The following is a 57,671-nucleotide window of genomic DNA, read 5'->3' on the forward strand; positions in this document are numbered from 1 at the left end:
ATGCGAAGCTCGTTCTTCAGCTTAATAAAGATTTGGCCTTGGCTAATATCGACCTGGAATTTGCCTCTGATGTATTGCCGACAAGTTTAAAGCTTCTATTGCACGAAAAGGTCTATCAACTTATCCAGGAAAAATTCATGGATTACTTGAACTTGCTGTATATCATTGATGTTTCGGAAGAGAAAATAAAACAGATGGACGGAAATGATGTTGTAGAATTATCAGATAACGTCACGTTTTTAATTCTGAAACGTGAATGGCAAAAAGTATATTATCGGAATAAATTCTCCTCATAAAACCATCCCAAAGCGAAAGGCTTTTTTATTTATGCCTAATTAAATCAAGTTGCATGCCCTTTCATACAGATAAGTGTTCCTTCCCTTTGGGAAGGCTAGGATGGGATCAGAAATAAACCCTTACAAAAGGAGCCCAAGCTTCGGCGTAGATACTTTTAGCCTTGTCGTATAAAACGTCATACCTAATACCAACAGCTACATTGTGCGATCTAAAACCGGCACCTACAAATAGCGCTGGATACCAATAGTTTTCTTTGGGAATGGCGAACCTGTCGTCCCAATTTCTACTGACGTTCAGCTCTTCAAATTCTGCAGATAATTGTATTTCAGGGATAGGATTGAATAAGCCAATCAAACTTCCACCCAAAACAGTCGATTTATAAGCATTTTTTTGAGTGTTATAAGTGCCGTTAAGACCAATGCCTAATGCAAACTGATTATTAAATTCATAAATAGCGCTTGGCGCGAGCGTTCCGCTAAAAAAACCATCACCCAAACTTAATCCAATCCCACCGCCAAAGCGGACATGATTCCAGAAATCAGAAGATGATTGGGCGGTTTGTATTTGTGCTTGGGAGTGAAGGGAAAACACAAGCATTATAAGGCAAGTAAATAGGCTTCTGTTAAGTAAAAATGGCATAAATTTGTATTTTGTTTATAGATACTGCTATATCATATAAATATACTAAAAGCAATTCTTATTTTGTTAAAAGTTGTATTTTTGACAAAAATTTAAAACATCTGAACGTTTTACAAAAAATGATGGATAAATATTCCTTTTTAAATGCCGCTCATTCAGCTTACTTTGCTGATTTATACGATCAATACTTACAACATCCTGACACTGTAGAGCCTAGCTGGAGAGCCTTTTTTCAAGGCTTTGACTTTGGTTCTGAAAACGGGGAAGTAACTTACGCAGAAGGAGAATCTTGTATCTCTCCAGAAATTCCTGAGCACATGCAAAAGGAATTCAATGTGATCAGACTTATTGATGGCTATAGAAGCAGAGGGCATTTGTTTACGAAAACTAACCCAGTTCGCGAGCGTCGAAAATATGATCCAACCTTGGCTCTTGAAAATTTTGGACTGCTGCAAGAAGATCTCAAAACGGTATTTTCGGCCGGAGAGATTTTAGGAACTGGACCACAGACTTTAGAAAATATCATCGTTCATCTCGAAAAGATTTATTGTTCCTCCATTGGTGTGGAATATATGTATATCAGAAGTCCGAAGGAGATTGAATGGATTCAAAGTCGACTGAACATAAATGATAATCAGCCTAAATTTTCAACTGAAGAAAAAAAGCACATACTTACCAAACTCAATGAAGCTGTTTCTTTTGAAAGTTTTTTACATACCAAGTATGTCGGACAAAAACGTTTTTCACTTGAAGGGAATGAATCTTTAATTCCAGCCCTGGATGCGCTTATTGAAAATGCTGCGGAAGCGGGTGTGAAGGAATTTGTGATGGGAATGGCACACCGTGGCCGTTTGAGTACCCTGATCAACATTTTTGGAAAATCCGCTAAAGATATTTTTAGCGAGTTTGATGGTAAAGATTACGAACAAGAAGTTTTTGATGGTGACGTGAAGTACCACTTAGGATGGACGAGTGATAGAGAATCAAAAGGCGGTAAAAAAATAAACCTGAACATCGCGCCTAACCCTTCTCATTTAGAAACTGTAGGTGCCATTGTTGAAGGTATTGCCAGAGCAAAACAAGACGATAAATACGCTGACAATCCGTCGCAAGTACTTCCAATTATAGTGCATGGAGATGCTGCTATTGCAGGACAAGGTTTGGTGTACGAGATCATTCAAATGGTTAAATTGGATGGATACAAAACAGGTGGCACCATCCATATCGTGGTCAATAACCAAATAGGATTTACCACAAACTATCTTGATGCGCGTTCAAGTACGTATTGTACGGATGTTGCTAAGGTCACTTTATCTCCAGTTTTACACGTCAATGCAGATGATGCCGAAGCCGTTGTTCACGCCATGCTATTTGCTTTGGATTTTAGAATGACCTTTAAGCGTGATGTGTTTATTGATCTTTTAGGCTATAGAAAATATGGGCATAATGAAGGTGATGAACCTCGTTTTACCCAACCAAAATTATATAAAGCCATTGCCAATCATGAAAATCCAAGAGATATTTATGCTGACAAATTGCTGAAGGAAGGAATTGTTGACGCGGATTTTGTTAAGAATCTTGAAGAAACCTATAAAGCTTCCTTAGAGGAAGAATTGGAGGATTCGCGCAAGCAAGAAAAAACAGTGATCACTCCGTTTATGCAAGATGAGTGGACCGGTTTTGAATATGCTGATGAAGCGATGATGATGCAGCCTGTGGATACTACTTTTCCTAAAGAAAAGTTATCGCAAATTGCTGATGTTATTTCAAGCTTGCCAGCAGATAAAAAATTCATCCGTAAAATAGAACGTCTAGTTCAATCCAGAAAAACGATGTTTGATGAAAACAAATTGGATTGGTCAATGGCTGAACATTTAGCCTATGGAACGCTTTTAGAAGAAGGTCATGATGTTCGTATGTCAGGACAGGATGTTGAGCGTGGTACATTCTCACACCGTCATGCGGTTATAAAAGTTGAAGACAGTGAAGAGGAAATCGTCCTTTTAAATCACGTCAGTGATAATCAAGGTAAATTTTATATTTATAACTCGTTGCTTTCGGAGTATGGTGTTGTAGGTTTTGATTATGGATATGCCATGGCAAGTCCTAAAACCTTAACTATTTGGGAAGCACAATTTGGAGACTTTAGTAATGGTGCCCAAATTATGGTAGATCAATATATTTCAGCTGCTGAAGATAAGTGGAAGCTTCAAAACGGTTTGGTCATGTTATTGCCACATGGTTATGAAGGCCAAGGTGCAGAGCATTCCTCCGCACGTATGGAGCGTTTTTTACAGATGTGTGCCAGCGATAATATGTTTGTGGCAGATTGTACAACGCCTGCAAACTTCTATCACTTATTAAGAAGACAGGTTAAAACGAACTTCAGAAAACCTTTAATTGTTTTTACCCCAAAAAGTTTATTGCGTCATCCTTTAGTGGTTTCAACGGTAGATGAATTTGCCAATGGAAGTTTCCAGATGTTGATCGATGATCAAAAAGCTGAGGTTGAAAAAGTGAAAAGCTTGATCTTTGTTACTGGTAAGTTTTATTATGACTTATTGGAAGTTAGAGACAGTGAAAATAGAGATGATGTTGCCTTGGTAAGAATAGAACAATTATTCCCATTGCCAGCGAAGGAAATGCGTGAGATCATGAAAAAATACGAAAACGCCGATGACATCGTCTGGGCGCAGGAAGAACCTCGTAACATGGGAGCCTATAGCTATTTAATGATGCATTTTGAAGAGTCCAAGTCGTTTAGAATTGCTTCGCGACGTGCTTATGGTGCGCCAGCGGCAGGAAGTTCAACGCGATCAAAACGTCGTCATCAGGAAGTGATTGACTTTGTGTTTGATAAAACAAAGAATAATCAACGATAGGAATTTAAGTATTGGTAAAACAATAACGATGCGAATTTTAAATTCATAAAACGAATGTTGCATCACTATAGAGAATAGAAGAAAAATTGAAATAAAATTAAAGGATTCCTGCGAAGGTAGGATTCAAAAACAATAAGAACTATGATTTTAGAAATGAAAGTTCCTTCACCAGGAGAGTCCATTACAGAAGTAGAAATTGCAACATGGTTAGTTGCAGATGGCGATTATGTAGAAAAAGATCAGGCTATTGCTGAAGTAGATAGTGATAAAGCTACTTTAGAACTTCCTGCGGAAGCTAGCGGAATTATTACGCTTAAGGCAGAAGAAGGTGATGCGGTTGCTGTTGGTCAAGTGGTTTGCTTGATTGACACTTCTGCTGAGAAACCTGCTGGTGCTGACTCCAAATCTTCAGAGGGCACTAAGACTGAGAGTGAAGGTGCTGTTGAGAAAAAAGTCGAAAAAGAAGTTGCTAAAGTTCAAGCAGAAGCTCCAAAAACATATGCTTCAGGTGCCGCAAGTCCTGCAGCTAAAAAAGTGTTGGCAGAAAAAAATATGTCTGCTTCAGATGTTACCGGAACAGGAAAAGATGGTCGTATCACTCAGGATGATGCCGTTAAGGCGGTGCCTTCAATGGGGACACCAACTGGGGGAAGACGTGGAGAGTCACGTTCAAGATTATCGATGTTGCGTCGTAAGGTTGCTGAGCGTTTGGTATCTGCCAAAAACGAAACAGCGATGTTGACCACTTTTAATGAGGTTGATATGACTGCGATTTTCAAATTAAGAGAAGAATACAAAGAAGCCTTCAAAAATAAACATGGACTTGGTTTAGGGTTTATGAGTTTCTTTACTTTGGCTGCCGTTAAGGCATTGAAGGAATATCCTGCAGTGAATTCTATGATTGATGGTCAGGAAATGATCAGCTTCGATTTCTGTGATATCAGTATTGCGGTTTCAGGACCAAAAGGATTGATGGTTCCTGTCATTAGAAATGCAGAAAACCTAACCTTTAGAGGTGTTGAAGCCGAAGTGAAGCGATTGGCGATTAGAGCTCGTGACGGACAAATTACAGTAGATGAGATGACCGGTGGAACGTTTACAATTTCTAATGGAGGTGTTTTTGGTAGTATGTTATCTACACCAATCATCAATCCGCCTCAAAGTGCAATTTTAGGAATGCATAATATTGTAGAACGCCCTGTAGCTATTGATGGACATGTGGAAATTAGACCAATCATGTACTTAGCTGTATCGTATGACCATAGAATTATTGATGGGAAAGAAAGTGTAGGATTCTTGGTAGCGATTAAGAATGCGCTTGAAAATCCAACGGAGTTACTCATGGATAATGATGTTAAGAGAGCATTAGAGCTGTAAGCAGAATATTTAATATGATAAAAAAGGGCTACTTAAAATTTTAAGTAGCCCTTTTTTCGAATAACTAATAACTAAGAAAAACCTACAATAATGTTTGCCGTTATGATTAGTATGGCGCTCATTATTAATCCGATGATTAATAGTTGATTGCCACCTTCAAGATTGTTTTTCATGATTTTTATAGGTCTTTTTAGAGATTTGGATTTCTTCTATTGATCGGCTTATATTCGTGGATTCACAAAGAAATCACATAAATAGTGTTATAATTATTGCTGTAAATTTCAGTAATTATGTAAGACCAAACAATACGTAACTTTACGTATTTAGACTTTTAAAATCGCAAAGCACTAGAGGTTAGTTGGTTGTATTTGAGGTTTGAAAAAAAGTTGATTATTCAGGTTCTCAAATTAAAAAAGCCCTGAATCAATGACAATTCAGAGCCTTTCGTAAAATAATTCCCCTAAGAATTAATAGCATTACAAATATCAGCAATAATGCAACATCATGCAATACGTAACTTTACGTATATTTCAATAAAAGGAAGAATTCTTATAAAAAAACAATATTTTAAGGTGCGTATGCTGCTTTTTTTACGCTAAATTAGAGGCTTAGTGAAGGTTATGAGGTTAGAAACTTTAAATTAAATTTCTACTTAAGATTACAAGAAATAATCCTGATTTTCTTTTACCCAAATTAAAAGGCTGTTTTGTTTGTGGGAAAGTTCTAGCTTTTTGATGATATTGCTTTTGTGTTTTTCGACTGTTCGTGTAGAAACGCTAAGGATTTCCCCAATTTCAACACCAGTATTGTTTTTGGCAATAAGTTTTAAGATTTCCTTTTCGGAAGGTGTCATCAATTCCCATTCTGCAGGAGGTTCAACAATTTCTAAAAACTCGATGAGCTCTGGACTAAAATAGGATTTCCCCTCCAAAACAGCTGCAATACAGTTTTCGATTTCTACCAATGCAAATTCCTTAAGGACATAACCATAAATTCCAAGAGTTTTGGCTTTCTTATAGGTCGTTTCGTCCTTTTCAAAAGTGATCAGAATGATCCTGGTAGAAAGGCTTAAGTTTTTGCATTTTTCTGCAATTTGTAGTCCTGTTAAAAAAGGCATTTGTATGTCCAAGATGGCGACATCCGGTTTATCGGATTTAATCATCTCGAAAGCTTCTTTCCCATTTACAGCACTTCCAATAAGATTGAAATCTTTTTCTTTTAAAAAATCGGATAATCCTTTAAGGATAAGAGGATGGTCGTCTGCTATTATGATAGAGGCTTTCATGTGTTTTAATCTGAAGTTTTAGGAGGTATAAAGATAGCTATATAATAGCAATAACGAAGGAAGACGATTACAACTTTAAGTAGACATACTTTTTGTCATAATCAATAATGGCCTTTGCTTTCTTTAAAATGTCGGCGCCTATAATGCCGTCTACGGGTTTAGAATTATAGTTGAGAAGTGCCGTATTGACATGAGTTAGATTAAAAAGTATTAAAGGCACTTTGTCTTTTTTCCACTTTCCTATTTTAAGTTTATTTTTCTTGGAAACTTGGGTCAACATGTCTGTGGCGCCTGCTCCAGCGGCTTTGATCTCCGAGTCCTTGGCTTTCAATTTAAAAGTATCTATCGCCTCAAATCCTACACACGAATTAGAAGCGCCAGTATCTAAAATAAATAGGCCTTTGACACCGTTAATAGTTGCTTTGATTTCGAAATGGTTTGTTTTGGTCAGTTTAAGCTTGACTTTGGTATATCATTTTTCTAAAAGAAAATCCTCAAGCGGCGTATTATTAGGGTCAATCATATCTATCATTTGTTTTTCAATTCTCAAATCCTAAAAATAGACCAATTATAAATGCCAAGGTCCCAATGAAATAATAAAAATAGGTTTGTTTACTGTTTTAGTGTCAATTTTGATGTTTAATCTTAGCTCAAAACTAATGGATTCAAAGTTTGACAAACTACCAATGTCGTCAATACATAATAGAGTTCATCCTGAAATTATAAATTATGATCTTGAGATCTTATTCTCTATCAGGTAAATTACGATTATTTCTAAAAGAACTTCTACTTTTGTAGGATGACTGTTACAGATACCCATACTCATTTATATAGTGACGCCTTTGATGACGATCGAAAGGTGATGATTGAACGTGCAATCGCAGCTAACGTGACCCGTTTTTTTATTCCTGCAATCGATTCGTCTTATACCAAAGCAATGCTTCGGTTGGAAGCTGATTTTCCTAATCATGTGCATTTAATGACGGGATTGCATCCGACTTCTGTAAAGGAAAATTATAGAGAAGAGTTGCGCCATGTGGAAGATCTCCTATCTAAAAGAAAATTTGTTGCCATTGGCGAAATAGGCATTGATTTATATTGGGATAAAAGCACTTTAAAAATCCAGCAGGAGGCTTTCAGGCACCAAATTAGGCTTGCGAAACAGTATCGGCTACCAATAGTTATCCATTGCAGAGAGGCATTTGATGAAATCTTTGAGGTTTTGGAAACCGAAAAATCGGATGACCTATTCGGGATCTTTCATTGTTTTACGGGCGATATAGAACAAGCGAAACGCGCCATTTCCTTTAATATGAAATTAGGTATTGGCGGAGTGGTTACTTTTAAAAATGGCGGCATTGATAAGTTTTTGAATCAAATAGATTTGGAACATGTTGTTTTAGAGACAGATTCGCCCTATTTGGCGCCAGTGCCTTATAGAGGAAAACGCAATGAAAGTGCGTACATTATAAAGGTACTTGAAAAACTTTCAGAACTTTATGGCCTGTCTCAAGAAGTCATAGCCGCAATTACTACTGAAAACTCTAAAGCGATATTTAAAGTTTAAATTATGAACACTCAGCCCAACATCTTATTAATCTATACAGGCGGCACCATTGGCATGATCAAAGATGCCGATACGGGCGCCTTAAAAGCTTTTGACTTTGGTAATTTGTTGAAAAATATTCCAGAATTGAAGTTGTTGGATTGCCATATCGAGACCATTTCCTTTGAAGAGCCTATTGATTCCTCTAATATGAATCCGCACTATTGGGTTCAAATTGCTGAAATTATTGAACATAATTATGAGGATTTTGATGGATTTGTAGTGTTACACGGTAGCGATACCATGAGTTATTCGGCTTCTGCCTTAAGTTTTATGTTAGAAAACTTAGCAAAACCAGTCATATTTACAGGGTCTCAATTGCCCATTGGCGATTTACGTACCGATGCCAAGGAAAACCTTATTACGTCCATACAAATGGCATCCTTGCAGCATCATGGGAAGCCAGTCATTACGGAAGTAGGGCTTTATTTTGAATACAAACTGTATCGAGGCAATAGAACGACCAAGATAAATGCGGAACACTTTGAAGCCTTTGAGTCCTTAAATTATCCTGATTTAGCAGAGTCTGGTGTGCATTTAAAAGTGTCAAAAGAACATCTTTTTAAACCTAATGTCCGAAAAAAATTCACGGTTCATAAAAAAATGGAGAACAATATTGCCTTAATAAAGATGTTTCCGGGAATCTCAAAAACGGTGTTGGAGTGCATGTTTTCCTCTCCTCATATTAAAGGAATCATATTGGAAACCTATGGCGCAGGAAATACAACGACCGAAAATTGGTTTACAGATTTGGTCGAAAAAACTATAAAAAAGGGAGTTCCTGTGATAAATGTGACCCAATGTTCGGGCGGAAGTGTCATCATGGGACAGTATGAAACCAGTTCTCAGCTTAAAAATATAGGGGTTATTTCAGGAAAAGACATCACAACTGAGGCTGCAGTGACCAAATTGATGTATTTGTTGGGAGAAAAAATTTCTGCTAAATCGTTCAAAACCATATACGAAACATCATTAAGAGGTGAAATGTCTTAAAATTAACGAATAAAATTTTTTACGCCAATATATTTTTTCGTTATTTGACAAAGCAAATGAACTTTAAATTTTAGAGAGGTGGCCGAGCGGTCGAAGGCGCACGCCTGGAAAGCGTGTATACCTCAAAAGGGTATCGAGGGTTCGAATCCCTTTCTCTCTGCAACTTAATTTTGATGATGGTTGTGTTTCACATTGAGGTCAAACTTCGTTATCGAAATTTTTTGTTAATCACGGGGAGTATTATAGAGTTGGTAACAACATTGATCTAAAAACACTCTCCGTAATTTTATTTTTTAATTACAATTTTTTTATATCTTTAACACTTTAACTAATAAATTAAGATCAGAACAATGAAAAGACTATTTTCTATCCTAGCCATTGCAGGAATCATGGCTTTCGGAACTGTAAGTGCAAATAACTATGCAGCTACAGCATCAATGGCAACTACAACGGTTGCAACAGTAACTCAGGACGAGACGACAGCTAATGCTGCTGGACAAGACCTTGGGTTTCATCAAGAATTAAAAAAACGTTTTATTGAAGGTGGCGCAGGATTTATGGGCGTTGTATTGCTTTGTTTAATTTTAGGACTTGCAATTGCTATTGAAAGAATTATCTTTTTAAATTTATCAACTACCAATACTAAAAAATTAGTTCAGAATGTAGAAGATGCTTTACAATCTGGCGGTATCGAAGCTGCAAAAGAAGTTTGTAGAAATACAAAAGGACCTGTTGCATCTATTTATTACCAAGGTTTGGATAGAGCTGATGAAGATTTAGATGCTGCTGAAAAAGCTGTTGTAGCTTACGGTGGTGTACAAATGGGTCAGTTGGAGAAAAACGTGTCTTGGATTTCGTTGTTCATCGCATTGGCACCAATGCTTGGGTTCATGGGTACTGTAATCGGTATGATTCAGGCTTTTGATAAAATTGAAGCTGCTGGAGATATGCAACCATCACTTGTTGCAGGTGGTATTAAAGTAGCACTTTTAACAACGGTATTTGGTCTTATCGTAGCAATTATCCTTCAAGTGTTTTACAATTACATCATCGCTAAGATTGATAGTATTGTAAACGATATGGAAGATGCATCTATCACTTTGATGGATTTGCTAGTGAGATACAAAAAATAAACCGCACAATTAAATAAAATTATGAAAGCACACAAAATATTAAAAATAGTAGCTGGGCTTCTCGGTCTTGCAGGTATCATCTTTTTAGTGATGGTAATTGCAAAGGGTGATGATGCTATTAATGCTGCTGCGCTTGATGGCGACACCGCCATCATAGACCCAATGCTTTATGTAACATACATTATTTTTGCGATGACCTTAGCTTTCGTTTTGTTTTTCGTGATACAGAATCTGTTTACAAATACAGCTTCGATTAAAAGTACGTTAATAGGAGTAGGGGCTTTTGCAGCTGTGTTAGTGATATCATATGTATTGTCTAGTGGTTCTGATGCGTCTCAATATATGTATAACGGAGCTCCCGCTACAGAAAGTGAATCACACTTGGTGGGCGCAGGACTTGTAGCATTTTATATCCTTATTATTGCTGCTGCTGGAGCAATGTTATTATCAGGAGTCAAAAAAATAACTAAGTAATTATGGCAAAAAGATCAGCACCCGAAGTTAATGCAGGATCAATGGCTGATATTGCATTCTTACTTCTTATCTTTTTCTTGGTAACGACTACCATTACAACAGATACAGGTTTAAACAGAAAATTACCACCGATAGATGACTCAGAAGTCACTCCACCTATCATTAGGGAGAAAAATATCTTTACGGTTCTTATTAACGGAAGGAATCAACTTATGGTTGAAGAGCAGTTGATGGAACTTAAAGATTTGCGAAAAGCAGCCGTTGAATTTTTGGATAATGGGGGCGGTGTCGATGTCAATGGCAAACCTTGTGATTACTGTCATGGTAAAAAGGACCCAGCATCATCTGACCATCCTGATAAAGCCATCATTTCGTTAAAGAATGAGAGGGAGACCAAGTACGCAATGTACATCTCGGTTCAAAACGAATTGGTAGCAGCTTACAATCAGTTAAGAGACAGAAGAGCTATGGAACTTTATGGTGTAACTTTGAAGCAAATGGAAGCCAATCTGAGTGATGTCAATTGGGCAGGAAATAAGGAAACTCTTAAGGAGAAAATCGAAAGGATTAAGCTTGAATATCCTCAAAAGCTATCAGAGGTTCAATAATAATTTAGAAAAACATCAATATGGCCAAATTTAATAAAAAGAAGTCAGGCGAATTACCGGCAATATCAACAGCGTCATTACCTGACATTGTATTTATGCTATTGTTCTTTTTTATGGTGGCAACTACAATGCGTGAAACTACGCTGAAGATTGAAAATAAATTACCATTTGCTGACCAGGTTGAGAAACTTGATAAAAAAGATTTGGTAATGTATATTTATATTGGAAAACCAACTGAGGCATTTCAAAATAAATTCGGTAAGGAAGCTCGTATTCAATTAAATGACAAATTTGCTGATTTATCCGAAATTAGATCTTTTATTGCCTCTGAAAGAGCCTCAAAAAGAGAGGAGCTTGTTCCGTTTTTGACTGTTGCTCTTAAAGTGGATGAGAATGCCAATATGGGTATTGTCAGTGACGTTAAGCAAGAACTTAGAAAAGAGAATGCATTGAAAATAAACTATACCACCAAAAAAGGTGATGTTTCTTCGAACAGAAAAAACTAGTTTATCAGTTAAATAGTCTATAAGGCATCCTAAGTTATTAGGATGCTTTTTTTTTGGTCAAGATTCAAAAGTGCAGCAATATCATTTATATTTGTAGTATGAAGACCGTTCTATTTATTGTCATGTTCTCTTTGATGTCCTCAATGGTGTTTTCACAGCAACCTAAAGATGTCGATACCACTTTTGTGGATTACAAGTACAGAGAGGATCAATTCTACTTGTCAGTGACCTATAATCTTCTTGGTAATAAGCCAAATGAAATCAAACAAAGTGCATTTTCAAGCGGCATGCATTTTGGGGTAATTCGCGATTTTCCTTTTAATGAACGTAGAAATAAAGCGTTCGGAATCGGTTTGGGACTCTCCGTAAACTCCTACAATCAAAACATGTTAATTTCTGAAGATGCTACTGGCGATTATAACTATCAAATTATTGATGAAAGCCAAATAGCGATCAAAAGAAATAAGTTCACGACGTATTTGTTTGAAGTGCCATTACAATACCGTTGGCGCACCTCTACAGCCAAGGATTATAACTTTTGGCGTATTTATACCGGTGTGAAATTTGGTTACGTGATTAATAATTCATCAAAATTCAGGGGGAGTATCGACGATATTAAACATAGTAGCATTGATGATTTCAACAAATTGCAATACGGTCTTACCCTAAGCGCAGGTTATTCTACTTGGAACTTTAGTGTTTATTATGGTCTTAATCCTATTTTTAAGGACACTGCACAGCTAAACGGCAAATCCATGGACATGAACAGTATCAACGTTGGATTGATCTTCTATGTGCTTTAGAATGGCCTAATGGAAGATAAGCAAAGTAAAGAAGCGCTAAGAAATGCAGATAAGAGAAAGAAAGCACAATTAACAACACAAGAAGGGTTAAGCTTTTTTATTTTTTTCTGAATTTTAATTTGCATTTAAATTCTAAAAGTCACAATCTAATAGAAACTGAGCGTTTTGATGAATTCAGATTTGACAAGAAAAAGGAGCAAATTGAAATGGCTAAAATTGCAGGTTTATTATTTTATCTCGTCACCTAATCTCTACAGCCAGTAATTCAACAACACCAATTGCGGTGTTAATCCTATAAAAACTCCCATCACTAACTCTGCATTGGTGTGTGCCTTTAAGTGTAATCTCGACGTGGCGATAGCGCCAAGGATGACGCACATTAAAGCTATGGTTCCATTGATGTTGATCTTGAAATGGATGCTGAGTGCAAGCGCAAACATAAAAAAACCTGCACTTCCTATCATGTGAATACTTGCCTTGAATTTTAAAAATGCCAAAAACAAACAGGCTAATGTTGAGAATAAAATGCCCAAATAGAAATAATATAATTCAGGAATTTCCTCATAAGGCAGGACTCTTTTCAAGATCAGAATCAAGATCAAAACGTTTAGAATTAAAGGAATTATCCGCTCCTTGCTCGTTTTTAATTCGAGAGATTCCACTTGTTTAATGGTTTTGAGTAAGAAATATATCAGTATAGGTAAAATGACGGTCAAAATTGTAATCGAAAATACTTTTGCCCTGATGACCGGTTCTGGGATAAAACGTGGTGTTTTTGAAAAATAGAAAATGACCCCTAATAAGGGCATGAGTAATGGATGAAAAATGTAAGAGATACTTTTTAAAAGATAATGTATCATATTTTTTTTCGTAAACGTGCCACAGGTATGTCCAATTGTTCTCTGTATTTGGCAACTGTACGTCGTGCGATAGGGTAGCCTTTTTCTAAAAGAATGGAAGCTAGTTTCTCATCGGTAAGTGGTTTGCGCTTATTTTCATCTTCAATTACCGTTTCCAGGATCTTTTTGATTTCTCGAGTGGAGACTTCTTCGCCTTGGTCATTGGTCATGGATTCTGAAAAGAATTCCTTGATCAATTTGGTGCCATAAGGTGTGTCCACATACTTACTGTTCGCCACACGCGATACCGTAGAAACATCCATTTCAATTTCATCAGCAATATCCTTTAAAATCATCGGTCGTAGCTTACGCTCGTCGCCCGATAAAAAAAACTCCTTTTGATAGTGCATAATAGCGCTCATGGTCACAAATAAGGTTTGCTGACGTTGTTTAATGGCTTCAATAAACCACTTGGCAGCATCCAATTTCTGTTTGATGAACATTACCGCATCCTTTTGTGATTTGGACTTCTCCTTGGCTTCCTTATAGCCCTTCATCATGTTGCTGTATTCTCGTGACACATGAAGTTCTGGCGCATTTCTGCCATTTAGGGTCAACTCTAATTCGCCATCCACAATCTTTATGGCAAAATCTGGGACGATATGTTCTACAATGCGGTTATTACCCGCATAAGAACCTCCTGGTTTGGGATTTAAACGTTCTATTTCATCAATGGCATCCTTGAGTTGTAACTCAGTGATGTCAAATTTTTGAATTAATTTTTTATAATGCTTTTTGGTAAATTGATCAAATGCAGTATCGATAATGTGAATAGCCAACTCTACATCCGGATTTTTTTCCTTGCGATGTAATTGGATGCTCAAACATTCCTGAAGGTTGCGTGCGCCAACGCCTGCAGGATCCAATTGATGAACTATATGGAGTACTTTTTCAATTGATTTTTCGTCCGTAAACACATTCTGCGTAAAGGCCATATCGTCCATAATCTCTGCTAGCGAGCGACGGATATAACCACTTTCATCAACACTGCCTACCAAAAACTCGGCAATATCACGCTCATCATCCGTTAGTCTGAAGGTGTTTAATTGGGTGGTCAAATATTGAGTAAAAGAAGTTCCCGCTGCAAACGGAATATCTCGATCTTCATCATCTGCACTGTAATTATTGACTTGAGTTCTATAATCTGGAATATCGTCGTCACTCAAATACTCGTCAATGTTGATGTCTTCGCCAATTTGTTCGTTTTCTTCGTACTCGTCCTGCGTGTTGTCAAATTCGTCAAACTTGTCATCGAACTCATCCTCTTCCTTTCCTGATTCCAAGGCTGGATTTTCTTCCATTTCCTGCTTTAAACGTTGTTCAAATGCTTGTGTAGGCAATTGAATCAACTTCATGAGCTGAATCTGTTGCGGCGACAACTTTTGTGATAATTTGAACTGTAAGTACTGTTTAAGCATGCGTATCAAGGTTTAACTCTAAAAATAGAAAAAACAATCTATATAAGTGAAAAATATAAATTGTTTTGTGAAAGTTTTACGTTTTAAGGAAGACCAGACAGGTTTCTAAAACCTGTCTGGTCATTAGGGTTATTTAGAACTCTGCATTATGCGGTGTTCTTGGAAAAGGGATGACATCACGGATGTTGCCCATTCCTGTAGCAAACATTACCAAACGTTCAAAACCAAGTCCAAAACCAGAGTGTACTGCGGTGCCGTATTTGCGTAAATCCAAATACCACCATAGTTCTTCTTCATCAATGTTCAAGGCTTTCATCTTTTCCTTAAGAACTTCTAAACGTTCTTCACGTTGAGAGCCACCAACCATTTCACCGATGCCTGGGAATAGAATGTCCATGGCGCGAACCGTTTTTCCATCTTCATTCAAACGCATATAAAATGCCTTGATATTGGCAGGATAATCAAATAAAATCACAGGACATTTAAAGTGTTTTTCAACTAAGAAACGTTCGTGTTCACTTTGAAGATCTGCACCCCATTCTGTAATAAGATATTTGAATTGCTTCTTTTTATTAGGTTTTGAATCGATTAAGATGTCAATGGCTTCGGTATAGCTAACGCGTTTGAAGTTATTGTCAATAACAAATTTCAGTTTTTCAATCAGACTCATTTCTGAACGCTCAGCTTGAGGTTTTGATTTTTCTTCCTCCAACAAGCGTTGTTCTAAAAACTCCAAATCCTCACGGTTGTGTTCTAAAACATATTTTAGCACTGATTTCAAGAAATCTTCAGCAAGGTCCATGTTTCCGGCTAGATCCATAAAAGCAACTTCTGGTTCAATCATCCAAAATTCTGCTAAATGGCGAGAGGTATTAGAGTTCTCGGCTCTAAAAGTTGGTCCAAAAGTATATACTTTACCTAAGGACATGGCGTAGGCTTCTGCTTCCAATTGTCCCGAAACGGTCAAGTTGGTTTCCTTTCCGAAAAAATCTTCAGAATAATCTACTTTGCCGTCTTCAGTTAATGGTGGGTTTTTTGGATCCAATGCACTAACGCGGAACATTTCGCCGGCACCTTCAGCATCACTTCCCGTAATGATTGGGGTGTGCATATAGTAAAATCCGTTGTCATTAAAATACTTATGAATGGCAAATGATAATGTGGAACGCAAACGCATTACCGCACTAAACGTATTGGTTCTAGTACGTAAGTGTGCATTTTCGCGTAAAAATTCAAAAGAGTGTTTTTTAGGCTGAATAGGAAAGGTTTCCGGATCAGAATCTCCCAAAATGACAATTTTGTCTACTTGAATTTCAACCGATTGTCCCTTGCCTTGACTTTCGATCAATTGGCCTTTAATATGAACGGCAGCACCCGTGGTAATGCGCTTTAATGTTTTTTCGTCCGTATTTTCAAAATCCACAACACACTGAATGTTTTGAAGTGTTGAACCATCATTTAAAGCAATAAAACGATTCGCTCTAAAGGTTCTTACCCAACCTTTAATATCAATGTCTTGCGATTTAAAATCTGCTTTTAATAATTCTGCAACGGTTTTAGATGTCATAGTCATAAATTTAAGAGTGCAAAGATAAAAAAAGCCTCATGGCTTTCAATCTTTAATGACGAAAAAACAAGTGTTTAGAGGTATAAATCCATGAGCAACGCTAATTTGTTCAATTCAATGCTGAGATCTTTTGGTTTACTGTCTCTCCTATCTTTTAGAGAGTAATTTTTTCAACTTGATTCTTCTCGTGTCTTTACTCTTCGAAATAAACATGCAGGTCATTATAAAAGCAAAAAAATCTCCAATTATGGAGATTTTAATTGCAATATAAATGTATGATTACTATTAGTTTTTTGTAATGCGCTTAGTAGCAAAACCATTATCTGAATAAATTTTCAAGACATATATTCCGGCATTAAGGGCTTCGATATTAAGCGAGGTATTCAAAGCTTGAATTTTCTTTTCCAGAACTTTGCGACCATTAATATCAAATAGGCTAGCGTCGGCTTGAATTTGATCTCTTAATTTGATGTTAAACATGTTTGTTGTGGGATTTGGATAAACGCTTACAAAATTAGAGTCGCTTAAGTCGTTTAAATCCATAGTGTCATCAGAATAGTAATAGGTTGATCTCGTTTCAATCTCCCAGGTTGCAGCACCTCGAACAGGTATTTGGGCACTGGTGTTTTCGCTCGTGATACTAGTTAGTAATTTGTTGTAATGAGCTATATCATCAAGCCCAGCATCATTTTGATATGAATTGGTGTTAAATGGATTTCTATATTTTGATAGTAAGATTGTCTTATCATAAGTATAATCTATTTTGTCATTTTCCTCCCAAATAATGCCGTCTGGAGATTTTGAATAGATTTCAGTAATTCTATTACCACTGGTGTCTGTTGTAAAATTAATTTTATCATCATTTTTCCACGCTACTCCCTCCCATGTTTGGAACAGTATTTCTTCAATTCTATCGCTTGATGCATTTCTTTTATATATAGTTTTGTCAGACAAGACCCAGATATTATTTTCGAAATCTTCAATAATAATTTCTGATATTTTGTTCGCCACATAATTAACAACGCCTCTTTCATCATTAATCCACAGCGTACCGTTCCATTCGAAGGAATTGAAGGAAGCAATATTATTTCCGGAATAAACAAAATCTGTTTTATCTTCTGGTTTCCAAACACCATTATCCCAGGTATAGGTTATTTCTTGAATGATTTTATTGTTAGTGTAGGTAAGTACATCTCTAAATATGTTGGTGTATGCTTTTGTGAAATCATTCCAACTTGAAAAAACAGTCTCCGTTAAGTTGCCGTTATTGTCATATGTATATTGAATTTTTGAAGCTGGAATCCAAGCAATGGATAACCAATAAAAATCTTTAGTTTCTGCTAATTCTCCTTTAGAGTTGTAAGTGTATTCTTCTTTGAGAGCTTCACTATAAACTTGTGTGTCTGAATCATAATATTCTACAATTTTATGAGTCAGCGATTCCTGACTATAGGTAGTAAACAGACCTAATAAAAAAGTGAGTACGAAGAAAAGTATATGTTTTTTCATAATTCAAGTTTTAAGATTATTAAATTTATATAGATGCAGTAAGGCCTTTTGAATCAGGATAATACAGAATTTGGAGGTCTTATAAAATTAGAGAAAAAAAACGATATCTTTAGAGAATTTGATCGAAAGTTTGAATCACTTTCAAAGATATTTTTCTACATAAAAAACACCTTAGGTCAACATAAGGTGTTTTGATTATAAACGGCTAGACTTGTAATAAGCTATTTATACTTTTTCTTATGAATTTAAGTTGGACTCATTCTCTGAGTCATCTTCCTCAGGAATTATATTAATCGAAGGCTTCTTCAATGTCTCTTTATTGGCAATACTTTTTTCTAAAGATAATAGCAGGGATGGTAAGAGTACCAGATTGGATAACATTGCAAATAATAAAGTTGTAGAGACTAAGGCTCCTAAAGCCACCGTTCCTCCAAAACTCGATAAGGTAAAGACTGAAAATCCGAAGAATAATACAATGGACGTGTAGAACATGCTCACACCAGTTTCGCGCAATGCCCCATAAACCGATTGTTTTATTTTCCAATTATTCGCTTGTAGTTCTTGACGGTATTTTGCTAAAAAGTGAATGGTATCATCTACTGAAATTCCAAAGGCAATACTAAATACCAAAATAGTCGATGGTTTAATCGGAACTCCCAAATAACCCATTAATCCAGCGGTAATTAACAACGGCAAAAGGTTGGGGATCAATGAAATGACGATCATCCTAAAAGATCTGAATAAATACGCCATAAATAAAGCAATCAGAAAAATGGCAAGAGAGAGGGAAATCACTAAATTCTTGACCAAATATTTAGTGCCTTTTTGAAATACCAAGGCCTTTCCGGTCATGGTCACGTTATAATTTTCGGCTGGAAATAATTTATTGATTTCAGTTTGAAGATCTTCTTCAATACGTTCCATTTTATCCGTGCCAATATCTTTCATAAAGGTGGTAATGCGGGCGTAACGACCGGTGCTATCTACGAAGCTTTTTAGCATATCAGCTTCAGTGTTGGAGTTTTTGGCATAAGACAAGATAAAACTGTTTTCTTGACTGGTAGGAAGTTGGTAATATTTTGGATTACCGTTATAATATGCTTGTTTAGAATATTTGACGAGACTCACTACAGAAATTGGCCTCGACAATTGCGGAATTTCAATGATAAGATCTTCCTGCTCATTCATGCGTTTGAGCGTGCTCAATGTCATGACGCCTTTTTTGCGTTTGGTATCGATCATGATTTCCAAGGGCATAATCCCGTTGAACTCATTTTCAAAAAAGCGGATATCCCTGAAAAACTCCGTGTTTTGAGGCATATCTTCAATAAGACTTCCAGAAATTTTGATTTGAAATATTCCTATAATACTCAAGGTTAAAAGCGATACCGCAGTCAAGTAAATGGTGATGCGGCGGTGTTTGACCATGCCTTGTATCCAATTGGTAAAACTATTGATCCAGCGTCGGTTGAAATGGTTTAAATGGCGCTCTTTCGGAGACGGTAAAATGGAATAAATAATAGGTATAATCAGAATTGAGAGCAGAAATATAGAAATAATGCTCAATGAAGAAACGATACCAAATTCTTTTAAAAGCGTACTTTCTGTCAGGATAAATGTTGCAAATCCAGTTGCTGTTGTGGCGTTGGTCATTAAAGTGGCATTTCCAATTTTGGTAATGACACGTTGCAAGGATTTCACTTTATTTCCATGAAGTTTGACTTCCTGTTGGTACTTATTAATGAGGAAAATACAGTTGGGAATTCCAATAACAATAATCAGCGGCGGAATTAATGCGGTCAACACCGTGATTTCGTATCCCAAAAGTCCAATAATACCAAAAGTCCACATGACCCCAATACATACCACAACAAGGGCGATTAATGTGGCTCTAAACGATCTGAAAAATAAAAAGAAAATGAAAGAGGTTACAAAAAGCGCTGCGCCAATAAACAATGGGATTTCACCCACAATATTTTCAGAATTGAGGGTTCGGATATATGGCATCCCTGAAACTCGGACATCCAGATTGTATTTTGCTTCGAAATCAGCAATTTTGGGTTGAAGAATATCGACGATAAAATCTTTTCGTGCCGAGGTGTTGACAATATCTTTATTGAGATAAATGGCGGTCCTGATGGTTCGGGTGTCCTTATTGAAAAGGAAATTGTCATAAAAAGGATATTTATGAAATAATTCTTGTTGCAAGCTGTCAATTTCTTCCAATGATGTCAAAGAATCCTTGATAAAAGGTTCTAAATCAAACCTCTCTTTTTCAGTATTTTTGACGAGTTTCTTTAAATCTTTTATGGATAGGACAGCATCGACTTCATCATAATACTTGAAACTTTCAGAAAGCCGGTTCCAGGCATTTAATTTTTCGACCGTAAACAAAGTCGGATCTTTGACGCCAAGCACCACAAGATTGCCTTCTTCTCCAAAAATCCTTAAGAATTCGTTATAAGTAATATTAACTTCATTGTCGTCAGGTAGCAGATTGGCTTCCGTAAAAGTAAAGCGCATATACTTCCATTGCGTACTTAAGAAAAAAGTCGCTAAAGCAATAAGGATAAGAATGATAATTCTGTTGCGTAAGATTAATCTTGCCGCAACCTTCCAGAAGTTTATTGTAGACAGTTTAAACATGGCTTATTTTACTACTGCAAAGGTAAAACAAACAAAATATTTGAAAGGCCTCTATAAGGTAAGATTGAAGGTAAACTTCACGGCCACATTATCAGTAAATATTGGTAAATGGTAAGCGCCGTATCGGTAGGCAAAGCTTAATCCAAATCCAAAAAGTATCTTGTTCACCTCAAGTCCACCCTCCGAATATCCTTTGTTAAGTGTGCCAAAAGTAATACCTTGATGCCGATCAATATCACTCATGTTTCCTAAAGCAAAACGGGAAATCAAGACCATTTGTGGTTTACTAAATTTCGAATCATAAAAGGGCTTCAGGGCATGCTTTAGTTGAAGAGTTGCAAACCGGTCTGAAAAAAACTCGTTGAAATACATGGTTTCAAAACTGTTAATTCCTGCGACAGAAAACCGATTTAAAATGGTCAGTTTGTTGATGTTGTTAGGGTAGGCATGGTACAAATTGGTCAATGGGGTTGTGCCTATGGCAATACCGCCCGTTAAAGTGGCTTCTGTAAAGGAGTCGCCCTCGGCATTGTGTTCCAATTTATAGATCGTCCTAAAGTCTATTTTAGTAAAATTAAAATCGCCACCTAATACATCTTTAAAGCTTTTAGACATTTGAAGGGTAAAGTTTGGAAAACCTTCCTTTTGAACTTCTTCATCACCAACGTTTTCAAAAGTATTGAACGGATTCCATTGTAAGGATACTTTTGCAATACTCATCCGGAATTCCTTAAAAGCGGTTTCATCCACCAAAAAAGCATAGTTGTAGGTTGGGTTCACATTACTTCTAGAAAATTGGGTCTCGGATAACAAATACGGTGTGATCCTATGTTCAAGAGCTATTGATTTGGTAATATGATGATGAAACAGATTAATGTTAATTAATCGAGGCTCGAAAAACGAAAAGAAACGTTTGTCAGTTAAAAAAGTGGAGCTTCCCGTTTCCTGTAAATCGTCAGTATAGGCAAGGTTGATCCATGTCCCTGAATCTTTAGACAGTCTAAAACCTCCGCCAATGCTATATTTAAAGGTATGATCTCTAAATCCATAAACGAGATAGCCGTTCATTCGGTATTTTTCAGAAAGGTTGTCATTGGTTCTTCCTCCCAAGCCAGTCCGTATCCCTTCATGTTGATTATATTTTATCAGATAACGAAGGTCAATATCTATATATTTAGTGGGGAAAAAGCCATTCCCTATTTGTTTGAAAAACTTGCTTTTCTTGATGGAATCCTGTTCTACAACGGTTAGTGTGTCTCCCGTTTTAGTTGGAATTTGTGACTGTGTTGACCATATACAAACGATAAAAAAAAGATAAGCACAGTATTTTTGCATATAGTGATTGGATAAATGTTAATGTAGTGCTAAAAAAAGCGACTTGTGAGTCGCTTTAAATTATACGGTCATGATTTCCTTTTCTTTTACCTCTAAGGCTTCATCAATTCTTTTAACGTACTTATCGGTTAATTGTTGTACTTCTCCTTCTGCACTTTTTTGAATATCTTCAGAAACGTCAGTCAACTTCTTGATTTCATTATTAGCATCTTTTCTTGCACTGCGCACACCGATTTTGGCGTCTTCAGCTTCAGCTTTGGCTTGTTTAGCCAAGTCACGTCGGCGCTCCTCCGTTAATGGTGGAACACTAATGATGATGAGGTCGCCATTATTCATCGGGTTGAAGCCCAAGTTTGCGATTTGAATCCCTTTTTCAACTTCTTGAATCATTTTTTTCTCCCAAGGTTGTACGGTAATTGTCCGACCGTCAGGTGTATTTATGTTGGCAATTTGGGTTAATGGCGTTTGAGCACCATAATAGTTGACCATTACACTGCCTAACATGGCTGGGCTCGCTTTGCCCGCTCTAATATTTCCAAATTGCTTTTCAAGATGCTTGATGGCATTAGCCATGGCTTCTTTTGTACTATCTAATATAAAGGTAATGTCTTCGTTCATCGTTAAAAATTTTTATTTCTAAAACAATCCAAAAAATGAGCCAAATGGCAGGTTTTGATTTATAGATTAACTGTAGTTCCAATTTTTTCCCCAGAAATCACTTTTAAAAGATTTCCTTTTTTGTTCATGTCAAAAACAATAATTGGCAATTCATTTTCCTGACTTAGTGTAAAGGCAGTGGTGTCCATTACTTTCAGCCCTTTGCTCAATACATCATCAAAAGTAATGTGATCGAACTTAACTGCACTGGTGTCTTTTTCAGGATCTGTGTTGTAAATACCATCAACGCGAGTTCCTTTTAAAATTACATCAGCTTCTATTTCAATAGCTCTCAAAACAGCTGCTGAATCGGTGGTGAAATATGGATTTCCAGTGCCACCACCAAAAATAACCACACGTCCTTTTTCTAAATGGCGCATTGCTTTTCTTCTGATAAAAGGCTCTGCGACTTGGTTGATATGCACTGCTGATTGTAATCGTGTTGGCATACCTGCATCTTCGAGGGCGCTTTGTAATGCTAATCCATTAATTACTGTTGCTAACATGCCCATGTGGTCTCCTTGTACACGATCCATACCAGCGCTTGCACCGGCAACACCTCTAAAAATGTTTCCACCTCCGATAACGATGGCGACTTCAACACCCAATTCAATGATTTCTTTAATGTCTTCAGCATATTCTGCCAATCGTTGTGGGTCAATTCCGTATTGACGATCTCCCATCAGTGCTTCGCCTGAAAGTTTGAGAAGAATTCTTTTGTATTTCATGTGTATATACTTATTGTTTTTCAATGGTCACATGCTATTCGCCATTAATCTTTCTCTTTGGTGTTAAAATTTTTAGCATGCTCATTTCATGTGTTTGTACTTATTGTTTTAATGGACACATGTTGCTCGCTTTGAATCATTCCCATGGGTTTTAAAATTTTTAGCATGCTCATTTCATGTGTTGTGTCGAAAAATTTAGCAAATATAATGATTATTGTAATTTACAAAAGTAGAAGTTGCTTATTGTAGTGGTTTAAACTTTTTCCATTCGCTAAAAAATAGTAAACTTTCGCTTTAACACCAAAAGTTTTAACCATTTCATTTCCATTTTAAGGTTTCCATGATGTGTTTGATGTCTTTCTTTAAATAGTCGGCCGCAGGTAAAATGGAATCATAATTGGGCTTTGCGTAAAAATAAAGTGAACCATTCAAGAAATGATTGACACTATCTGTAACGTAAAACTGAGATTGTGATGCAGCATTGCCACCAATCTCATAGAACATTCCATACACCCGATGGTCTTTGTTTTCGTAAAAATCGCCTTCAATCACATCTGCTTTTTGAGTATGCTCTTGAGTCAGGTTTTGAGAGTCTCTGATCAAAGGAATGAGGTTGTTTTCGGTAACCTTAATATAGGTCAGGTAAATAGTGCCTTTTAAGGACGGGTAGTCTATGTTGATGCCAAATGAACGATTTTTATCGTCTATTTTGACTTTTCTGATCTTCGGTGCTAGGGTGTTTTTTTCGAAAGTGAAAGGCAAATCGGTATCTGTTTCTTTATATTCCGCTGGTGGATAATCCAGTCGTAAAAAACCTTTTGGTTTAGGAACGGGATCTTCGCCGCACGAAAAACAGGGGCTAACGATTAATGCAAGGGCTAAAACTTTAAATTTTATCATTTTAAAATAGTAAATTTCACTTGTTTGATGCGCTTTTTATCTAAAGCTTCAATAGTGAAAACGTAATTCTTGAAATTTATTTTACTGTTACGTCGTGGGAAAACTCCTGAAATTTCTAAAACGAAACCTGCAATGGTTTCCGCCTCGCCTTTATGGTTTTCAAAGTCAGAGTCATCTTCAAGATTCAGGATTTTGTAAAATTCCTTTAAGGTTGTTTTTCCATCAAATGAATAATTGTAATCATCTATTTTGGTAAACATCAAATCATCATCATCAAATTCATCACTGATATCGCCTACAATTTCTTCAATAACATCTTCCAACGATACCAAGCCAGAAGTACCGCCATATTCATCCACCACAACTGCTAAATGCACTTTTTTCTCTTGGAATTCTGCCATTAAGTCGTCCAGCTTTTTGTTTTCTGGCACAAAAAACGGATCGCGCAACAAGGCGGTCCAATCAAATTGTTTTCGGTCAATATAAGGGAGAAGGTCTTTAACGTATAATATGCCAACAACATTGTCAATGGTTTCCTTGTAAACAGGAATTCTTGAATAGCCATTTTTAATGACTTCTGGAATGATTTCAGAATATTTCAGATCGTTCGACAAAGCGAAAATGTCAATTCGAGGACGCATAACCTGTTTGGTGTCTGTATTTCCGAAGGAGACAATTCCTTGCAGGATTTTATGTTCTTCCATGGTCGTCTCATGCGCGCTAGTAAGTTCTAAAGCTTGAGACAGTTGATCCACACTGATATTGGATTTCTGTTTTCCCAACTTATTGTGGATGCCCACTGTGATAGAACGCATAGGCAAACTTATTGGCGAAAAGATAACATCCAAGACTTTAATGGGTTGTGCCATGAACATTGCAAATTTAATTCGGTTTCTGCTGGCGTAAATCTTTGGTAGGATTTCTCCGAAAAGTAAAATTAAAAATGTAGCAACGACCACATCAAATATAAAAGCAAGATCCAATTTAAATTGGAAAATATTGATAATCATATTTCGCCCTTCAAACGCCGCTTTACTTATGGTAGCAAAGAGCAATACGGTAGCGATATTGATGAAGTTATTCGCAACGAGTATGGTGGCCAATAATTTTTTAGGACGTTCCAGAAGTTTTGATATAATTTGGAATGCAGTCGATTTTTGCTGTAAACCATTGTCAATGTCAGAACGCGTTAGTGAGAAAAAAGCTACTTCAGCACCCGAGATAAGCGCGGAGCAGGTAAGTAATACACATATAGAAATAACTCCTATAATTAATGAGATGTTATCCGAAGATAGAAAGATTAGTAGTTGCGTGGGTTCAGGGTCCAATACAAAAGGGATTAGTTAGATTTTTAAAATGGTAAATCATCATGTTGTTCAGGTTCGGCACTATTGGTATTTGGGATTGATGCCGATTGTCCTGGGTTTGAAAGATTGTCCTGATTTTCATTTTTTGTGGTCAAAAACGTAAAATCGGTACATTGTATTTCTGTGGAATAACGCTCGATGCCCTTGTCGTCAGTCCATTTTCTTGTTTTGATACGACCTTCAATATATACTTTGTCGCCTTTGCTCAAATATTTTTCACAAATTTCGGCGGCTTTGTTGCGTACTACGATATTATGCCATTCGGTATTGCTAATACGTTCATTGGTTTGCTTACTTGTATAAGTCTCATTGGTGGCCAAAGGAAATCGTCCAACGCAATTTTTATCATCAAAATAGTGCATTTTCACATCATCTCCCAAGTGACCAATTAACATGACCTTATTTAAAGTGCCAGACATAATTTATTTGAAATTTAGATGCAAATTTAACCATTTGCAATGACTTATTTAAAAGTAATGAAAATATATGAGTTATTATTTGTTGCCGTTTGAATTTGTCAGTCTATATTGATAATTCGTTTTATGTCATTTTTTAATACGGGAAAATTATAGTACAGCACTTATAGTAAGAGTGCTTTTTTTTCTTTATCAAATTTCTCTGTGAATCTCTATTTTATTTGTGCTCTGTGTAACTCTGTGGAATGGCTTTTACAGTATACGAATCATCTGGTTTTTATGGAACGCAGAGGACGCGGATTTCTTATGATTTTAAACTGATTCTTTTTTGGACATGGATTTGACTGATTTTCACAGATAGATAACGTGATTAATAAAATTTTTCCTTTGTGCAACTCTGCGTAATAACTTTCTAAATAGCTAATCAAAGAATTCATCAATAAAATTACTAATCAAAATAGGCGTTGGATAGGTCTTTATTTTTGCAATAGGAATTCCATTATGCGGGAGTTTTTCAACTTCAATAATCCAGAATTTGGTATGTAAATGCTGATGCGAAAGTTTGTGCACAATGTCCTTACTATTATATAGACTAAATTCAAAAGGAGCGTCCTTAAATAAAGACTGTATAAAAGGATGCTTTTTAAAGTCGGCCATCTTTAGTTTCTGCTCTGTTTCCAATAATGGGAATTGATAGAGGTTTTGCCAAATTCCTTTTGTTGTCCTTTTGTGGAAAATGGTTTTTTTGTCTGTGGATAATAGGACAAGAAAATTAAAGTGTTTGGTACTAACCTTTGTTTTGTTCAATTTAACTGGTAACACCTCTGTTTTGTTTTTCTGAAGAGCTACACAACTCTCATTTAAAGGACAAATAGTACAATTCGGATTTTTGGGCTTGCATTGAATGGCGCCAAACTCCATAATAGCTTGATTATAGTCTGACGGATTTTGGTGATCCATCAAAGACGTCGCCAGTGTTTTAAATTCTTTAATGCCTTGTGTTGAATTTATGGGCGTGTCAATCCCAAAGTAACGTGACAATACTCTATATACATTGCCATCTACAACGGCGGTCGGTTCATTAAAACAAATGGAGGCGATCGCGCTAGCCGTATAGTCGCCCACGCCTTTTAATTTTAAGAGCTCTTTATAGGTGTTTGGGAAAATACCATTCAGTTCATTGGCAATATATTTTGCCGAGGTATGCAAATTGCGAGCTCGAGAGTAATAGCCTAAGCCCTGCCAAAGTTTTAAAACGTCCTCTTCCTGAGCGTGGGCAAGGTCAAAAACTGTTGGGTATTTGTCAACAAATGCTTCGTAATAGGGTAGGCCTTGCGCTACTTGTGTTTGTTGTAAGATTATTTCCGATAACCAGATATTGTACGGATTTTTGGTATTTCGCCAAGGCATCTCCCGCTTATGCTCTGAATACCAAATAGTTAATGTCTTGTTAAAATTCATCTTTTTTTTGTAATTCTCGACAAAAATAAAGCTTTACACCCTTAAATTTTAATTAATTAGGTTTGAAATATTGAAATTAAAATGACTATATTTGCATCCCTTATAATTAATAGATAAACCCTAAAATTAGTAACAATGACAAAAGCTGATCTAGTAGCAAAGATTTCTGAGAGATTAGGAATGGAAAAAGGAGATGTCCAAGCAACAGTTGAAACGTTCATGGAGGAAGTCAAAACATCTTTGGAAGGTGGAGATAACGTGTATTTAAGAGGTTTTGGAAGCTTTATTATCAAAACAAGAGCTGAGAAAACTGGAAGAAATATTTCAAAAAACACCACTATCAAAATACCAGCACACAACATTCCAGCATTTAAGCCTGCAAAAGTATTTGTAGAAAGCGTTAAATCTAATGTTGAAGTTGAGACAGTACTTAAGTAGAGTAAAGCATTAAAGGAAATATTAATTTAAAAAAGACTTGATTTATGCCAAGTGGTAAAAAAAGAAAGAGACATAAGGTAGCGACGCATAAGCGTAAAAAACGTAGACGCGCTAACCGTCACAAGAAAAAGAAATAAACTGAAAAAGTAGTTAAAAAACTACTTTTTCGTTTTTTTTACAGTAACGTTCTTTGATATGAAATTTAGGTTGTGCCACTGGTTGTGGCTAGCTTAAATTTACCGGAATTACCCCGATAGTTTATCGGGAATCCTGTGTCAAAAAATTTAGTATAATCCATCTGTTTTGATGTCTATCACAACGGATTTAAATTAACAACATGGATAAAGAATTAATTATTCGTTCGAGTTCAGATTTTGTTGATTTTGCCTTATTAAAAGATGGAAAACTTATTGAATTACATAAAGATGAAGAGGATAACAATTTTTCGGTTGGCGATGTGTTTATTGCCAAAATCCGAAAAGCTGTTCCTGGACTAAATGCTGCATTTGTTAATGTAGGGTATGAGAAAGATGCATTTTTGCATTATCATGATTTAGGGCCAAAATTACCTTCACTTTTAAAATTCGTAAAACGTGTAAGCACAGGGAAACACACAGATTTTCTACTCAAAAACTTTCAGTTTGAAAAGGATATTGATAAAGATGGCAGCATTGCCGATGCCTTAAAGTCTAATCAATCCCTCTTAGTACAAATTGTAAAAGAACCTATTTCAACCAAAGGACCTCGCATTAGTAGCGAGTTGTCAATTGCCGGAAGGTATATTGTTTTGGTACCGTTTTCCGATCGGATTTCTATTTCTCAAAAGATAGAATCTAAAGAGGAAAAAGATCGTTTAAAACGATTGGTCAAAAGCATTACGCCTAAAGGATTTGGCGTCATTGTCCGAACCGTTGCTGAAGGTAAAAAAGTGGCCGAGTTAGACACCGATTTGCAGAATTTATTGGGCCGTTGGACAGCAATGTGCAAAAAGCTTAATAAAGCCCCTCATCCAAGTAAGGTACTTGGAGAAATGAACAAAGCGTCCTCAATTTTGAGGGACATTTTTAATGATTCGTTCTCAAGTATTGTTGTGGATGATGAGGAACTTTATATGCAAGTCAAAGATTATGTGCATCAAATTGCACCAAAAAAGGAATCGATTGTGAAACATTATCAAAATAATGTACCAATTTTTGAAAAACATGGTATTGAGAGACAAATCAAGACCTCATTCGGACGTACAGTATCTATGGCAAAAGGTGCGTATATTGTGATAGAACACACCGAAGCACTCCATGTGATTGATGTGAACAGTGGGAATCGATCCAACAAAGAAAAAAATCAAGAGGATACTGCCTTGGAAGTCAACATGATTTCAGCTACAGAAATTGCCCGTCAATTGCGTTTACGCGATATGGGAGGAATTATTGTAATCGATTTTATTGACATGTCCGACGCAGAGAATCGGAAAAAACTGTACAATCATCTTCGTGACGAAATGAAGGATGATAAAGCAAAGCATAAGATATTACCTCCTAGCAAATTTGGTCTGATACAAATTACCAGACAAAGAGTGCGACCAGAAAGGAATATTGAAACAAAAGAAGAAAACCCAAATGTTGGCGGTGAGGATATTGAAGCACCTATTAAGGTGATCCAAAGAATCCAGCAAGACATGGAGCGGATTTTCAAAAAAGACTACAAAAAGGTGACCTTAAACACACATCCTTTTATAGCGGCCTTTTTGACCAAAGGATTCCCATCCATTAGGTCAAAATGGTTTTTAGAACACAAAAAATGGGTAAAAATTTTACCTAGAGATGCTTACACATATCTTGAATACCATTTTTATGATAAAAATGGAGACAAAATCAATTAGTATTAAAACCTCTTTTCATACCGATGTCATCGGAACGGAAAGGGGTTTTTTATTTTCAAAAAAGTGCTCCTTGTTTTTTTGATTCTTCTCTAAAAACTTTAAAAATATTTATACTTCAGTATTATTATATTTTTTCAAGAGCTGGATTATCATGCTGATATCCAGTGGCTAGGATGTTTTGGTGATCTGTAATTAGTAAATTCAGAAGTTATGAATTAATTTTTAGTTGAACTTTCTTACATTTTAAAAGCAACCTTTTCAAGTTTCCTGCATCTTATAAATGAACTTAAAAACTACAAAATTTAAAAAACATGAAAAAATCAAATTTTATGATCAAATCTTTAATGGGAATAGCCGTACTTTTTATGGTAAGCTGTAATTCTGATGATAGTATTTCTTGTCCAGCGGACTTAACCGGGGCTTTGAATGCTACTGAAACTGAGTTTTCTGGAACTTGGATTTTTACTGGGATGATGGCAGAGGAAGCCATTGACATTACGGACGATAAAACAGATAATCCAAACAAGGATGTTTTTGCTCAATACAGTGCTTGCGATCGTGATTTAGTTTATAGTTTCAACAGCGATAGAAAATATTCGCTTAAACAAGGTTCTTTAGCATCAGACTGTAATAACAAGGAATCATTAGCTGGAACATGGAGTTTAACGGCTGACAATGCTTTGACTTTTGTTGCTAATTGTGCGTCTCAGACTACAAAAATTGTAAAGGGTGAAGAAGGTGATACCTTCTCTTATTCGTCTACTTTGACTTTCCGTGATGTTTCTGGTCTTGTGAAGACTACTAAGGTAACATTTACCTATACGAAACAAGAACAAAATGAAACTCCTCAATAATGTGAATTGAGTTAATCTTAATACATTAAAAGTAAAAAGCGGATCGGATGTGAGCCGCTTTTTTTTTTTTTGGTTAAAACCTAGTAACTTTATGCTGAAGGGTTGGGAATCTCATTATGGACTTCCTCAATAGCATCCAAAACCTCTGAACTTAAGTTGAGATAGATGCTATCAATGTTTTCTTTAAGTTGGACTAAATTAGTTGCACCAATAATATTACTGGTCACAAAAGGCTGTTGGGTTACAAAGGCCAAAGACATCTGCGCTAAAGATAAATTGTGATTATAAGCAATAGCAAGGTAGCGTTTTGTTGCTTCTGTACATTGTGCACTGCTATATCTTGCAAACCTTGTAAAGAGATTCAATCTTGAATTTATGGTATCTTTACCCATAATATATTTTCCAGATAGCACGCCACAGCCCAATGGCGAATACGCTAAAAGTCCGATGTTTTCTCTCATGGCAATTTCTGCCATATCGCCTTCAAAGCTCCGATTGAGTAAGGAATAGGCATTTTGAACCGTAAGCATTCTCGGTAGATGGTGTGTTTTAGACTCCTCCAAAAAGCGCATTGTTCCCCATGCTTTTTCATTAGAAATCCCAACATGTCTAACTTTTCCTGATTTGATAATGCCATCAAAAGTGTGGAGGATTTCATTAAAGTTATCTTGCCACTGGTCATCTTCATGTTTATAATCACGAATGCCCAAAGTGTTAGTATTGCGTTCTGGCCAATGTAGTTGATACAAATCAATATAATCGGTCTTCAAGCGTTTTAAACTGTTGTTAACCGCGTCTTTTAAAGCTTCAGGACTAAAGCCATTCGTTCTGATGTGAGCGGTATAATCTCCTGTACCAGCTATTTTAGAAGCCAAAACGACCTTGTCTCTATTTCCAGATTTTTCAAACCAATTGCCAATGATGCGCTCGGTATCTGCGTAAGTTTTTGCTTCAGCAGGAACAGGGTAAAGTTCTGCCGTGTCAAAAAAATTAATGCCTCGTTCCAAGGCATAATCCATTTGTTCAAAAGCCTCGTCTTGGGTATTTTGAAGTCCCCAAGTCATAGTTCCCAAACACAGTTTGCTGACTTTTAAATTGGTGTGGGGAAGTGTGGTGTATTTCATAAGTGGTTATTTCATTTCCACGAAGGTGGAATTCTCCCTGCGAAGGCAGGGATCTTATTTGAGTTATATGTATTCAGTGGGGTAAATTTAAAAAGACCTGTCAGGTTTCAAAAACCTGACAGGTCTGAAATCAGTTAATAAAATTAATCATTCAACAATTTTGAAATTTCATCTAATTTCGGGGTTAAAATAACTTCTATTCTTCTGTTTTTAGCTTTGCCTTCGTTGGTGTCGTTTGTAGCTATTGGTGCAAATTCTCCACGGCCAGCAGCAGTTAAGTTTTCTGGATTAATGGCCGGGTTCTCTCTTAAAATTTGAACAATGGCCGTCGCACGTTTTGTTGATAAATCCCAGTTGCTGTTCATGACTCCTGTTCCCGTGTAAGGCACGTTGTCTGTATGTCCTTCAATCAAAATAGCAATGTCTGGATTTTCAGCCAATACGCTTCCTAATTGTTGTACGGCTTGTTTTCCATTCACACCCACGGCCCAACTTCCAGATTGAAACAACAATTTGTTTTCCATCGAAACGTAGACTTTTCCGTCACGTTGTTCAACCGTCAAGCCTTTGCCTTCAAAGTTGGTTAAGGCTCTTGAAATGGCATCTTTTAGTTTATTCATGGCCGCATCTTTTGAGGCGATTACGCTTTCAAGTTCGGCAATGCGGTTTGAACGCGCTTCCATGTCTTGTTTTAATTTTTGTAAACGTGCATTTTCGGCAGCGAGTGCTTGTTCCTTAGCTTCTAGTTGCGCCAATAACTCTCTATTCTTTTTAGCATTATCAGCAATGGCCGAAGAACTGTTTTGTTCTAAAGCCTGGTAGGATTGTTGTAAATTATCAAGATTGGTTTTTGCAATATCGTAATCTTTTTGAAGTTGATTGCGTTTTGCAGTGGTGTCATCGTAATCTCTTTGAAGTTGTGCTAATCTGTTCTGTGCAAGAATTAAATCTTTTTTAAGATCGGCATTATCATCAGATATTTTACGATTCTCTTTTCTTAAAGTGGCGTATTTATTTTCTAAATCAGTATAGATTTTTTTAGATACGCAAGACGTTGTTAATACAAGCGTTAATGCAATAAGGGACAATTTTTTAATCATGTTTATAGATGTTTAGGTGTTTGTTGTTAAGGTATTTGTTGTTTGGTTGTTAGTTGTTAATTTGATATTATGTGATTGCCACGAATACACGAATGCTTTTCGGCTGCCAACTGCCGACTGCCGACTGCTGACTGCCGACTGCCAACTGAAGACTGCCAACTGTCTTAATCCTCAATTTCAAGCAAAATCGGACAATGATCACTATGTATCGCATCCGAAAGGATAACGCTGCGTTTTAGTTTTTCTTGTAAAGGTGCACTCACTAATGCGTAATCCAATCGCCAGCCCTTGTTTCGTTCTCGGGAATTAGCTCTGTAGCTCCACCACGTGTAATGGTCAGGTTCCTTGTTAAAGTGTCTGAAAGAGTCTATAAACCCGTTGTTCATGAAGTTGCCAATCCAGTGGCGTTCTACAGGTAAAAAACCAGAAACGTTTGAAAGACCTTTCGGATTGTGGATGTCTATTTCTTCATGACAGATATTATAATCGCCCAAAATAATCAGATTTGGAATGTCTTTTTTTAATTCGTCTATATAATAATGAAACATATCCATATAATCAAATTTGTGCTGCAAACGGGCATCGTTGGTACCAGAGGGCAGATACAAACTCATTATAGACACGTTATCAAAATCGACTCTAATATTTCGACCTTCAAAATCCATGGAGGCACTTCCCGTCCCATATTCCACATGATTTGGCTTGGTTTTACTGAGGATGGCAACGCCACTATAGCCTTTTTTTTGAGCACTGAACCAATAATGATATGGATAGCCAGCCTCTTCAAAAACGGTGACGTCCAATTGTTCTTTCATCGCCTTAATTTCCTGCAGACAAATCACATCAGGATTGGCGCTTTTTAACCAATCGATGAAGCCTTTGTTGAGTGCTGCGCGAATACCGTTGACGTTGTAAGAGATGATTTTCATTAAGTGAGTATTAAGATGTGAGTATCAAGTACAAAGATTAAAGCTTAACAATTAATTGGACAACTGAATTCTTAATACTTTGTACTTGATACTTTATACTGTTTTCGGTGCAAACTTAAATAATACTGTACTTTTATACGATAATTTTAAAGGCATTTTAACGATAATATATTTTGGTCTTTAGAAGTTAATGTAAGAGATGAAAATTGCCGCTTCACTTGTCTTTTTTTTAATCGGTTGTTGTGTGTATGCACAGCGGCCGAGCGCCAATTATAGAACGAAAAAGATGGCTGTGAACGATTCGATTCAAATTGATTCGGTAAGCATCAATTCCAGTCAATTCAGTCTTAAGACGAAAAACGACGTCTATATTGATACCTCTTATTATAAAGTGGATTTTTCAAAAGCACTTTTAATCTTCAAAAAACCGATCGCGACAGATTCGGTGATCATCGATTATCTCAGATATCCAAACTTCATCACGCGAAAATATTTTCAGCTCGATGATAATATTGTTGTTGATAATACGAACAATATGCAGCAATTATACAAGATGCAGCGCTCAACTTTAACGCAAATTTTTACACCTTTTGAAGGGTTAACCACGTCTGGAAGTATTTCAAGAGGCGTGACCATAGGAAATAATCAGAACTCTGTTTTGAATAGCGAACTGGATTTGCAAATTTCAGGAAAGTTGAGCGATAAAGTGTCCTTACGAGCGTCCATTCAAGATGCCAATATTCCATTGCAGGAAGGTGGTTATTCGCAACGTTTGGATGAGTTTGATCAAGTTTTTATTGAATTGTTCAGCGATAATTGGCGGATAAGAGCTGGGGATATCGATTTGCAGAATACTGATTCCTATTTTGCAGGTTTCAGTAAACGTGTCCAGGGTTTAAATGTCGATGTTGATTTAGGTAATGATGACACTAAGACACATCTTTTTGCTGCGGGTGCTTTGGTAAGGGGTCAATTTACCACCAGTCAGTTTAGAGCGCAAGAGGGCAATCAAGGTCCCTATAAATTAAGAGGGCCCAACAACGAGTTGTATGTGCTGGTTATTTCGGGAAGTGAAACGGTTTATGTGAATGGAATGCCAATAAAAAGAGGCGAAAATCAAGATTATATCATCGATTATAATGCTGGCGAAATTATTTTCAATGCCACTTTTCCGATGACTTCTGAAATGCGAATTACGGTAGATTACCAATTCAGTGAACGCAATTTTTCACGATTTACAACATTTGGTGGTGGAAGTGTTGAAACCGAAAAGTTCAAGATAGGTGCTTCGGTCTATTCGGAAGTCGATTCTAAAAATCAACCCTTACAACAGAATTTATCGCCTGAACAGGTCCAAATTCTGGCCAATGCTGGTGATGACCAATCCCTAATGGTAGCTCCATCTGGTTCACCTGAGCCCTATAATGAGAATCGTATTTTATATAAAAAAGAAGTGATTGGCGGTGTCGAAGTTTATGTGTTTTCAAGTAATCCGCAAGATGAATTGTACAGTGTTAAATTCCGAAGGGTCGGCAATAATCAAGGCGATTATGTGCTGATCAATACCAATGCGGTTTCTAATATTTATGAATATGTATCGCCTATTTCTGGCCTGCCTCAAGGCAATTATGCCGCGATTGTACAATTGATTGCACCAACAAAATTGCAAGTTGCCGTGGTTAATGGTAACTATAAACCCACTGAACGCACCGACATTTACTTTGAAGCGGCGGGAAGTAAAAATGACTTGAATCTCTTTTCTAATTTGGATGATAACAACAACGATGGATTTGCGGGAAAACTTCGTGTACGACAAGATGTGATTAAAAAGGACAGCCTTTGGAATATGTCCGCCATTCTTGATGCCGATATGATTCAACAGAATTTTAAAAGTATTCAACGCTTGTATTATGCTGAGTTTAATCGGGATTGGAATTTAGAAATGCCTCTGGGAAATCAAAATTTGCTGACTGCTGGTCTTGATCTTTTCCATCCAAAGCATGGCATCGCCAGTTATAAATTTGAGCATCTTAATTATTCTGAAAATTTTAATGGCAATCGTCATAGTGCGTTTGCCAGTTTGAAATTTGATCAATGGCAGGTGTTTTCAAATTCTAGTGTGTTGCGCAGTGAAAGTGATCTTTCAGAATCGACATTTTTAAGAACGTTCAATAGATTTACATATAACTTCAAGAATCAATGGTTGGGCACAAAGTTAGCGGCCGAGGATAATGAGCAACGTGAAATATTCACCAATCAATTGACCGCCTTGAGCCAACGATTTAAATCGGCGGAAGTGTTTTACGGAATGGGCGATAGCACCAAAGTTTTTGCGGAAGTGGGCTATAGACATCGTGTGAATGACAGTCTTCGCATGAATCGTGTGGAAAAAGTGAGTAGTTCAAATACCTATTATCTCAAGTCCAAGCTCATTCAGAATACGGCTACAAATTTGGGTGTTTATATCAATTATCGCAGTTTGAAATCGGTGGATGCCGCCATTGAGGATGAGCACTCCTTGAATTCAAGAATGACCTTTAATCAGCAATTGTTTAATCAAATTGTGCAATGGAATACCGTTTTTGAAACCAATTCGGGAAGTTTGCCGCAGCAAGATTTTACCTATGTCAAAGTAGAACCTGGCCAAGGTTCCTACAGTTGGATAGATTATAATAACAACGGCATTCAGGAATTGGATGAATTTGAAATCGCGCAATTTCAAGATCAAGGAGAATATATACGGGTGTTATTGCCCAACCAAGTATTTATTCAAACACATCAAAATAGGTTGAGTCAAACGGTAACCATCAATCCGCAGCAATGGGCGGTAAGCGATAGTAACGCCGAGAAGTTCTGGTCGCATTTTTACAATCAGACGTCGTATTTAGTAGATCGAAAAATTAAAAGAGAAAATAATGCCTTTGATTTGAATCCGTTTGCGGGGAACGATGAAAATCAGTTGGCACTGAACAAAAACGTTCGGAATGTTCTGTTTTTCAATAGAGGCAAACAATATTTTACAACCTCCTACACATTTTTGGCCAACACGGCGAAAACCTTGCTTTCCATCGGATTTCAAGAGAGTAAGCTCAAAAGCCATCAGGTTAATTTTAATCACAAATTTGCCGAAAGTTGGCTCTTGAATTTAAAAACCAGTTTAGAAGAAAACGAAAGTTTAAGCGAGAATTTTGCATCGCGAAATTTCTTGATTGATGAAACGCGCTTGCAGCCTAAAGTGTCGTATTTATTAAATGAAAACGCCCGTTTTGATGTGTTTTATCAATACACGTCCAAAGACAATACCATCGGTAATATGGAAGCCTTGCTTCAGAATAATATTGGGATTTCCTTTACCTATAACAAAGCTCAAAAAGTGGGGCTTACAGGCGAGATCAATTTTTTTGACAACACTTTTGAAGGCAACGCAAATACCCCGGTATCCTATCAAATGTTAGAAGGACTACAACCAGGGAATAATTTTACTTGGACTTTATTGGCACAACGGAAGTTGACAGCTTTTTTGGATTTAAACCTCAATTACTTCGGACGAAAAACAGAAACATCGAAAACAATTCATATCGGAACCATTCAGTTGAAGGCTTATTTTTAGTGTATGATGCACATCATATTATACGTCAATTTTTTTATGTAGATTTGCTTTTGTTATGTCAAAACTAGTTGCCGTATTATATGCTTCCCTGATTCTTTTTCAAAGTTTGAACATTAGCTTTGAAGACGTTTCAAAATTTAGCGTGCTATTGGAACATGCTTCCTATCATAAAGATACTTATGGGGATTCCTTTTTTGATTTTCTTGCTGAACATTACGGCGAAGCTTCTTTAGGATATGGGATTGATCATTCTGAGCATAAGGATTTACCCTTCAAAAATGACAGTAAAACCTGTTGTCATGTGAATTCTTCTTTTACACTTCAAACCATTGATTTTGTAAGATCTTACACCTCTTTTGTTGAAATTCCTTTTAATTTCTTTTACAAGGAATCAACGTCTTCCTTTGTGAAACCGTCTGTGTTTCAGCCCCCTCGATTCGCATAATTCGTTTTAGATTAAGTTATTTTAAATAAGCTGTTTATCGATGGCTTATAACGCTTTATGTATGAATTATGTTAGGACATATTATTAAATTTAGTTTAAAGAATAAGCTAATTATTCTATTGTTTATGGGATTTATCATTGGTTTCGGAATTTTTTCCTTGACTAAAATCCCCATTGGAGCCGTTCCAGATATTACCAATAACCAAGTGCAGGTTATTACCACCTCGCGCAATTTGTCCACACAAGATGTGGAGCAGTTTATTACCTATCCTGTGGAATTGGAAATGGCCAATTTACCGGGAGTTATTGAGATCCGCTCGACTTCAAAATTTGGACTTTCTATTGTGACCGTTGTGTTTGAAGATGACATGGGGACTTATCTGCCACGCCAATTAATTGCCGAAAAGATTAGTTCTGCTTCCGAAAAAATTCCCGAAGGTTTTGGAAGGCCAGAAATGGGTCCTATTACTACGGGTCTGGGCGAAATCTACCAGTATATTCTGGATGTAAAACCGGGTTATGAAGACCGGTATAGCATTACTGAGTTGCGCACCATCCAAGATTGGATCGTAAAACGTCAATTGTCGGGAATTCCTGGCGTCGTTGAGGTTAATACATGGGGCGGTTTTTTAAAGGAATACGAGGTCGCCATCAATCCGCAGCAATTGAATGCCATGAATATTTCGATTTCAGAAATTTATGACGCTTTGGAAAAAAACAACAGTGTCGCTGGCGGTGGGTACATTGAGAAAAATAATCAGGCCTTTTTTATTCGAGGCGAAGGTTTGGTAGCGTCACTTCAAGATATTGAAAATATCGTCGTTAAAAATGATGGCGTTCCTATCTATGTCAAGGACATTGCTAAAGTTGGTTTTGGACATGCCACACGTTTCGGTGCCATTACCGGAAATGGAGAAGGGGAGAAAGTGATGGGGCAAATCATGATGATCAAGGATGGAGACTCCAAGAAAATCATTGAGGCTGTTAAGGATCGGGTCGCTGCCATTGAGCAAAGTTTGCCAGAAGGGGTTTATATCAATGCCTTTTTAGAGCGAACAGAGCTTATTGATAAGACCACATTTACAGTGGCAGAAAATCTCGTTTTGGGGTCATTGATTGTCATTTTTGTGGTGGTTTTATTATTGGGTAACTGGCGTTCAGGCTTGGTGGTCGCTTCGGTAATTCCATTGAGTTTGCTGTTTGCTATTTCAATGATGAATGTGTTTGGCGTGGATGCCAATTTAATGAGTCTCGGTGCTATTGATTTCGGAATTATCATTGATGGCTCGGTCATTATTGTGGAGTTTATCGCCTTTCAGATCGTGAAGCAAAGTGGTAAAATTCAGGGGCTGTCAAAGGCGGATCAGCGTTCTGAAATAGATCGGATTACTTTAAAAAGTGCTTCCAAAATGATGAATTCGGCCATTTTTGGACAATTGATCATTCTAATCGTTTTTATTCCGATCCTGTCCTTGAGTGGCGTAGAAGGTAAAATGTTCCGACCTATGGCGATGACGTTTAGTTTTGCACTCGTAGGTGCGATGATCTTTTGTTTGACCTATGTTCCGGTGGTATCGTCTCTATTTTTAAAAACAGGAAAACAAAAGGATTCCAATATTTCAGTTCGGTTAATGCGATTTTTAAATAGGCAATACCGTCCAATAATTAATTGGGCATTTTTGAATACACGGATTGTTGTCGGATCATCAGTACTATTATTGATCTTAAGTGGTTGGGTTTTTAGTCGAATGGGAGGCGAATTTGTACCTACGCTTGATGAAGGCGATTTTGTAATTCAACCCGTCTTAAAAACAGGAACATCCTTGAGTAAAACCATTGAGGTCACGACTAAAATTGAACAAATATTATTGGAAAACTTTCCTGAGGTAGATCAAGTGGTCACGCGAATAGGTGCTGCTGAAGTGCCAACCGATCCCATGTCCATGGAAGAAAGTGACGTGATCATTACTTTAAAACCGAAAAAAGAATGGACTTCTGCCAGTTCAAAAAACGAATTGGCCGATAAGTTTGAAGAAGCTTTGAAAGTCATTCCAGGATTGGAAGTGGAGTTTACGCAACCAATTGAAATGCGTTTTAATGAATTGATTACAGGTGTTCGAGCAGATTTGGCCATCAAGATTTTTGGGGATGATTTATCGGTTTTAGCACATAAGGCAGATGAAATTAAAAATTTGATCCAACATGTAGAAGGTGCTTCAGATATTATTGTTGAAAAAGTAGAAGGGTTACCGCAAATGAGTGTCAAATTCAACCTCGCAAAAATTGCAAGATATGGTCTTAATATTTACGATCTGAATCAATTGATTTCCACAGGTTTTGCTGGTGGCACCGTCGGTAGTGTTTTTGAAGGTGAACGTCGATTCGATTTGGTTGTTCGACTCGAGGAATCCAAACGCAAGAATATTGAACATCTTCAAAATTTATATGTTGATGTGCCTAACGGCGGTAAAATTCCTTTAAGTGAATTGGCTGAGATTACTTACACCACAGGGCCTGCGCAAATATCGCGCGATGATACCAAACGACGTATCGTGGTTGGCGTCAATGTTAGAAATCGAGATTTACAATCGGTGGTTGATGAAGTACAAACGATTATTGATAGTAAACTAAAGTTGCCAACTGGCTACACGATAACCTATGGCGGACAGTTTGAAAACTTGCAAAGTGCCAAAGCACGATTGATGATTGCTGTTCCTGTGGCGTTAGTACTCATCTTTATCTTGCTCTACTTCGCCTTCCATTCCGTTAAGGATGCTTTGTTGATTTACTCTGCCATTCCTTTATCTGCAGTGGGGGGAATTCTATTTTTATGGATGAGAGATTTGCCGTTCAGTATTTCGGCAGGAGTAGGTTTTATTGCGCTTTTCGGAATCGCCGTCCTCAACGGAATTGTATTAATCGAACATTTTAAGGAGCTTAAAAGCCAGGGTGTTACTGATGTTGAAGAACGCATCAAACGTGCTACACAAGAGCGTTTAAGACCGGTATTGCTTACGGCATCTGCTGCGGCCTTAGGATTTTTACCGATGGCTATCTCTACCAATGCTGGTGCAGAAGTACAGCGACCATTGGCTACTGTGGTTATTGGTGGCTTAATCAGTGCGACAATTTTAACGCTGGTGGTATTGCCCGTTTTATATGCTTGGGTAGAAAAGAAAAAGGAACTAAAAATGAATAAAACAGGACTTTTAATAGTGGTTTTTTTAATGCTGACCTTTAATTTGAGTGCTCAGGAAAAACCGATGACGATTGAAGAGACGATTAATCTGGCGATTGAAAATAATTATGGATTAAAAGCGTCTGCATTACAAATCGAGGAAGCGGATGCGTTGGTCGGAAGTGCGTTCAGTTTTGATAAAACCTCTGTGTATTACCATTATGACCAAAATAATCTCGCCGTTAATAATCTCCCTCTAAAAGTGTTTGGCGTCACACAAGATTTTAAATTTCCAACGGTGTATTTTGCTGATAAAAAAGTGAATCGGGCGCAAGTGAACTTACAAGAATCTGCACGTGATATCAAACTTCAAACTTTGAAAAGAGAGGTGTATTTGGCCTATTACAATTTGAGTTATGCCAAGAACAAGGAAAGGTCTTATCAGTATTTAGATAGTTTATATCAGAATTTCGCTCATGCGGCCAAACGACGTTTTGAATTAGGTGAAACCAATTATTTGGAGATGATCACTGCCCAATCGAAACAAAAACAATTGGAAACGCTTTACAAACAATCGCAACAAGAAGTCATGATGTTTAATGCACAATTGAAGAAAATCGTTCAGGTAGATGAAATCACGGTTCAAGAAGAACCTCTGCAAAAGTTGTCTATTCAGTCTTTAACTATAAAGGATGATCCTGGATTACTTTATTTTGAACAGTCCAAATCTTATTACGAAGCGCGCTTGCAACAAGAAAAACAAAGTTTATTGCCCGATGTGAGTCTTCAGTATTTTCATGGCACTAATGATGGGCTCAATAAAAATTTAATAGGCTATCAATTTGGATTAAAAATTCCGTTATTGTTTTCTGGAAATACTTCAAAAATAAAAGCCTCTAAAATTGCCCAGGATATTGTAGAACAACAACATCAGGATTACAAATCCAAATGGCAAGCTGAGCAAGAAGCGCTATTTGCCAAACTGCAACAGTATAATGAAGCAGTCATCTATTATCAAACTCAGGGCAAGCAACTTTCAGAAGAAATCCTGAAAACCGCAGAGCGCACATTCAAAGAAGGCGAAATTGACTTCTTCCAATATATTCAAAGCATTGAGATTTCAAAGGATATTGAATTGACCTATCTCGACAATCTTAATGGTTATAATCAAACAATTATTGCAATCAATTATTTAATTTTAGACTAATGAAACAGTTATATATCGTATTTGTTTTCATGCTTTTAGTAGCTTGTGGAACTGATAAAAACAATCAACCATCCGAAGAAACCCTGAAGGTAACTGATGAGTTGGTGATTACAAAGCAACAGTTTGACGGCGAACACATGGCATTTGGAACTCTTGAAGAACATGATTTTAATACCATTGTTAAAGTGAGCGGCATGATTGATGTGCCCACGCATAATCAGTCGAATGTCAGCACTTTTGTTGGCGGATATGTGACTAAAACGCCATTGTTGATTGGTGATGAGGTTAAGAAAGGGCAGTTTTTAGTGACTCTGGAAAACACGGATTATATTGAAATTCAGCAGCAGTATTTGGAATTGGCTGAGAAACTCAATTATTTGAAATCTGAATTTACACGTCAAAAAACCTTATATGATGAAAAGATTACGTCACAAAAAAACTTTTTAAAAGCTGAAAGCGACTATAAAAGCAGTTTGGCGCATTACAACGGATTGAAAAAGAAGTTGCAAATGATGAACATCAATCCGACATCTGTTGAAAATGGAACCATCGCTTCCAGCATTAATATTTATGCACCAATTGATGGCTTTGTGACTAAGGTAAACGTGAGTAACGGTACTTATGTGTCGCCTGCCGATGTGATTTTGGAAATTATTGATACCGATCATATTCATCTGGAGTTGTCCGTATTTGAAAAGGATATTCTTAAAATAAAGAAAGGCCAGGAAATTGATTTCAGGATTCCTGAAGCTTCCGATAGCATCTATAAGGCCGAAGTACATTTGGTAGGCACAACCATCGATCCGACCAGTAGAAGAGTTACGGTGCATGGGCATATTGATGACGATCACACCGGATTTATTGTGGGAATGTTTGCTGAAGCTGAAATTATCATTGGTGCTTCAAAAGCGTTGGCATTGCCTAAAACTGCAGTAATTCAGGTTGAAAATGATTATTTTGCGTTAATATTAGAAAGTGAAACGCCTACCGAATACCAGCTGAAAAAAGTTAAATTGAACCTCGGTATGCAAACGGAAGATCTTGTGGAAGTTTTAAATGCCGAATCCTTCAAGGATAAAAAGATTGTCGTTAATGGTACTTATATGCTGCTAAACACGACGGAAGGTGGCGAACATTAAAATTAAATCGTAAGGTATGTCAGAACATCATCATGAAAGTAAAAAGCACAATCATGGCCACGACCATAATGGCATTTTTGGATCCCGTACAGAATTGTATTTGTCCCTATTGTGTGGTGCTTTTCTCTTAATTGGTTTTTCTATTCAGCTTTTTGGATGGGAATACCAATCCATGTGGAACTCTATTATTCCTTATATGATTGCCTACGGATTTGGTGGTTATTATATTACGATTGAAGCTTTTCACCAAATCAAAAGAGGTGGTTTTGAAATTGACTTTTTAATGATTGCTGCGGCCATTGGCGCTGCATATATAGGAAGTTGGGCAGAAGGCGCTTTGTTGTTATTTCTATTCAGTTTAGGTCATGCTTTGGAGAATTACGCCATGAATAAGGCGAAAAAATCCATTGAAGCTTTACAGGATTTGACGCCTAATACAGCATTAGTTAAAAGAGGCGATCTCATAGAGGAAGTAAGTCTTGAATCCTTAAAAATAAATGATATTATTGTCGTCAAACCTCATTCTCAAATTGCGGCAGATGGTGTGATCATCACAGGTAGTAGTGCCATCAATCAGGCGCCAATCACGGGGGAAAGTATGCCGGTTGATAAAATAGCCATTGAGACGATTGAAAATCTTCCAAAGTTTGAGGACATTGATAGTTCTAGTGTTGTTTTTACGGGCACCATAAATGGCGATGGCAGCATCGAAGTTTTGGTTATGAAACTTAGTGAGGATTCTACGGTCGCCCGTTTGGTCAAAATGGTAAGTGAAGTGGAAACCCAAAAATCGCCTACGCAACGCATGACCAAAAAGTTTGAAAAATGGTATGTGCCCGTGGTCATTGTTGTTGTGACGATGTTATGCTTCGCTTATATGGTTGTTGATGAAACCTTCAATGAAAGCTTGTATAGAGCGATTACCGTGTTGGTTGCGGCAAGTCCTTGTGCCCTGGCAATTTCGACACCAAGTGCGGTTTTAAGTGGTATTGCGCGCGCCGCTCAAAAAGGAGTCTTGATCAAAGGTGGAAAAGCGTTGGAAGATCTCGGCTCCATTCAAACCATCGCCTTTGATAAAACAGGAACCCTGACGGAAGGGAAACCCAAACTTACCAATATCATTCCAAGTGAAAATTATGATGAGCGCGATTTGGCACGCATTATCTTAGAAGTCGAAAGTTTAAGCAATCATCCCCTCGCACGAGCGATTGCTAAAGGAGTGAAATCACAATATCAAATGGTTCACGAAAATTTAGCCGCTCACGTCAACGCCATTCAAGGGAAAGGGATTAGTGCGCACTACCAAGATCAAAAGGTTTTTATTGGGAATGAAAAGCTGATGACTGATGAAGGCATGGTCGTTTCTTCTGAATTAAAGATGAAAATGGGGATTTTGTTGAAGGAAGGTCATACCGCAATGTTGGTGGCTTATAATCATGCGGTCGTCGGTTTAGTGAGTGTTATGGATGTGCCAAGAAGTACGGCAGTTGAAACCCTGAAAAGATTAAAAGCGATTGGTATCAATCGAATGGTTATGCTGACCGGCGACCACCAAAATGTAGGAGATTCCATTGCCAGACAAATTGGATTGACGGAAGCCAAAGGGAATTTGCTACCAGAAGATAAAGTTGAGGCCGTAAAGGCACTTATGAAACAGGATGGGAAAATCGCCATGGTGGGCGATGGTGTTAATGATGCGCCAGCCATGGCTTTTAGCACCGTTAGTGTGGCGATGGGCGCTGCAGGAAGTGACGTCGCTCTTGAAACTGCAGATGTGGCCTTAATGTCAGATAAAATTGAAATGTTGCCTTTTGTGATTGGGTTGAGTAGAGCGTCCAAACGAATCATTACTCAAAACATTTGGATCAGTATGGGTGTGGTTGCTTTATTGGTGCCTGCTACCATTTTAGGTTTTACCAATATTGGATTGGCCGTGATTTTTCATGAAGGATCTACTTTAGTCGTGGTTCTTAATGCGTTGCGATTGTTGGCTTACGATGAGAAATAAAGTTTTTTAGATTTATATTTTTCCTTAGTATTGTAGCGCCTAATATTTTACCCCTAAATTCAATCGCTTACTTATGAAAAATTATGTTGTTGCATTTTTAATGCTATTTGCTGTTTTGGCTTCCCAGGCTCAAAATGATAGTATTCCCAAAAATAATTTCGGAAAAAATGAGATCAAAGTAAACGCTTTATTTCTTTTGCTTGGGACGTTTGAAGGAAGTTATGAGCGAAACTTATCAGAAAATTCGGCGATTGGAATGTCAGTCTTGATTCCGTTTGAACGTGAGTTTATAGAAAACGATATCAATTATTATGTATCTCCATACTACCGTGTTTTTTTTGGTAAGAAATATGCTGCAGGATTCTTTTTAGAGGGCTTTGGGATGTTGAACTCCATTCGTACCTCTTATCGTTATTATATAGATAGTGGCACTTATCATGATATCGAAAGTACTACCGATTTCGCGTTGGGCTTGGGGCTGGGAGGAAAATGGTTCACTAAAGGCGGATTTGTTTTTGAAATCAATGGCGGTCTCGGAAGAAATTTATTCAATGCCGGTAATGACAATGCTGTTACTTTTGTTGGTAAATTAGGATTTAATATGGGTTATAGGTTTTAAGTAGAAACACCCAAAAGATAAATTCCAAATTCTAGAATAAAAACAAAATCCCAAATTCCAAATTCCAAAATTGAAACAAAAATAAAAATCCCAAATTCCAACGGTATGTTATTGGAATTTGGGATTTGATCGTTTGAATATTGAGGCCTCTGCCTTTACATCGACAAGCTCAGTAACCACGAAGGAGTCTATGTTAAGAATGATTTTCTGAAGTTTCATGGTCAAGAGTGATTATTGGACTATGCTGAAAAGTAACTATTCAGGATTTTGAAAAAGCCATAAAATAAAAATCCCAAATTCCAACGGTATGTTATTGGAATTTGGGATTTTATATTTTGAATATTGAGGCTCCTGCCTTCGCAGGAGTCTTTTTTTACATTTTCATCAACCACGTTTTGACATCAACTTCTTGTTTGATGAGCTCACGTAAGTCTTCGATTTTTACACGGGTTTGTTCCATAGTGTCTCTATTACGAATGGTTACCGTGTTATTTTCTAAAGTTTCATGGTCAACGGTAATACAAAACGGAGTTCCGTTGGCATCTTGTCTTCTATAACGTCGGCCTACGGCATCTTTATCGTCATAAGCCACGTTGAAATCCCATCGTAGGTCGTCCATAATTTGACGTGCAATTTCTGGTAAACCATCTTTTTTAACCAATGGTAAAATAGCCGCTTTAACAGGTGCTAATACAAATGGTAATTTTAAAACGGTTCTGGTGGTATTATTTTCTAATTCTTCTTCAACTAAGGAGTTTGAAAACACTGCCAAGAACATACGATCCAAACCAATCGATGTTTCCACTACGAAAGGCGTGTAGCTTTGGTTAGTTTCATGGTCAAAATACTGTAGTTTTTTGCCTGAAAATTCTTCGTGCTGTTTTAAATCGAAATCGGTTCTGGAGTGAATCCCTTCCAATTCTTTAAATCCGAATGGGAATTTGAATTCAATATCGGTGGCAGCGTCAGCATAATGCGCCAACTTCTCATGGTCATGGAAACGGTAATTCTCCGCACCCATGCCTAAAGAAAGGTGCCATTTCATTCGAGCTTCTTTCCAATATTCAAACCATTCTTTTTGAGTGCCTGGTTGAATGAAAAACTGCATTTCCATTTGTTCAAACTCACGCATTCTGAAAATAAACTGTCTGGCGACAATCTCATTTCTAAAAGCTTTACCGGTTTGCGCAATTCCGAAAGGAATCTTCATACGTCCTGTTTTTTGGACGTTTAGGAAATTCACAAAAATACCTTGAGCCGTTTCCGGACGTAAGTATAAATCCATCGCCGATTCTGCAGAAGCTCCTATTTTGGTACCAAACATCAAGTTGAATTGCTTCACTTCCGTCCAGTTTCTACTTCCAGTGACCGGATCGGCAATTTCTAATTCCTCGATTAATGCCTTCACATCTGCTAAATCTTCAGTTTCTAAAGATTTTGCCATGCGCGACAGAATGCGTTTTATATCTTCATAATAACCAACAACTCTTGGATTGGTGGTTATAAATTCTTCTTTGTTAAAAGCATCTCCAAAGCGTTTTTCTGCTTTAGCAACTTCCTTTTCAATTTTGGCTTCAATCTTAGCGCAGTAGTCTTCTATTAAAACATCTGCACGGTAGCGTTTTTTTGAATCCTTATTGTCAATTAACGGGTCGTTAAAAGCATCAACGTGTCCTGAAGCTTTCCAGGTTGTTGGATGCATGAAAATTGAAGAGTCAATGCCTACAATATTGTCATTCATTTGTACCATGGCTTTCCACCAATAGTCACGAATGTTTTTCTTTAGTTCAGCGCCATTTTGTGCATAGTCATATACTGCACTTAGGCCATCATATATTTCACTGCTTTGAAATACGTATCCATATTCCTTGGCGTGAGATATAACCTTCTTAAATTGATCGTCCTGATTTGTCATGCTGCAAAAATAGAAAACCCTTCCAATTAAAGGAAAGGTTTGCATAAATAAATTTTATTGGGTTAGTTTAGAATAATTTGTGTGCCGCCGAGCTTTCTTTCATTATGAAAAACTGAAACGTAATACGTGCCTTTTGGAAATGGAATATCCTTGCTTTTTGCATTGACGGTTGTGCAAATATCCATCATTTCGTTGTTGTAATTAATGAGTTGCTTATCACTATAAATGAGTAAGGCCTTACCAAATTCAACCGAACCTTTAGTTCCAAAAACATTGTTTAACGGATTCAAAATTTGGATGTAAATTTCCTTCATCCCTTTTTCGGTCAAGGTGTTCTCTGCCAGTGTGAAGCAGACGTTAATAAAGTTGGCATGAGACGCTTTAGTGGTCTCCATCGTGTCAACTCCTGATTTGTATGCTTTTGCATTGAATGAATTTGCAGTTAACAGGGATTCCTTTTCGAGCGTCCCGTTCAAGGACATATTCGTTTTTAAAAGCGCATTGTTGACTTTTTTTTGCTCTTTTAAAGCATTGTGAGCCATTAATTTTTCCTTTTCCAAGCGTTCGTTGAGCAAGCTGATGGAATCTACAATTTTAAAAAGAGAGGTGTTTTTTGATTTAATATTAGAAAGATCAGATTTGACGCTTGTAAACACAGAAAAATCACTGGCCATCAGTCTTAATTTTTCTGAAGATGATTTAGCGTCTTGTTTGATGCTGTCTAATTGTTCCGATAAGATAGTGCTAGTTTGGCTTATGGCATCATATCTCAATATCATTTGAGATAGTTCGCTTTCAACAAGTTTTTTCTCTTGTTTCAAAGAGAGGTGCTCAGCTTTATTGGATTGGTAAGTACTAAAACTAAAAACGCCAACAAAAGCAAAACCGACAATCAATGAGCCAATAATAATTTTATAGCTAAAAATTTGAGGGTTAACTATCATAATTAATTATTAAGGGGAAATAGGGATTATTTAATTAAATGCAGCCAAAATATATATTAAGTTTGTTTTGTGTGCTTTTAATCGATAAGATGATAATAAACTTGTTAAACTTGTTTTTTCCAAAGGTTTGTTTAGCATGTGACAACCAGTTGGAAACTAGTGAGGTATATGTTTGTACTTTTTGCAGACATGAATTGCCGTTGACCAATTTTGAAAGCACAGTCCATAATGATGTGACCAAGAGACTTTATGGCCGCGTTCAATTAGAAAATGCTTCAGCGTTATTTTGGTTTACTAAGAAAGGACTCGTGCAGCATCTGATTCATAATTTAAAGTATAAAGGTCATGAGGATGTTGGTAAGTTTTTGGGTCAGTGGCTAGGTCAGGAACTGAAACAACAGGAGCGTTTTAGAATGGTTGATGTGGTTATTCCTGTGCCTCAACATTCCAAACGTTTGCGACAACGTGGCTTCAATCAAGTTCATAAGTTTGGAAAGGAGCTTGCAGAGGCCTTAGAATGTGATTTTAACACCAAGGTGCTGCAAAAAGATAAAGCTACAAAAACTCAGGTTTTCAAGGATCGAATTCGACGTTGGATTACTGATGAGACGTTGTTTGTCGTCACGGATTATGAGAGTCTGAAAGGGAAGCACATTCTTTTAGTGGATGATATTATAACGACAGGAGCAACCATCGAAATTTGTGCCAATGCGTTGTCTAAAATTGAGGGCGTCACAATAAGTGTGGCGACCATGGCAATTGCGGAGTAATTTTTTCGTTTTTATTAAATATGTCGTTTATTTGCTAAAATTTCTCCGAGGTAATGTTTAAAGCCTATTATAAATTATTTCTTTTTATTGGTATTCTTGTGATGCTTGTCAATTGTGCCAATAGGGGCAATCCTTCAGGTGGAGAAAAGGATACGCAACCTCCAAGAATTTTGAAGTCATCCCCAGAGAATTATTCCACGAATTTTAAAGCGCACGAAATTAAGATTCAGTTTGATGAGTATGTCAAAATAAAGAATGTTCAAAAACAGCTCATTATTTCGCCTCCAATGGATCCTGCTCCAGATATTATGCCCATGGGCAGTGCGAGTAAATCAATTACCATCAAAATTAATGACACTTTAAGACCGAATACGACCTACTCCTTTAATTTCGGACAAAGTATTGTCGATAACAACGAGGAAAATCCTTTTTCATACTATAAATATGTCTTTTCTACAGGTTCTTATATAGACTCGCTTTCTGTAAAAGGTGCGATTATTGATGCTGAAAAACGGGAGCCCGATACCTTCGTTTCCGTGATGTTGTACGAGGTCGATTCTACCTATACCGACTCTACCGTTTATAAAACCAAACCCTTATATGTTACCAATACGCTGGATAGTGTGAGTAAGTTTAGTATAGATAATATTAAAGCTGGAAAGTATCGTTTGGTGGCCTTAAAAGATGACAACGGCAACTTTACCTATCAACAAAAAACGGATAAAATTGGATTTTGGGATAAAGAAATAACGGTACCGACCGATTCATTTTATGAAATAAAACTGTTTAAGGAGATTGCTGATTTCAGTGTGGAGCGTCCAGTTCAGGTTGCTAAACAAAAGATTCAGTTTGGTTACCGAGGCGATCCTAAAGGCGTGACTATTGAAATGTTGGGCGATAAACCTGCTGGTTTTGAGCATCGCATTGTTAAGGATGCCCAAAAAGATACCTTGTACTATTGGTACAAACCGAATGTTGAGGCGGATACGACTTTATTCGTCGTAAAAAATAAAACCTATACGGATACTTTAAAACACCGTTTTCGGGATTTAAAGGTCGATTCACTCAAAATTACAGCCCCAGTTTCCGGCACTATCAATTTTGATGAGGATTTTTCAATAGAAGCAAATGTTCCGTTTGATAAATTAGACGTGACGAAAGTATCCATAATGGATAAGGATTCTTTAAATATTGCTTTCAAAACAGAGTTTGATACGCTTAGCAATAAATACCGTTTTAAGTTTGATAAAAGCGAAGCCAATACCTATAAAATCCGATTTTTGCCTGATGCGTTCACGGACTTTTTCGGCAAAGTGAATGATACGCTGAACTATGCAGTTAAGACCAAGCGGTTTTCTGAACTATCAGATGTTCGTGTGAGTTTAATAAATGCGGAATATCCTGTCATCGTCCAATTGACCGATAACAAAGGCTTGGTTAAGTACGAACAGTTTGCAGATGCACCGCGCGTATTTGATTTTAGGCATATCAATCCTGGAACTTATTACTTGAGAGTTATCTATGATACCAACGGGAATAGAAAATGGGATACGGGTAATTACCTTAAAAAAATCCAACCGGAGCGCATCAGTTATATGGAAAAGCTAATAGATGCCAGAACAGGATGGGATTTAGTGGAAGAATTTACATTATTGAAAACTGATCCTGATCCGCCAAAAAATTAAATTTAGATCGGTTCAGTTCAATATCCTGTTTTTTAAGAGTGACAATTTCTACAGCTTCTTTGTCAAAAGGAATGGTGTCTATTCTGTTTCCTAATACATCATACACGGCCGAATGACCTGAGTATTCATGGTTGTTGGCGTCTTTGCCAACGCGGTTGACACCCACGCAATAGCTCATGTTTTCAATAGCGCGTGCTTTTAATAAGGTGTCCCAAGCTACCATGCGTATGGCTGGCCAACTGGCTACATAAATAAGAACGTCATAGTTTTCAGAATTTCTTGACCAAACGGGAAACCTAAGATCATAACAGACCAAAGGACAGATTTTCCATCCTTTGTAGTCTATCATGATTTTTTTACTTCCTGCCGTATATACTTTGTCCTCGCCAGCTAAAGTGAAGGTATGGCGTTTGTCATAGTGCTCTGTCTTTCCGTTGGGATGAACAAAAACCATTCGGTTGTAATAATTGTCATCTTCGATAATCACCAAACTTCCAGTAATGGCAGCTTGTTTTTGAGCGGCTACTGTTTTCATCCATGCGATGGTTTCTCCATTCATGGTTTCAGCAACGTTTTGAGGCATCATCGTAAATCCTGAAGTGAACATTTCAGGAAGTACAATCACATCTACCGGATCAAAGATGTCGTCTATTTTTTTTGAAATATGCGCTCGGTTTTGCTCAGGGTTTTCCCAAGTCAATTCGGTTTGTATGAGGGCGATATTTAGAGTTTCAGTCATCTTAAGCGCGATTCAGTTTTCTTCTGGCTTTTTCTAAATTATTTTTGTATCCGTTCAGTTTTTTAAGCCATTTTGCGTCATCATTCGGCGATAGTTTACCGCTGTTTTTGAGTTTTTGGTACTTGTCTTGCTGCTGATCAAATTTTCGTGTAGCTTTATTAACTTGGTCTTGCGCTTTTTGCTTTTGCTTGAGCGCTTTTTCAGCTTTCTTTTTGGCTTTTTCAGCATTTTTTGTTGCTTTTTCGGCCCTCTTTTTGGCTTTTTCAGCGGCCTTCGCTTCTTTTACAAGATTTTTGTGGGTTTTGAAAATGTCAGCTTTTTCGCCGGATAGCAGTGAAAGTGTAATATCCTCTCCCTTATGAAAAATAGACTTTCCTTTAACCTCATAAACTTTCCCGTCTTTAATAACGTTTTGGGCATTAACAGTAATTCCTAAGCCTAAAAAAAATACAATCATCCAGATTTTCATAGTGCAATGTTTTGTTATTTAAGTAATCTATATCCTAATTCAGGACAATAGAGTTACGTGATTAATAATAGAGCAAAAATACGGATTTTTAATCATTTATGGATTTTTACACAGGCAAGAATCTTGGGCTAAAGTGTTTTTCTGCCGTTAAATTCTATTCAAAATCGTGGCCGCTTCCCGCAAGGTATCATCAGTTTTTGCAAAACAGAATCGCAGCACCTTTTCGTCTAAATTATCAGTGTTAAATACTGAAAGTGGGATTGAAGCAATTTTATGGTCATTGGTCAAACGTTTAGCGAAGTCAACATCATGCTCTGTAGTAATATTGGAATAGTCCAATATTTGAAAATAAGTGCCTTGTGCTGGCGTAAACTTGAATTTGGAATCTTCGATCAGACTTAAAAACAAATCACGTTTACGTTGATAAAAGTTGGGTAATTCCAAATAGTGATTGGGCTCTTGTAAATAATCGGCCAAGGCTTTTTGCATCGGATGATTGGCGCAAAACACATTGAATTGATGCACTTTTTGGAACTCGGCCATCAACTCTTTTGGCGCGCAACAATAGCCTAATTTCCAACCGGTGTTATGAAAAGTTTTTCCAAAGGACGCCACAATAAAACTTCGCGATTTCAAATCCGTAAACAAACATGCACTTTGATGTTTGTGATCATCGAAAATAATATGTTCATAAACTTCATCACTCAACAAAATAATATTGGTGCCTTTGAGAAGTTCCTGCAATTTGAGCATATCTTCTTTAGAAAACACCGTCCCACTTGGATTTTGCGGCGTGTTGATAATGACCATTTTTGTTTTGGAAGTGATTTTTTTGGAAACCTCTGTCCAATCCACTTTATAATGGGGTGCTTTTAGTTGTATCGAAATTGGTTTTCCGCCATTGAGTTCTATGGCGGGCTCGTAACAATCATAAGCAGGCCTGAATAAAATAACTTCATCATCAGGTTTTATGAAGGTCGAAATAATAGTAAAGATGGCTTGCGTTGCGCCAGCGGTAACCGTTATTTCTGAATCTGGATGGTACGAGGCGTTATAGAGTTTCTCAAACTTATTGGTTATCGCCACGCGCAACTCCAAACTGCCAGCCATGGGCGCGTATTGATTGTAGCCAGAATTCATGGCATTGGTCACTAAGTCAATCAGTTTTTGATCACTCTTGAAATTTGGAAATCCTTGTGATAAATTGAGGGCGTTATTTTTTTGAGCCAACGCGCTCATGACCGTAAAAATGGTCGTGCCTACATGAGGAAGTTTTGAATCGTGATGCATTTTTAAGAGCTTTAATTTTATGAAAGATACTATAAACAAAGATTTTCGACTTCTTTAATTAGATTTTTGTTTGAGGTTGACAAAGATGCTCTTCTGTTTCGTTGGCCACGAATACACGAATTAAATATAGAAATTTGTCTATTCATGGTGTTTTTTCATAAATTATGACTTCACACTATTACGTTACCTCTCTCTCTGGGTGTATTAGTTTGTTCTGAATTTTGATTTTAAATTCCAATCTTCAAGTTTTAAAGGGTCAAGTCTTGGTTCTTGATTCTAAAAGCGAAGCGGTCTTGATTCTTTTACATACATAAATAGTTCAGAATTACTAGTTGCTTCCCTATCTTTGAAATCTTAAAAAAAACAATTTTAGATATGAGAATTTTCAAAATTTTATTTCTTTTTATTGCATTTCAAGTTTCTGCCCAACAAGGCGGAATGTGGATTCCGTCCTTACTTCAAGGAATGAATGAAGACGAAATGCAAAGTCTTGGTAGTAAGCTTTCGGCCAAGGACATTTATGATGTTAACAATTCGAGCTTAAAGGATGCCATTGGTCATTTTAATGGAGGATGTACGTCTGAGGTTATTTCGAACAATGGTTTGGTTTTGACCAATCATCATTGTGGATTTGGTCAAATTCAGTCGCATTCATCTTTAGAAAACGATTATTTACAGCATGGTTTTTGGGCAATGAACTTAGATGAAGAATTGCCAAATGACAACTTATATATTGAGTTTATTGTCAGAATAGAAGATGTTACCAAACAGGTTTTGGAAGGCGTTACTGATGATATGACTGACAGAGCGCAGCAATCAAAAAGAGGAAGTAATAGTGCTGCCATTGAAAAAGCGGCTAAAAAAGAAGCTTGGCAAGACACTAAAATCAAGGCGTTTTATAAAGGCAACCAATATTTTCTTTTCGTTACCGAACGTTATACCGATATCCGATTGGTTGGAGCTCCACCATCAAGCATTGGAAAGTTTGGAAGTGATACCGACAACTGGGTTTGGCCACGTCATACGGGCGATTTCTCATTGTTCAGAATTTATGCTGATAAAAATAACCGTCCGGCAGCTTATTCAAAAGATAACGTGCCGTTTAAACCAAGACACTTTTTGCCGGTATCTTTAGATGGCGTGAGTGAAGACGATTTTACGATGGTTTTTGGTTTTCCTGGTACTACGGATGAGTATCTACCTGCCGTTGCCATTGCGCAAACTGTTGAGAAAATCAATCCAACCGCTATTGCTATTAGAACAGCGGCATTGAAAGTGATTGACGCCTTTATGATGGTCGATGATCAGATCAGAATTCAATATGCCTCAAAACAAGCCCGAATTGCCAATGCCTGGAAAAAATGGCAAGGCGAAAACTTAGGGATTCAAAAAAGTGGTGCGATTGCTATAAAGAAGGCACAGGAAGCTGAATTTACAAAGCAAATGAAAGCTAAAGGATTGGAAGCTAAATACGGAACTGTTTTGCCAGAACTTGAGCGACTTTACAATGAAATTGAAGACGTCAGCGTGAAGCGCACCAGTTTTATGGAAGTCTTTTTAAGAACCAATGAGCTTACGCCAATGATCTTTAATCTTGTGCAACTTGAAGCGGCGGCGGCTAATAGCGAGGAGGCTTTTGAAAAACAAAGAGACGCGAATATTGGACGCATGAAAGGGGTTTACAAAAACTATAATGCCGAAGTAGATAAAGGTGTTTTTGAAGAAGTAATGCCGATGTACACGGATAATGTTGACAGTTCTATTTATGATAAAACGGCATTCACGAATCAGGAAAGTGCTTTAAAAGTTTTAGAAGGTAATTCGACAGAGGTTTTGGAAAAACTGAATAACGATGCGGCTTATCAATATCTTAAGCCTTATATCATTGAATTTTATACCACCATTGAACCTAAATTTCAAGAGCTGAACCCGCAAATAAATACACTGGAACAGAAGTATATGACGGCTTTAATGGAGGTGTTGCCAAAGCAGCGTTATTTCCCTGATGCTAACGGTACGTTGCGTGTTACTTATGGTAAAGTAAAAGGTTATGAGCCAAGAGATGCCATATATTATGAGCCTTTGACATATTTAGATGGCGTGATGGAAAAATATATTCCTGGCGATTACGAGTTTGACGTTCCTGAAAAATTACAGGAGTTATACGCGAAAAAGGATTACGGACAATACACCGATAGTACTGGAAAAGTACCGGTGTGCTTTTTAGGAACCAACCATACGACGGGTGGAAACTCAGGAAGTCCAGCAATTGATGCTTATGGTAATTTAGTCGGATTGAATTTTGACCGTGTTTGGGAAGGAACGATGAGTGATATGTACTACGATCCTGAAATCTGTAGAAACATTATGGTCGATATGCGCTACGTACTTTTTATCGTTGATAAATATGCCGGTGCAAAACACTTGATTGATGAAATGACCTTAGTGCGTCCAAAAACCGATGCTAAAAAAGGTAAGAAGACTAAGAAAAAGAAATAGTCGAATTGACAATCAAACTGACCATTTAAAACGAAGCCCTTTCAATTGATTTTGAAAGGGCTTTTTTTTATGAAAAATTTGCTTGAATTATGTGTTTTCTCCCGTAGCAATAAACATCAAAACATCATTAATGCATTTGTCCAAGTCGTTCAGGATTTCCTTTGACCAAAACCGGAATACGGTATAACCTTTTTCAAAAAGTTCCTTATTGACTTGTTTGTCACGTTGCATATTGCGTTCAATTTTTGGAATCCAAAACGCGCGATTGCTTTTGATGACGTTCTTAGTTTCATCCCAATGGTAACCATGCCAAAATTCGCCATCAATAAAAATTGCCAAATTGTATTTTTGGATGGAAATATCTGGTTTTCCTGGTAATTTCTTGCTATCTATTCGATAGCGAACGTTGTTTTTCCATAACGCCTTCCTGAATAACAGCTCAGGTTTGGTGTTCTTTCCGCGAATTTTGCTCATGATTTTTGAGCGTTTCTTAGTGGTGTAAAAACCTGAAGCCTCATTAAATCTTGGGACGATTATGTTGGGTTCAACGTAGGTCATTATTGTAATTATCTAAACGAAAATCCCTTTTTTTTATTATTCTCAAATTGAGTAAAAAAACTGTAGCACTTTAGTGTATTTCGCTTTAGCTTCTAAAAATTTGGACACTAATTTCACGAATTTTCACAAATTCAGTCGTCCTATGAGAATGCCTGCATAATTTATTTACTATAAATTTCACGAATATAATAAGTGTTGGGTCTGTTTAAATACCTATGACATTTTAGCGCATATTGATTAGTTCATCAATTTATTAATTTCATTTTCAATCCTATGTTCTCCTTCATAAAAGCCGACGAAGGATTTGACTACAATTCCATTCTTATCGATTAAAAAACTGTTTGGAGTTCCTGTAATATCATATTCTGAAATGTTTTCACCTTTCATTCCTTGTAAATCCGAAATATGCAGCCAGTTGCTATAATCTTCTTCGCTTAGTTTTTTCCAGTCTTTTGCTTCTGTGTCAATAAAATAACTGATGATAATGAAATCTTCTGGATTGTATTTTTGAACTAATTGTGGCAATTCTTTTTTGTGTTGTTCACTAGAATAAGGACAGTCTGGACTCCAAAAATCTAATAGGATGATTTTGCCATGATAGTCTGATAATTGATGTTTAGTGCCATTTAAATCTTTTCCCCAAATATCCCTGAATTTATCTCCGATTTTAAGCTGAACTATTTTTGAATATGCTAGCAATTCTTGTCCTTTTGGTGAGTTTGAGTTTACAGAATCGAGTCTTTGGTAAAACAATAATAAACTGTCT

The 57,671-nt window shown here is 37.0% G+C and carries 47 protein-coding genes and 1 tRNA gene (2 of these 48 cut by a window edge); 23 read left to right on the forward strand and 25 right to left on the reverse strand.

Annotation, left to right across the window (positions count from 1 at the left end; genetic code table 11):
• Positions 1-296: the 3' portion of a hypothetical protein gene (locus tag ACOH2D_RS01810; protein ID WP_348036006.1), read on the forward strand. 58 nt of this gene lie to the left of the window's left edge; the window shows 296 of its 354 coding nt (coding positions 59-354); its start codon lies off the left edge, out of view; its stop codon occupies positions 294-296.
• A gap of 106 nt (positions 297-402) precedes the next feature.
• On the opposite strand, the gene ACOH2D_RS01815 is transcribed toward ACOH2D_RS01810, so the two are convergent.
• Positions 403-936, reverse strand: a complete 534-nt coding sequence (locus ACOH2D_RS01815; RefSeq protein ID WP_348036005.1) for an alpha-ketoglutarate decarboxylase — start codon at positions 934-936, stop codon at positions 403-405.
• Between the two features lie 122 nt (positions 937-1,058).
• Here ACOH2D_RS01815 and ACOH2D_RS01820 point away from each other — a divergent pair, with 122 nt between their 5' ends.
• Positions 1,059-3,818 carry a 2-oxoglutarate dehydrogenase E1 component gene (locus ACOH2D_RS01820; RefSeq protein WP_348036010.1) on the forward strand — a complete coding sequence of 920 codons (2,760 nt, stop codon included), beginning with the start codon at positions 1,059-1,061 and terminating at the stop codon, positions 3,816-3,818.
• Positions 3,819-3,959: 141 nt separating this feature from the next.
• A complete protein-coding gene (gene odhB / locus ACOH2D_RS01825) occupies positions 3,960-5,195 on the forward strand; it encodes a 2-oxoglutarate dehydrogenase complex dihydrolipoyllysine-residue succinyltransferase (protein WP_449534212.1) in 1,236 nt (411 codons plus the stop codon).
• A 658-nt stretch (positions 5,196-5,853) separates the two neighbouring features.
• Here odhB and ACOH2D_RS01830 read toward each other — a convergent pair.
• Both ACOH2D_RS01830 and ACOH2D_RS01835 read right to left on the reverse strand, forming a co-directional pair.
• The gene (locus tag ACOH2D_RS01830) at positions 5,854-6,480 is read right to left on the reverse strand and encodes a response regulator (protein ID WP_348036003.1); all 627 of its coding nucleotides are present in this window, start codon (positions 6,478-6,480) and stop codon (positions 5,854-5,856) included.
• Between the two features lie 67 nt (positions 6,481-6,547).
• Complete coding sequence (locus ACOH2D_RS01835) at positions 6,548-6,931, reverse strand: retropepsin-like aspartic protease (RefSeq protein WP_449534253.1); 384 nt, start codon at positions 6,929-6,931, stop codon at positions 6,548-6,550.
• A 348-nt stretch (positions 6,932-7,279) separates the two neighbouring features.
• On the opposite strand from ACOH2D_RS01835, the gene ACOH2D_RS01840 reads away from it, so the two are divergent.
• The 8 genes from ACOH2D_RS01840 (at position 7,280) to ACOH2D_RS01875 (ending at position 12,603) form a co-directional block, all read left to right on the forward strand.
• Positions 7,280-8,047, forward strand: coding sequence for a TatD family hydrolase (locus tag ACOH2D_RS01840; RefSeq protein WP_449534213.1), 768 nt, complete (start codon positions 7,280-7,282; stop codon positions 8,045-8,047).
• A 3-nt stretch (positions 8,048-8,050) separates the two neighbouring features.
• Entirely contained in the window at positions 8,051-9,079 is a 1,029-nt protein-coding gene (locus tag ACOH2D_RS01845) for an asparaginase (RefSeq protein WP_348036000.1), read from the forward strand.
• A gap of 72 nt (positions 9,080-9,151) precedes the next feature.
• A tRNA-Ser gene (locus ACOH2D_RS01850) sits at positions 9,152-9,239 on the forward strand.
• A 190-nt stretch (positions 9,240-9,429) separates the two neighbouring features.
• Positions 9,430-10,212: a MotA/TolQ/ExbB proton channel family protein gene (locus ACOH2D_RS01855; protein ID WP_348035999.1), complete on the forward strand. Its 783-nt coding sequence runs from the start codon at positions 9,430-9,432 to the stop codon at positions 10,210-10,212.
• 21 nt (positions 10,213-10,233) lie between these two features.
• Positions 10,234-10,686: a hypothetical protein gene (locus ACOH2D_RS01860; protein WP_348035998.1), complete on the forward strand. Its 453-nt coding sequence runs from the start codon at positions 10,234-10,236 to the stop codon at positions 10,684-10,686.
• A gap of 2 nt (positions 10,687-10,688) precedes the next feature.
• A complete protein-coding gene (locus tag ACOH2D_RS01865) occupies positions 10,689-11,294 on the forward strand; it encodes an ExbD/TolR family protein (RefSeq protein ID WP_449534214.1) in 606 nt (201 codons plus the stop codon).
• 20 nt (positions 11,295-11,314) lie between these two features.
• A complete protein-coding gene (locus ACOH2D_RS01870; RefSeq protein ID WP_348035996.1) occupies positions 11,315-11,800 on the forward strand; it encodes an ExbD/TolR family protein in 486 nt (161 codons plus the stop codon).
• Between the two features lie 98 nt (positions 11,801-11,898).
• Positions 11,899-12,603, forward strand: a complete 705-nt coding sequence (locus tag ACOH2D_RS01875; RefSeq protein ID WP_348035995.1) for a porin family protein — start codon at positions 11,899-11,901, stop codon at positions 12,601-12,603.
• Between the two features lie 251 nt (positions 12,604-12,854).
• Here the strand turns inward: ACOH2D_RS01875 and ACOH2D_RS01880 are convergent, their stop codons facing one another.
• From ACOH2D_RS01880 to mutY, 12 genes are all read right to left on the reverse strand, one after another.
• Complete coding sequence (locus ACOH2D_RS01880; RefSeq protein WP_348035994.1) at positions 12,855-13,463, reverse strand: hypothetical protein; 609 nt, start codon at positions 13,461-13,463, stop codon at positions 12,855-12,857.
• On the reverse strand, positions 13,460-14,920 hold the full coding sequence (rpoN, locus tag ACOH2D_RS01885) for an RNA polymerase factor sigma-54 (protein WP_348035993.1): 1,461 nt from the start codon (positions 14,918-14,920) through the stop codon (positions 13,460-13,462). The genes ACOH2D_RS01880 and rpoN overlap by 4 nt, the downstream gene beginning before the upstream one ends.
• Before the next feature lie 133 nt (positions 14,921-15,053).
• Positions 15,054-16,487, reverse strand: coding sequence for an asparagine--tRNA ligase (gene asnS / locus ACOH2D_RS01890; RefSeq protein WP_449534215.1), 1,434 nt, complete (start codon positions 16,485-16,487; stop codon positions 15,054-15,056).
• Positions 16,488-16,772: 285 nt separating this feature from the next.
• On the reverse strand, positions 16,773-17,996 hold the full coding sequence (locus tag ACOH2D_RS01895) for a T9SS type A sorting domain-containing protein (RefSeq protein ID WP_348035991.1): 1,224 nt from the start codon (positions 17,994-17,996) through the stop codon (positions 16,773-16,775).
• Between the two features lie 237 nt (positions 17,997-18,233).
• Positions 18,234-20,642: an efflux RND transporter permease subunit gene (locus ACOH2D_RS01900; RefSeq protein ID WP_449534216.1), complete on the reverse strand. Its 2,409-nt coding sequence runs from the start codon at positions 20,640-20,642 to the stop codon at positions 18,234-18,236.
• Between the two features lie 51 nt (positions 20,643-20,693).
• A complete protein-coding gene (locus ACOH2D_RS01905; RefSeq protein ID WP_449534217.1) occupies positions 20,694-21,977 on the reverse strand; it encodes a DUF5686 family C-terminal domain-containing protein in 1,284 nt (427 codons plus the stop codon).
• Positions 21,978-22,037: 60 nt separating this feature from the next.
• Positions 22,038-22,595 carry a ribosome recycling factor gene (frr, locus tag ACOH2D_RS01910; RefSeq protein WP_348035988.1) on the reverse strand — a complete coding sequence of 186 codons (558 nt, stop codon included), beginning with the start codon at positions 22,593-22,595 and terminating at the stop codon, positions 22,038-22,040.
• A 59-nt stretch (positions 22,596-22,654) separates the two neighbouring features.
• Positions 22,655-23,362, reverse strand: coding sequence for a UMP kinase (gene pyrH, locus ACOH2D_RS01915; RefSeq protein WP_348035987.1), 708 nt, complete (start codon positions 23,360-23,362; stop codon positions 22,655-22,657).
• A 318-nt stretch (positions 23,363-23,680) separates the two neighbouring features.
• On the reverse strand, positions 23,681-24,262 hold the full coding sequence (gldD, locus tag ACOH2D_RS01920; protein ID WP_449534218.1) for a gliding motility lipoprotein GldD: 582 nt from the start codon (positions 24,260-24,262) through the stop codon (positions 23,681-23,683).
• Positions 24,259-25,590, reverse strand: a complete 1,332-nt coding sequence (locus ACOH2D_RS01925) for a gliding motility-associated protein GldE (protein WP_449534219.1) — start codon at positions 25,588-25,590, stop codon at positions 24,259-24,261. The genes gldD and ACOH2D_RS01925 overlap by 4 nt, the downstream gene beginning before the upstream one ends.
• Positions 25,591-25,613: 23 nt before the next feature.
• On the reverse strand, positions 25,614-26,048 hold the full coding sequence (locus ACOH2D_RS01930) for a single-stranded DNA-binding protein (protein WP_348035984.1): 435 nt from the start codon (positions 26,046-26,048) through the stop codon (positions 25,614-25,616).
• Positions 26,049-26,465: 417 nt separating this feature from the next.
• Positions 26,466-27,506: an A/G-specific adenine glycosylase gene (mutY, locus tag ACOH2D_RS01935; protein WP_449534220.1), complete on the reverse strand. Its 1,041-nt coding sequence runs from the start codon at positions 27,504-27,506 to the stop codon at positions 26,466-26,468.
• A gap of 135 nt (positions 27,507-27,641) precedes the next feature.
• On the opposite strand from mutY, the gene ACOH2D_RS01940 reads away from it, so the two are divergent.
• From ACOH2D_RS01940 to ACOH2D_RS01950, 3 genes are all read left to right on the forward strand, one after another.
• On the forward strand, positions 27,642-27,944 hold the full coding sequence (locus tag ACOH2D_RS01940) for an HU family DNA-binding protein (protein ID WP_348037968.1): 303 nt from the start codon (positions 27,642-27,644) through the stop codon (positions 27,942-27,944).
• Positions 27,945-28,281: 337 nt separating this feature from the next.
• The gene (locus tag ACOH2D_RS01945) at positions 28,282-29,823 is read left to right on the forward strand and encodes an Rne/Rng family ribonuclease (protein WP_348037966.1); all 1,542 of its coding nucleotides are present in this window, start codon (positions 28,282-28,284) and stop codon (positions 29,821-29,823) included.
• A gap of 311 nt (positions 29,824-30,134) precedes the next feature.
• A complete protein-coding gene (locus tag ACOH2D_RS01950) occupies positions 30,135-30,677 on the forward strand; it encodes a DUF5004 domain-containing protein (RefSeq protein ID WP_449534221.1) in 543 nt (180 codons plus the stop codon).
• An 89-nt stretch (positions 30,678-30,766) separates the two neighbouring features.
• Here the strand turns inward: ACOH2D_RS01950 and ACOH2D_RS01955 are convergent, their stop codons facing one another.
• The 3 genes from ACOH2D_RS01955 to ACOH2D_RS01965 all read right to left on the reverse strand — a co-directional run bounded on the left by ACOH2D_RS01955 (position 30,767) and on the right by ACOH2D_RS01965 (position 33,830).
• On the reverse strand, positions 30,767-31,801 hold the full coding sequence (locus tag ACOH2D_RS01955) for an aldo/keto reductase (RefSeq protein ID WP_449534222.1): 1,035 nt from the start codon (positions 31,799-31,801) through the stop codon (positions 30,767-30,769).
• 143 nt (positions 31,802-31,944) lie between these two features.
• Positions 31,945-32,901 carry an OmpA family protein gene (locus ACOH2D_RS01960; RefSeq protein WP_449534223.1) on the reverse strand — a complete coding sequence of 319 codons (957 nt, stop codon included), beginning with the start codon at positions 32,899-32,901 and terminating at the stop codon, positions 31,945-31,947.
• Positions 32,902-33,065: 164 nt separating this feature from the next.
• Positions 33,066-33,830 (reverse strand): exodeoxyribonuclease III, encoded by a 765-nt coding sequence (locus ACOH2D_RS01965; protein WP_449534224.1) that lies wholly within the window; start codon positions 33,828-33,830, stop codon positions 33,066-33,068.
• A 286-nt stretch (positions 33,831-34,116) separates the two neighbouring features.
• Here ACOH2D_RS01965 and ACOH2D_RS01970 point away from each other — a divergent pair, with 286 nt between their 5' ends.
• From ACOH2D_RS01970 to ACOH2D_RS01995, 6 genes are all read left to right on the forward strand, one after another.
• The gene (locus ACOH2D_RS01970; protein WP_449534225.1) at positions 34,117-37,440 is read left to right on the forward strand and encodes a DUF8818 domain-containing protein; all 3,324 of its coding nucleotides are present in this window, start codon (positions 34,117-34,119) and stop codon (positions 37,438-37,440) included.
• Between the two features lie 55 nt (positions 37,441-37,495).
• On the forward strand, positions 37,496-37,885 hold the full coding sequence (locus tag ACOH2D_RS01975; protein WP_348038555.1) for a hypothetical protein: 390 nt from the start codon (positions 37,496-37,498) through the stop codon (positions 37,883-37,885).
• A 68-nt stretch (positions 37,886-37,953) separates the two neighbouring features.
• Positions 37,954-42,270 (forward strand): CusA/CzcA family heavy metal efflux RND transporter, encoded by a 4,317-nt coding sequence (locus ACOH2D_RS01980; RefSeq protein WP_449534226.1) that lies wholly within the window; start codon positions 37,954-37,956, stop codon positions 42,268-42,270.
• Positions 42,270-43,409 carry an efflux RND transporter periplasmic adaptor subunit gene (locus ACOH2D_RS01985; protein WP_348038567.1) on the forward strand — a complete coding sequence of 380 codons (1,140 nt, stop codon included), beginning with the start codon at positions 42,270-42,272 and terminating at the stop codon, positions 43,407-43,409. Before ACOH2D_RS01980 ends, ACOH2D_RS01985 begins: the two co-directional genes overlap by 1 nt.
• A gap of 16 nt (positions 43,410-43,425) precedes the next feature.
• Complete coding sequence (locus ACOH2D_RS01990) at positions 43,426-45,417, forward strand: heavy metal translocating P-type ATPase (protein WP_348038569.1); 1,992 nt, start codon at positions 43,426-43,428, stop codon at positions 45,415-45,417.
• A gap of 73 nt (positions 45,418-45,490) precedes the next feature.
• Positions 45,491-46,036, forward strand: a complete 546-nt coding sequence (locus tag ACOH2D_RS01995) for a DUF3575 domain-containing protein (RefSeq protein ID WP_449534227.1) — start codon at positions 45,491-45,493, stop codon at positions 46,034-46,036.
• Between the two features lie 373 nt (positions 46,037-46,409).
• Here ACOH2D_RS01995 and ACOH2D_RS02000 read toward each other — a convergent pair whose 3' ends face one another.
• Together ACOH2D_RS02000 and ACOH2D_RS02005 are read right to left on the reverse strand one after the other, a co-directional pair.
• Positions 46,410-47,951 carry a glycine--tRNA ligase gene (locus ACOH2D_RS02000; protein WP_449534228.1) on the reverse strand — a complete coding sequence of 514 codons (1,542 nt, stop codon included), beginning with the start codon at positions 47,949-47,951 and terminating at the stop codon, positions 46,410-46,412.
• Between the two features lie 62 nt (positions 47,952-48,013).
• A complete protein-coding gene (locus tag ACOH2D_RS02005; protein ID WP_449534229.1) occupies positions 48,014-48,895 on the reverse strand; it encodes a DUF8428 domain-containing protein in 882 nt (293 codons plus the stop codon).
• 110 nt (positions 48,896-49,005) lie between these two features.
• Between ACOH2D_RS02005 and ACOH2D_RS02010 the strand changes: the two genes are divergently transcribed.
• Together ACOH2D_RS02010 and ACOH2D_RS02015 are read left to right on the forward strand one after the other, a co-directional pair.
• A complete protein-coding gene (locus tag ACOH2D_RS02010) occupies positions 49,006-49,665 on the forward strand; it encodes a ComF family protein (RefSeq protein WP_449534230.1) in 660 nt (219 codons plus the stop codon).
• A gap of 53 nt (positions 49,666-49,718) precedes the next feature.
• Positions 49,719-51,350, forward strand: a complete 1,632-nt coding sequence (locus tag ACOH2D_RS02015; protein ID WP_449534231.1) for an Ig-like domain-containing domain — start codon at positions 49,719-49,721, stop codon at positions 51,348-51,350.
• Here the strand turns inward: ACOH2D_RS02015 and ACOH2D_RS02020 are convergent.
• The 3 genes from ACOH2D_RS02020 to ACOH2D_RS02030 all read right to left on the reverse strand — a co-directional run bounded on the left by ACOH2D_RS02020 (position 51,310) and on the right by ACOH2D_RS02030 (position 53,848).
• Positions 51,310-52,089 (reverse strand): amidohydrolase, encoded by a 780-nt coding sequence (locus tag ACOH2D_RS02020; protein ID WP_449534232.1) that lies wholly within the window; start codon positions 52,087-52,089, stop codon positions 51,310-51,312. The two genes, ACOH2D_RS02015 and ACOH2D_RS02020, sit on opposite strands and share 41 nt — an antisense overlap.
• A 1-nt stretch (position 52,090) precedes the next feature.
• The gene (locus ACOH2D_RS02025) at positions 52,091-52,558 is read right to left on the reverse strand and encodes a hypothetical protein (protein ID WP_449534233.1); all 468 of its coding nucleotides are present in this window, start codon (positions 52,556-52,558) and stop codon (positions 52,091-52,093) included.
• A 147-nt stretch (positions 52,559-52,705) separates the two neighbouring features.
• On the reverse strand, positions 52,706-53,848 hold the full coding sequence (locus tag ACOH2D_RS02030) for a methionine aminotransferase (protein WP_449534234.1): 1,143 nt from the start codon (positions 53,846-53,848) through the stop codon (positions 52,706-52,708).
• Between the two features lie 375 nt (positions 53,849-54,223).
• Here ACOH2D_RS02030 and ACOH2D_RS02035 point away from each other — a divergent pair, with 375 nt between their 5' ends.
• Positions 54,224-56,347 carry a S46 family peptidase gene (locus ACOH2D_RS02035; protein ID WP_449534235.1) on the forward strand — a complete coding sequence of 708 codons (2,124 nt, stop codon included), beginning with the start codon at positions 54,224-54,226 and terminating at the stop codon, positions 56,345-56,347.
• Between the two features lie 87 nt (positions 56,348-56,434).
• Here ACOH2D_RS02035 and ACOH2D_RS02040 read toward each other — a convergent pair whose 3' ends face one another.
• Positions 56,435-56,905: a very short patch repair endonuclease gene (locus ACOH2D_RS02040; RefSeq protein ID WP_449534236.1), complete on the reverse strand. Its 471-nt coding sequence runs from the start codon at positions 56,903-56,905 to the stop codon at positions 56,435-56,437.
• A gap of 237 nt (positions 56,906-57,142) precedes the next feature.
• On the reverse strand, positions 57,143-57,671 hold the 3' portion of the coding sequence (locus ACOH2D_RS02045; RefSeq protein WP_348034997.1) for a DUF4369 domain-containing protein. Its footprint extends 509 nt past the window's final position; 529 of the gene's 1,038 nt are visible here — the last part of the coding sequence; its start codon lies off the right edge, out of view; the stop codon is at positions 57,143-57,145.

Source organism: Gelidibacter sp. (genome assembly GCF_053579655.1).

Coding starts and splice junctions, on each gene's coding strand:
- ACOH2D_RS01815 (WP_348036005.1), bottom strand. CDS start 936: ATGCCATTTTTACTTAACAGAAGCCTATTTACTTGCCTTATAATGCTT.
- ACOH2D_RS01820 (WP_348036010.1), top strand. CDS start 1,059: ATGGATAAATATTCCTTTTTAAATGCCGCTCATTCAGCTTACTTTGCT.
- odhB (WP_449534212.1), top strand. CDS start 3,960: ATGATTTTAGAAATGAAAGTTCCTTCACCAGGAGAGTCCATTACAGAA.
- ACOH2D_RS01830 (WP_348036003.1), bottom strand. CDS start 6,480: ATGAAAGCCTCTATCATAATAGCAGACGACCATCCTCTTATCCTTAAA.
- ACOH2D_RS01840 (WP_449534213.1), top strand. CDS start 7,280: ATGACTGTTACAGATACCCATACTCATTTATATAGTGACGCCTTTGAT.
- ACOH2D_RS01845 (WP_348036000.1), top strand. CDS start 8,051: ATGAACACTCAGCCCAACATCTTATTAATCTATACAGGCGGCACCATT.
- ACOH2D_RS01855 (WP_348035999.1), top strand. CDS start 9,430: ATGAAAAGACTATTTTCTATCCTAGCCATTGCAGGAATCATGGCTTTC.
- ACOH2D_RS01860 (WP_348035998.1), top strand. CDS start 10,234: ATGAAAGCACACAAAATATTAAAAATAGTAGCTGGGCTTCTCGGTCTT.
- ACOH2D_RS01865 (WP_449534214.1), top strand. CDS start 10,689: ATGGCAAAAAGATCAGCACCCGAAGTTAATGCAGGATCAATGGCTGAT.
- ACOH2D_RS01870 (WP_348035996.1), top strand. CDS start 11,315: ATGGCCAAATTTAATAAAAAGAAGTCAGGCGAATTACCGGCAATATCA.
- ACOH2D_RS01875 (WP_348035995.1), top strand. CDS start 11,899: ATGAAGACCGTTCTATTTATTGTCATGTTCTCTTTGATGTCCTCAATG.
- ACOH2D_RS01880 (WP_348035994.1), bottom strand. CDS start 13,463: ATGATACATTATCTTTTAAAAAGTATCTCTTACATTTTTCATCCATTA.
- rpoN (WP_348035993.1), bottom strand. CDS start 14,920: ATGCTTAAACAGTACTTACAGTTCAAATTATCACAAAAGTTGTCGCCG.
- asnS (WP_449534215.1), bottom strand. CDS start 16,487: ATGACATCTAAAACCGTTGCAGAATTATTAAAAGCAGATTTTAAATCG.
- ACOH2D_RS01895 (WP_348035991.1), bottom strand. CDS start 17,996: ATGAAAAAACATATACTTTTCTTCGTACTCACTTTTTTATTAGGTCTG.
- ACOH2D_RS01900 (WP_449534216.1), bottom strand. CDS start 20,642: ATGTTTAAACTGTCTACAATAAACTTCTGGAAGGTTGCGGCAAGATTA.
- ACOH2D_RS01905 (WP_449534217.1), bottom strand. CDS start 21,977: ATGCAAAAATACTGTGCTTATCTTTTTTTTATCGTTTGTATATGGTCA.
- frr (WP_348035988.1), bottom strand. CDS start 22,595: ATGAACGAAGACATTACCTTTATATTAGATAGTACAAAAGAAGCCATG.
- pyrH (WP_348035987.1), bottom strand. CDS start 23,362: ATGAAATACAAAAGAATTCTTCTCAAACTTTCAGGCGAAGCACTGATG.
- gldD (WP_449534218.1), bottom strand. CDS start 24,262: ATGATAAAATTTAAAGTTTTAGCCCTTGCATTAATCGTTAGCCCCTGT.
- ACOH2D_RS01930 (WP_348035984.1), bottom strand. CDS start 26,048: ATGTCTGGCACTTTAAATAAGGTCATGTTAATTGGTCACTTGGGAGAT.
- mutY (WP_449534220.1), bottom strand. CDS start 27,506: ATGAATTTTAACAAGACATTAACTATTTGGTATTCAGAGCATAAGCGG.
- ACOH2D_RS01940 (WP_348037968.1), top strand. CDS start 27,642: ATGACAAAAGCTGATCTAGTAGCAAAGATTTCTGAGAGATTAGGAATG.
- ACOH2D_RS01945 (WP_348037966.1), top strand. CDS start 28,282: ATGGATAAAGAATTAATTATTCGTTCGAGTTCAGATTTTGTTGATTTT.
- ACOH2D_RS01950 (WP_449534221.1), top strand. CDS start 30,135: ATGAAAAAATCAAATTTTATGATCAAATCTTTAATGGGAATAGCCGTA.
- ACOH2D_RS01955 (WP_449534222.1), bottom strand. CDS start 31,801: ATGAAATACACCACACTTCCCCACACCAATTTAAAAGTCAGCAAACTG.
- ACOH2D_RS01960 (WP_449534223.1), bottom strand. CDS start 32,901: ATGATTAAAAAATTGTCCCTTATTGCATTAACGCTTGTATTAACAACG.
- ACOH2D_RS01965 (WP_449534224.1), bottom strand. CDS start 33,830: ATGAAAATCATCTCTTACAACGTCAACGGTATTCGCGCAGCACTCAAC.
- ACOH2D_RS01970 (WP_449534225.1), top strand. CDS start 34,117: ATGGCTGTGAACGATTCGATTCAAATTGATTCGGTAAGCATCAATTCC.
- ACOH2D_RS01975 (WP_348038555.1), top strand. CDS start 37,496: ATGTCAAAACTAGTTGCCGTATTATATGCTTCCCTGATTCTTTTTCAA.
- ACOH2D_RS01980 (WP_449534226.1), top strand. CDS start 37,954: ATGTTAGGACATATTATTAAATTTAGTTTAAAGAATAAGCTAATTATT.
- ACOH2D_RS01985 (WP_348038567.1), top strand. CDS start 42,270: ATGAAACAGTTATATATCGTATTTGTTTTCATGCTTTTAGTAGCTTGT.
- ACOH2D_RS01990 (WP_348038569.1), top strand. CDS start 43,426: ATGTCAGAACATCATCATGAAAGTAAAAAGCACAATCATGGCCACGAC.
- ACOH2D_RS01995 (WP_449534227.1), top strand. CDS start 45,491: ATGAAAAATTATGTTGTTGCATTTTTAATGCTATTTGCTGTTTTGGCT.
- ACOH2D_RS02000 (WP_449534228.1), bottom strand. CDS start 47,951: ATGACAAATCAGGACGATCAATTTAAGAAGGTTATATCTCACGCCAAG.
- ACOH2D_RS02005 (WP_449534229.1), bottom strand. CDS start 48,895: ATGATAGTTAACCCTCAAATTTTTAGCTATAAAATTATTATTGGCTCA.
- ACOH2D_RS02015 (WP_449534231.1), top strand. CDS start 49,719: ATGTTTAAAGCCTATTATAAATTATTTCTTTTTATTGGTATTCTTGTG.
- ACOH2D_RS02020 (WP_449534232.1), bottom strand. CDS start 52,089: ATGACTGAAACTCTAAATATCGCCCTCATACAAACCGAATTGACTTGG.
- ACOH2D_RS02025 (WP_449534233.1), bottom strand. CDS start 52,558: ATGAAAATCTGGATGATTGTATTTTTTTTAGGCTTAGGAATTACTGTT.
- ACOH2D_RS02030 (WP_449534234.1), bottom strand. CDS start 53,848: ATGCATCACGATTCAAAACTTCCTCATGTAGGCACGACCATTTTTACG.
- ACOH2D_RS02035 (WP_449534235.1), top strand. CDS start 54,224: ATGAGAATTTTCAAAATTTTATTTCTTTTTATTGCATTTCAAGTTTCT.
- ACOH2D_RS02040 (WP_449534236.1), bottom strand. CDS start 56,905: ATGACCTACGTTGAACCCAACATAATCGTCCCAAGATTTAATGAGGCT.